Origin of the sequence: Hymenobacter sp. ISL-91 (assembly GCF_018613725.1) — a bacterium.
Lineage (GTDB): Bacteria > Bacteroidota > Bacteroidia > Cytophagales > Hymenobacteraceae > Hymenobacter.
In genome coordinates, this window is record NZ_JAGGPS010000045.1 from 1 (window position 1) to 56,306 (window position 56,306).

Sequence of the window (56,306 nt, forward strand, 5' to 3'; positions counted from 1 at the left end):
TAAGTGCGTAAGTCCTAATAAAGTAACCACTGGGGTTCTGCTCCAACTCTTCCTCAGCACTTATTTGCTTCTGCATCAAGTTCTTTACGCAGTCCGCATTCAGGCTATTGGCGCCCGCTTGGGCCGGCACGAGCCGGGGGGATTTCAGGTACACCACGGTGCGGTTGAGGTAGGGCAGCAGGCCGACGAGCAGTAGCGTACCCACCAGCAGCCAAGCTATTAGCTCGTAGTAGTCCATGGCGTATCGGATTTGGCTTTGCAAATTGAGGTTGACGGTATAGCCTTCCTATTGCAGGCAGTTCAATATTTGGGAAACGGTGGTCATGTTTGCCATACAAATGGGGAATGAGGGGAAAGGTGAGTTGCCGCAGTAGCTGCCGCAACGTGTTGGTAGCTAAAGCTGAGCCAAACTTTTAGCAGTGCCGTTAGCCACCAAAAACCCGCGTTTACCAGCCAATCAAAGTTTACTAACCAGCCAACAGGAGTGAGTTTCGTAAACGCCCAAGCGCTTTGCTCCCGACAAAGCACCACGCCGGCCGCAGCCCAGGAAGGCCAAACCTACCACTATTCTGAGGGTGGTCTGAGAAGGCATACGACGTTGGATAAAGATTTGATTATCATCACCGTATACCTAAACACGCTAGTTAGCTTGACTCCTCGCCGTTTCTGGGTAGTGTTGCTCCTATGGGCGGAGGAAAGGTGAACTGCGCGGCAGCGGCTACTAGCGCGGCTGGGTCTGTGCGGTACTGGTCGAGGCGTGTGCGCAGCGCCGTAGTCCAGCCGGCAGGCTGGGTGGCTTGCGCCAGCAGCGCGGCCAGGGCCAGGCGCCGCAGATGGGGCTGAGAGCTGTCGGCTAAAGTTCGCTCAAAGGTGGCCAGAGAATCATCCATCAACTGCCGGCCAGCGCGCTGACCACTCTTTGCAATGGCTTTCGCAGCCGTCAGGAGCGATTCGGCATCCAGCGCGCCGGTGGTAGCAAGCTCGATTAGGTAAGCGGCTAACTCGGCCCACGGCAGGCCCGCCACAGCCAGTTTCATTTGCAGTCGCATCGTCAGCGGGTCGGGCCGCAGGGCGGCCAAAATGCCCCGCACCACGGGCTGCAAGCGGGTTCGGTCGCCGGGCAGGGCGGCGCGCAGCGCGTCGAGCGTAGCCTGAAGCACGCGCCGATCGGAACATATCAGGGCCACAGTTTCGGCGATAATGGCGGGGTGCGGCACGGCGTAGGTGGCAAACAGCGCGCGGGCGGCGGCGCGATATTCATCGGGCAGCGGCGAGTGCAGGCCGGCCAGCAGCGGCGGCAGCAGCACTTGGTTGGGGTCGGCGAGCGGCAATGCAGTGCACCGGCCCAGCACCTGCACCCGCAGCGGGGCATCGGGGTGGCGCAGCAGCATAGCCAGCAGCGCCAGCACCCGCTGCTGGACCGGGGGCGAAAGGCGGTCAGCCGGAACCCAGGCCACGCCGGCAGCTACGGCCGGGTCGGGGTCGGCCGCCGCCGCGAGCAGGATGGGCCACGTTTCGGGGCGTTCCAGATGGTCCCACAGGGCCCGGAGCAGGGCCACGCGCACGTCGCGGTGTACTGGGCGGGCGGCCATTTTCAGTAGCAGCGGGTAGGCGGCCGGCGTGTCCAGCTCGCCCAGCAGGCGCACTACTTCCTTGGCCACCGTTACTTTTTCGGTGGGGACGGCTTGCAGCAGGGCCAGCGCCCGCAGGGCGGGCATTTTCAGCAGCATCGAGCGCAGGGCGTAGATGGCAATACGGGCCCGCGCGTCGGTCAGGGCCTCTATCAGCACCGGTACGCCCTGCCCGCCATCGAGCCGGGCCAGGGCCCGCAGAGCGGTATCGCGCACGGCCAGCCGTTTTTCCTGGACCGCCGCCAGCTCAACCAGGCGCGTCGGCACCACGGCCGGCAGGGCCGCCAGCTGGTTGATGGCCTGGAACACAGCGTATGTATCGCGCTTTCCATCCCGTGTGACTTGCGTCAGCGTGTCGGCAAACAAGCGCTGCTGGGTTGCGGTCCAGCGGTAGAAGTGGGTAAACAGGGGTAGCACGAAGCGCGTGTTGCCCGTCGAAAACCGGCCTTTGTAGGCGCGCTGTCCCAGAAATGGCGTGAGCAAGTCCTGCTGCTGGCGGTGCAGGTAGGTGTAAACGGCGTGGAGCGTAATCACGCTGGGGTCGGTTTGCAGCAGGGGCGGCACCAGGGCCATGAAGCGGTCCGGTTGGTATTTGGCCAGCAGGTTAAGAATCTGCGAGGCCACGTGGGTTTGCCGCGTAGTGGTGAGCACCCCCGTTAGCAAGTCGGCCAGCTCGGGGAAAGCGCGCAGCCGTCGGCCCAGACTGTAAGCCACCTGCACCAGGAAGGATTCCCGCTCGCGGGTAGCCCAGGCCCGCAGCACGGGCAGCAGAGCGGGGGCGATGCGGTGCACATCAGCATCCGTCAGCCGGTCGGCTAAATCGGGCAGATACAGCGTGCCCCGTGACTGGGCCAGCTCGCCCAGCCACTTTGCCGCCCATTCGGGCTGAAACGGCACCAGCGCCACCACCAGCTGCTCGGCATAGCGGGCAGTGCCCGCCGATAGGTCGGCGGCAGCCAGGGCGTCGCGGATAATCTGGCCTAAATCTTCCAGGTAAGCAGATTGCCAGCGGGCCGGGGGCAGACCGGCCAATGCCGCCAGCATGGCCTGGCGCACGGGGTCCTGCTCGTTGGCGCGGGCGCGTACCAGGGCCAGGGCGGCGGGCAACTGGGCCCGGTGGTAGCGGGCTACCTCAATCTGGGTGGCCAGGGCCAGGGTGCGCAGATCGGCATCGGGGTTGCGCACGTAGGAGTCGAGCACGGCGCGGGCTTCCTCCCAGGGCAAAAAGGCGGCATAGGGCAGCCGCTGGGCCGGCCGCGCCGCCAGCGCGGGCAGGGCCAGGTGGCGGCGGGCTTCGGCGGGGCGCAGCTCGCCGGGCAGCCGCGCCACCACATCAGTCGGCAACACCCCTTCGGCATTGCGCCATCCGTTGCCGGCCACAGCAAACGCCGCCTGGCGCTGCGCCGGTGGCACGCGGCCCAGCCAGGCCTGGCGGTCGGCGACCAGGGCCGGGCGGTACCGGAGCACGGCCAGCAGCCGGGCTTCGGTGAGGCGGGGTACGAGCCGGCTGAGGTCGAGCCGCGTTGCCGTGCTTTCTTCGTGCTCAAGCAGCAGATCCACCACCTCGTTGGGCCGGCGCTGGGCCAGCGGGTGCAGGGCAATGCGGGCGGGAGGCTCGTGGCGCAGCAGTTCGCGCACCAGCGTCAGCGCCTGGTTGGGTTGGTGCTCGGCCAGGGGCAGCAGCACCGCATTTACGTGGTAGAGCAGCCGGGCATCAGGGGCCGTAAGGGCCCGCACCTGGCTGTGCAGCTGCGCGAAGGCAATAGTTGGGTGGTACTTCGCCAGCCGTTCCCAATCGATACTGCCCCAGCCCGGCATCACCGCCGCTATGTGCTTCTCCACCAAGGCGGCAGTTCCGAAATACAGCAGTTGCGCCAGTTGCGCATCAGCACTGGCGGCCAGCTCTGCCAGTAACATATCAATAATGGCTTGCCGCCCCTGCTGCCGCAGCATTCGCAGAAGCTTGAGTTGCCCCTGCCGGGGCAGGACGGTAAACGCCGCCTTTACCTGTGCATCGGTGCAGGCGTGGGCTACCAGGTTGAGGGCCAGTCCGCGTAGCAGGCGCGATGGGTCGCCCAGCGCGGTTACTACCTGCGTCCCATTGCTGCTGCCGTAGCAGGCTAGCAATGCGAGCTGACGCTCGTAGAAGCCTTCCGTAGTGGACAGGGTCTGCAGTAGGGCTGCCACCGCCGCGTCGGTGCGCGCCTGCTGTCCGAGCGCCACCATGCGCTTTACCCGGTGGTCGTAGGGGGCAGTTTCCAGTTCAGCCAGTAGCGTAGTGATAGTCATCAAATGGTCGGTAAGCAGTTAGCCATCCGCTTTAGGCGGTAAGCCACAAGCTACTGTTTAATTGCGTAATTAGAGCCCCGTTATTTGGAGTAGAAAACAGACCTTTCCCCGGCCCGCCTTATGCTGCTCCATGCCCTTGATTTCATCGGAACGTTCGCCTTTGCCATCAGCGGCATCCGCCTGGCTTCCGGCAAGCGCGTTGACTGGTTTGGGGCCTATATCGTCGGACTGGTAACGGCCGTTGGCGGGGGCACCCTGCGCGACATGCTGCTGAACGTGGCGCCGTTCTGGATGCTGGACGGGAAGTACTTTCTGGTAACCGGCCTGGCGCTGCTGGCGGCCCTGGTGCTCAAAGACAGGCTGTTCCGACTAGGAAAAGCCTTGTTTCTGTTTGATACCATCGGGCTTGGCCTATTCACCGTCGTGGGCATCAGCAAGAGCCTGGCCGCGAACCTGCCGTTTTGGGTGTGCATCGTGATGGGCGCCATTACCGGGTCGGTGGGGGGATTGGTGCGGGACGTACTGCTGAATGAGCTGCCGCTGCTGCTGCGCCGCGATATCTACGCGCTGGCCTGCATCATTGGCGGGCTGGTTTATTTCGGCTGTAGGCAGCTTCAGCTGTCACCCGGCGCAACGGAGCTTATTGCCGCCTCGGTAGTTATTGCCGCCCGGGTGCTGGCAGTGAAATTTCATATCAATCTGCCGGTGTTGAATTCAGTGGAAGATAAGCACGATGAGCAAAGCTGATCAGAAAGGCTTACCGGCCATAAGCGACGGACTAGTTCCGGGAGGCAGCAGGAGTGGTTTTGTAACCGGTATAGGTATGTATGAGTTGGGCTGACCAAGCCGGAAATAATAGGATGCTTTTAATAAGCAGCGGACCCCTCATAACACCTTACAAACCGCATTTACGTGAATTTAGCGACGTTTGTATCCTTTGTGTTTGCTATGTCCCTTCGTCGTCAAATTCGCTATTGAGTCCGTGTCGCTCGGCCCTGGCTCCTGTTGGTTATCGGGCTGGTATTTGCGTTATTTTGGATTGGAAATCTCTAAGCAACAAGCTCTTATTCTTATGCGGCTACTGCTAAAGCGGTGGGCACTTGGTCGCGTTGCTTTACTTTTAGCAGCGCAAAGGCGCTGATAACCGACAAGCTCAGAAACAACAGATCAATAAACAGAATATCAAACTGCCCCCGGGCGAAGGTGGTCCAGAACCAGTTGTGGCGTACCACACCATCCAGCACCGGTAGCAGCAGGCACAGCAGCGTAGAGAGCACCAGCGTTTGCCGGTTGACGAGGGCAATATCGCGGCGCGTGATAAAATAGACGCTCAGCGCCAGCCAGGAGTAAAAATACCAGTGATAAATGCCCGACTGGCCCGGGTCTTTCACAAACAGCAGCACAATCAGGGTGAAGGCCGTGACGGGCAGCATACTCAGGCAAATACCCAGAAAGATGTTGGCCGTCCAGAAGTTGAAGCGTCGTTCCCGCGGGGGCGTGCTGGCCTTGTCGCGCGCTACCAGCCAGATCAGAATGCCCGAAATGATGACTACGCAGCCCAGGAGGCCCAGCACGAAGTACATCACGCGCATCGGCCGGCCCCCAAAGTCGCCGAAATGCAGATGGTACACTAGGCCCCGCACCTTGTCGACGTAGCTGGACGGGGCCGTTGGGGCGGTTTCGGCCAGCATGCGCTGGTCGCGCACGCGGTACACCAGCTTGCCCATGCCCGAAAAGCTGGCGCTGGCGGCCGGGGCGGCCAACACGATAACGTGCATATTGGCATCCTGATAGTTACGCACGAACACGCGCGTCAGCTGGCTGCCGGCCCACTGCTTCTGCACTTGTCCCAGAAAGCCGTTCAGGTCGAACGGTGTGGCCAGCGGCGTGTAGGTGTACTCATACACGGTGGCCTCGGTGTGGTACAAGTCGCTCTGCACCTGCTCTTTGTTGCCCTGGTAGGCAAGCTTGGTGAAGGGTTCCAGCAGCACGGAGTTTACAATCAGCACAATGCCCGTAACAGCGAACAGGAGTTGAAACGGAAACTGCAACACGCCCAGCGCGGTGTGCAGGTCGGTCCAGATGGTTTTCCACTTGCTCCAGGGCCGGAAAGTGAAGAAGTTGGACGCAATTTTGTTCCAGTGCAGCAGCAGGCCGGTGATGAGCGCAAACAGGAAAATAAACGACACTACGCCCGCCAGCAGGTAGCCAAACGGCGCGCCCAGCGAAATGGGCAGCCGAATGGCATTGAGCGGGGCCAGAAAATGCAGGCGGTACAGAAACTCGCCCATATCATAACTCTGCTCGTAATCTACTGCCTGCCGGTGGGTGAAATTGTAGGAGAAGTACGCGGCATCGTCGTTGCCACCGCGGCCTTTGCCCCTACCCCGGCCGCCCCTGGGCTTGTCGCCGGCGGGGTTGTTTTGGGCTTTGGCCAGCGCCAGCGCTTTGGCTTGCTGCTGCACCAATGTGTCGTTGGAGGGCAGCATGGATACGTAGCCGGTCACGCCGTTTTTGCTCAGAAAGAACTCGAAGTTGCGGCCCTTCAGCGCGTGGTGCCCGGCCAGCGAGTCGAGCAGGCCGTTGAAGTCGCGCTGCGTGGTTTTCTGATTGGCGACGAATGAGCTGTTTTTCTGCCAGGCCGTGATGTCCTCCTTGAAAAAAGAGAAGGAGCCGGCAAAGAAAATCACGTACAGCAGCACGCAAACAATAATCCCGCTGACCGTGTGGGTATGAAAGTAGATGTTGTATTTGCGCTTATCCATCGTTTAGGCCGGCTGCATCAGAAGGTAAGGAACGGCAAACAGCAACGTCAGCCCCAAGTAGGTGAGCCACACGTGCCACACGTTTCTGGCCACGAAGGCCCACAGCAGCAGGAACGCCCACAGAATATAGCCCGTAAAAAACGCGGTGGCCAGCACGTTCTCGCGCGGGAAAACAGTGGTCAGCAGCAGGTGCAGGCTCAGCATCACGGCGTAGCCGCCGGCGGCCCCGGCCATAATTTTGGAGAAGCGCAGCCAGGGCGAAGTCGTCAGGTATTTTTTGTTGGCGGGCATGGTTACAGGGCTACTTCCATTATCAGAAAGCCAACGTACAGAGCTAGTACTGTTGGCAGGCGCAGGTAGCGAAAAGGGGCCAGCGCCACGACCAGGCTGCCTACGCCCATCAGCCCCACCAGCCAGGCACACAAACCGGTCATCAACCCCAGTTTCAGCACAAACAGCAAGGACGCCAGCACTACTAACGCCGAGCCGGCCATGCGAGAGTACTGCGGGTTTTTAAGAATGAATTCCTGGTAGCCGGCCGGCGGCATCTTGACCTGGGGCGAGGCCCAATACCAAAGCTGAAAGCCAAGCAGCAGCAGGAAGAAGTAGGTGGTAAACATCAGCAATGACGAAATCGGGAAGGAGTGCGTGCGTGAGCCAGCGCCGGGCCGAAGGGGCTAGTTGACTACGATATGGGTGGTAGCGCCCTGCCAGAAGTGGGTGTGGTTTTGCTGATTCCACTCACCAGTTTGCGCCTGGTAGTCGGAGGCTTCGAGCACGTAGCTGCCCTTGAGCTGAGGCGTAAACACGAGCTTACCGTTCGCGTCGGTTTTCATGGTTTTCACCCAGCCCTCCGGCGACATCAACTCCACCTTACCATCCTGGAAGGGCTGGCCGTCTTTGCGCACCTGCACCTCCACCGGAGTATTGACCCGATGGCTTTTCGGCGCCGTCACGATAGAGAGCGGCACCTGGGGTGCGGCCGCGGCGGTGGTGGTGGTGGTAGTAGCACTGCCGGCCAGAACCGGGGCCACCGACGAGAATTCGTATTTGGTGGTGCCCCCCAACTCCTTGGTGACGTGGACAGTCGTGAGGTGGTAGAGCCCGTCCTCGGTAGGGGTAAACGAGGCCGTCAGGTGGGTGGCCGCATCGGTGAGGGGCAGCTGGGTCTTTTTCCCACTGGGGCTCACCACCCACACTTCCAGCGTCTTCAAATCAGAATACCACTTCTGCGTCGGCTCAATTACTCCTTCGGGATAGTCGCCGTAATATATTTTAACGCCGTGCGCCTTGTTTTTGGTGGCTTTGGTGATGCTCTCAATCCAGACGGCGTGGGCGCTGGCAGCGGATAAGCCAGGCAGTAAATACGTAGCAGCCAGGAGCAGAAATGCGAATAGCGTCTTCATCGGTCAGTAGTTAAATGGTGGCCCTCATTGCAAGGGTATTGGTGGGGTTGATACTGCCCCCGGCAGCTCGTCGCCGAAGCCTGTAGCCAGGCGCCAGGCTACCGGGGGTAGTAGTTATCCGGACTTACTCGCCGGCCAGGAATTGCACGGCCGTGATGGCCCCGCCTTCCACTTGCAGGCCGCGGGTGGCCGTCAGGGTGCCGGCATCTACCTTGTACACGTAGCTGCTGCCGTCCTTCAGGTTCACGCCGAGGTAGGTTGTTTTGCCATCTTTGGGCGTGAAGTTGTTGTAGGAAATGCTCACAAGCTCTGCCTTATCCGGCAGGCCGGTCACGGGCTTGTAGGTGCCGTCGGCCACGTTCAGGATGCCCAGATTCAGACCGTCGGTGTAAGCGCCTTTCTCGGCCTTGGTGGTGGCCCGCGTCAGGTAAGTGTTGTTGCCCAGATACTGCCAGTTGGTAATGTTCATGCCGCCGCTGAGCGTTTCGAAGTTCAGGAAGAACGACTTATCGAACTCGGTAGCGCCCGACTTGATGCGCACGATGGCCGAGGGCTTAGTGGTGCTGAGCGTACCGTTGGTGGTGGCCGTAGCCGACGAGAAGCCGTAAACGTCGCCGTTTTCCTGCACCGACAGGCCATTTCTGAAGTACCGGCCGAGGGAGCTGGTCCGGTTGTCGCGGATAACCTTTTCCAGCTTCATGTCGGCATAGTTAAATACGGCCACCCACGAACTGTCGGGGTAGGCCGTATTGAAGCCGGCGCCGGGGCCGCCCACGCAGAAGTACGGCGCGTATACCTTATCCCCTACCTGTTGCAGCCAGCTAAAGAACGCCAGCTCCTTGTTGCGGGCCAGGTCGAGCGTATTGGTGGTGCCTTCGGAGGTAATCAGCAGGTTGTCGGTGCTCACCTTGTACCAGCTGGAGGTAGGGGTAGCGAGGTTGCGCGAAATTTTGAACAGCAGCAGGTCCTTGTCTACTGGCGCAAATGCCTGCACGGTTTCGGTCTGGAAGTTGGTGAGCTTGTTGAGCTTGCCGCCCTGAATGTCGTAGGCCGTCACGGCGCCGGGGTTGCCCTGGCCGTAAAGCATGCTGAAGAACTTGTTGTTGGTCGTCACATAGTAACGGTAGGTACCGTCCTGCTCCACGCCGTTGTTTTTGGTGGTAATGCGGCCCGACTCCAGGTCGCCGGCGGTCAGGATGTAGTCGGCCACGCCCGTGGAGGCGGCCGGGGTCACGGTCAGAATATAATTGCCGGGGTTGTCGGGAGCAGAGTTGTCGTCGTTGTCGGAGCAGGCGGTGGTGAAAGCAGTGGCGGCCAGCAGGGCGGCCAGTTTGGTAGTCAGCTTCATGAGATGGTAAGTAGGATATTAGTTGTTGTTGGGTTTGCTGAAGAAGTAGCGCAGGTTCACGTAGAAAGCGCGCCCCGGCTTTTGCAGGCTGAAGTTGTCGTAGAGCAGGGCGTTTGCCAGGTTTTTGCCTTCTAGCCCAATGTTGTAGCGGCCATTTTTCAGGCTGTACACCACATTCATGTCGTGGCTGAACTGCTGGGGCACGGTGAGCTTGTCGCCGCCGCGGCTGGGCCAGTAGAGGTAGAATTCGTGCACGTAGAGCAGGTTGTAGCCCAGGCTCAGGTTGTTGCCCGCCCCGCCCACGTTGGGCAGCTGCCACGACACGTCGGCGTTGCCGAACAGGTAGGGAATGTTGGGCATCTGGTCCTGGTAAAGCGGGCTGATACCCGTGTAGCCCGGCTCGTATTTCTGCTGATTTTGCAGGTACTGGTAGGTGGCCGAGGCCCCGGCCGAGAAGTAACGCTTGTGCGAGTACCGGATTTCGCCGTCCACACCCAGCGTGCGCACCCCGTCGCGGTTGTCGGCCACCAGCTTCGACTGGTTGTTGTTCAGCCGGTTGTAGATGAAGTTGTCGGAGTTGCGGTACACGCCGTTGGCATTCACCAGAAACCGGTCGTGCTCATTGAGGGCAAAGTTGAAGCTCGCGCCCACGTTCACGTTGCGGCTGCGCTCGGGCTTCAGGTTGGGGTTGCCCTCCTGGTTTTCCACGTCGCCGAATATCTCCTGGGCCTCCGGCATGCGGTTGGCCAGCTCGTAGGAAGCTTTCAGCTGGAGGGTGGGCAGCAGAAAGTAGGTGGCCGCCGCGCCGTAGCCCAGCTTGTTGGTTGAGGCCTGGGCGTCGTTTGCCGAAAGCACGTTGCGCTGCATAATGTGCTTGCCAAACACCGACGTACTCCACTTATCGTCCACGCTGTACGTGTAGCCCACGCCCAGCACGTTCTTGTGCGTTTGCTTCGGCTGATCCACCACGGCCGGGTTCAGCGGGTCGGCGCCCCGGCGGTCGAAGGTGTTGAACACGTCGCTCAGGGCCAGGGTCTGGTGCTCAGACAAGCGGTAACTAACTGTGCCCGTGGCCAGGCCGTTGTTGTTTTTATACTTGTAGAGGCTGCGCGACCGTTCGCCATTCGAGCCATTGGGCTTGCTGTTGCCAAACCAGTCGTAGCGCACGCTCATCGTGTCGATGTTTTGCTCGGTGCCCAAGTTGTAGTTGGCATTCAGCGTCACGTCGAGGCCCGGCAGCAGGTCCACCTTTTTATATTTGAGGCTCGGCATCAGAATCGTGCCGCGGCGGTGCCAGCCCCCAAACACTGAGACCATGCGCGCCCCGGTCTGGATTTCCTTGTAGTTCTTGCCTACCGTCACGCCCAGCAGCAGCTTGTCGGCGTAGCGCTTGTCTACCACGCCCACATTGGCAATCAGCGTTTCGTTGTGGTAAGTGTCGTGGAAGCGCGGTACCCGCACGCCCGGCGAGTACCGGCCGGTGTAGATGTCGGCCGCGTCCACGGTCACCTTGTAGTTGTTGTCGGAGTAGTTCTGAAACGCGCTTATCTGCGCCGTCAGGCCACTTTTGGAGGTCAGGGCCGCGTTTATTACGCTGCGGTGGGTGTTGAACGAGCCGTACGAGTAGGACGCGTCGATGTAGTTGCGCTGCCGGTTGCCGGTGATGATGTTGATGGCCCCGCCCAGCGCATCCGAGCCCAGCCAGATGGGCACCACGCCCTTGTACACCTCAATGCGCTCGGCCGCGTTTATGGGAATGTTGTTGATTTGAAACGACGAGCCGAAGCCTTCCATCGGAATGCCATCGATGAAGTAGCGCACGTGGTTGCCCGAAAAGCCATTGAGCGACAGGTTGAAGCTGGAGCCCACTCCGCCCGACTCGCGCACCCGCACCCCCGCCACGCGGTCCAGCGCTCCGGCCAGGTCCAGGGTCGTGTTGTAGAGCGCCTTGGCATCCAGGGCTGTCACGTTATACGCCTGCCGGTTGGCCTCCTGCACCGCCGAGCGGCCCACTACCATCACCTCGTCCATGCCCACGGAGGTTTCCTCAACGGTCAGCGCAACGGTGGCGGCCTGGCCTGCCACAACCGAAACCCGGTAGTGCAGCGGCTTGTAGCCAATGCCGGTAACGGCCAGCGTATAGGCCCCCGGGGCTACATTGTTGATGAGAAACGCACCCGCATCATCTGAAACAGCCCCCAGCGCAGTCTGCTCAATCCTGACGGTGAGCGCCACAGCGGGCTGCTCGGAGCCGCTGCTGATAGTTCCCCGGATGGACCCGGTAACCTGCGCAATCGAAAAACGGCTGCCGACGCACAAGAGTACCAACAGAACTAATCTTGCAACTTGTATCGCTCTCATCATATGCAGATAGAAAAGCCGTTTACCAGCGCTTTTAGAGCGGCTGTGTTGGGCTCATTACCCTGCAAATGTATAGTTGTTTAGAAGGATTACAAATAACAAAATGAGTTTATATAGAATCTATCTTAATAACATCACCCCTTACAGCTAAGCCGCATCAGGCTGCTACGCCCAGTAAACACCCCCTATATAGCGACTTAGCTACCAGAGAATACTGGAGAAAACAAGCCGGAAAAATCTTTAGCCTGTAGCTCAAGCCCACCCAGGCCAACCGTGTCTGGTCCAGCCGGGGCATACCTAGTTTACCCCTGGCCAACGGCGACTGGGCTTATCTGTCTGCTTTTCAGGACATGGCCAGCAAGCAGGTGAAGGGCTAGCAGGTTGAGGCGACGATGTACCAGGCCACACGCTTGTACTGCGGCGGCGTCCGTACCCTGCCAAACCGGTTTTACAGCAGGGTAATGCGCTTTACTAACCGCCCCGCCGGCGTTTCAATGACCGCCAGATAAAGGCCGGCCCGACAATGAGCCAGAGATATGGTCAGCTCATCAGCCGTAGCCGAGGGCGCCGTTTGGGTAGCTATCAGACTGCCGATGGCATCGTAAATACGTACCTGCCGAACCACGAAGTCGGCCTGGCGCCAGCTGATGATGACCTTGTCATGCGTGGGGTTGGGCGACACGTTAACTGCTTCATTCAGCGGCAGGGCACTCACGTGGAACAGCTCCCCCGATTGGCCCTGGCCGCCGGCCCCGGCCACCGTAACGGCACCTGTGCCGGCCCCGCGGGGCACCAGCACTTCGGCACTCGTGGCCGTGGCGCGCAAAACCCGCGCGGCAAGCCCGTCAAACAGGATGGTGTCGTTGAGCCCTTCCTCGCCGAAGTTGCGTCCCGTGATGGTCACTGCGGTGCCGACGGGCCCTTGCGCCGGGCTGAAGCTGGTGATAACCGGGGCCGGAATCACGCCCAGGCTCGCGTCCGTTGTGGCCTGCCCGCCGGGGGTCTGCACCCGAACCGGGCCGGATTGCGCGCCCGGCGGCACCCGGACCACCAGACTGGTAGCCGAAGCCTGCAGCACCTGGCCGGCCTGCCCACCTGCAAAAGTTACCACGTTGCGCGACGTTGCTTCGGCGAAGTGAGCACCCATCAGCGCCACGGTGGCGCCGGTGCGCACCCGGCCCGGCTGGGCAATGCTGATGGCCGGTGGGTACCAGACCATAAAGGGCGCACTGCTGACTACCTGCCCGCCCAGCGTCCGAATGCTTATGCGGCCGAGGGTGGCGCCTGCTGGCACTTCTACGCGCAGGCTGCTGGGGCTCGCCTGGAGCACCCGGGCGGCTACGCCGTTAAAGGCCACGGTATCCTGCGCCGTGAAAGCCGAAAAGTGCGTGCCGGTCAAGGTTACTTGGGTACCCGGCTGCCCTTCGCCCGGCGCTACGCCGGTAAGCGTTGGGGCCTGGAATACGGTAAAGCTCGGGCTGCGGGTCCCGCCGTCGGCCGTCGTCAGCGTCAGCACGCCGGTAGTGGCGCCGGCCGGTACCCGCACCGTGAGGCGGGTGCTGCTGGCGCTTTCCACCGGGGCCACCACGCCATTGAAAGCGACGTAGTTGCGGGCCGCAACGGGAGAGAACCGGGTTCCGGTGAGCGTTACCAGCGTGCCCTGGCGGCCCTGGGCCGGTGCCAGAGCCGTAATGCCGGGCGAGGCCAGCACCTCCGGGTACTGCAAAGCAACGGCGGCCACTACGCTCGGCGGCATATCGTAGATGCGGTTGGTGGTCGTGTCAGTCCGAACGGCTTCGTTGTAGTCGAAGAAGATATCGGCGAAGTTGTCGATGCGGGTGCGGGCCGGCAAGGCGGCTTTGGGCCGGATGCTGAACTGCACAAAGCCATGGCTGCCCGCTTCATTGCTGGTGCTGTCGGGCAGCATGATGCGGTCGAAGGTGAACGTGAGCACCGGGCGCTTCCGGCCGGAAACGCTCAGCCGGTACGGGTGCGATACGGCCCCCACCAGCAGCGTGCTCAGGTCCAGGTCGGCCGAGAGCGTATCGACTACCGCCACCTGGTAGGCCACGTCGTTGCCCGTGTTCTGGAACCGGATCTGATACCGCAAAGCCTCGCCGGTGGGCGTATAGCGCTGCGCCGTGCGCCCAGTCGGCACCACCTGCTTGTCGTTGGGGTCGTAGGAATCCAGGATGGGCTGGCAATTCTCCACGAATCCGGGCTGCGCCCCCCCAGGCGACATGGCCAGCATGGCCGGGTCGGGCAAGGCACTAGTGCGCAACGCGGGCACTTCCACGGTGGCGCTGGCCAGCTGGCCAAACGGGTGGCTGGCCGGCTGATCCACTTCTACCCGCACCACCGGGCTGGTAGCGGCCCAGCGCAGCACCAGGCTGTCGCCGGCCGCCAGGGCGATAGGGCGCACCAGCGAGAGCTGCGCATCCTGGAAAATACGCAGCCCCAGGCTGTCGGTGGTAGCGGCAGCGCCCCGGTTGTGCACCACGAAGCGCACCTGGCTGCCACCCGCTACCTGGCCGGCCACTGCCAACGAGGCCCGGTTCCAGCTTGCTGGCGGAACGTACCCGTTCGCCGGACTGATCCAGGCGCGGGTACACACGGTCAGCCCGCGGATGGTCGGGTCGTCGCAGCGCACCGAGTCCAGAATAGTGATGGTGCCACGCTGGTTGGGCTGCAGCGCCCCCACCGCAAATACGTAGTTACCCGTCGCATCCACAGTATGCGGCACATCGGCCCGCACGAAAATAACTTCCGGGGGCAGCGCAACCGTCACCGTGGCGTTGGGCGCGGCCGCAAAGCCCGTGTTGGCGTAGCTGACGGCGGTGGTGTTGCGAAAGCAGCGCCGGCGCCGGTCCGAGGCCACACTCACGCTCAGGTGCGGCGCGGTGCTGACCTCATTGCCAAAGTCGGGACCATTGACCGCGTTGCCGTACGAGCTGAGCGAAACGGTGGGCGGCCCCGAACACCGCTGCCGCACCGTGCGGCCCGGCTGCAGGGCGGGCAGAATCTGCTGCACGAAATAGGTGCCCGTATCCACGGATAAGGTGTAGTTGCCGTTGGCATCGGTCAGCCCGTAAATATCGCCCGGTTCGGCCATCACCACCATGTCGGGCAGCGCCGGCTCGTTGGGCTGCTGCACGCAGTCCCCGTTTAAATCCTGGAATATCTTGCCACTGATCAGGTTCTCGGGCCGGCTGGTTGTGGGCACAAAAAACCGCAGCACATCATGCCCCCAGCGGGCCGTCGTGAGCCGCGTGCCCCGCTGATTAACGGTGATAACCGGCGGGTTGCTGCCTACTACCAGCTTCGTCTGGCGGTTGCTGCCCGCCTCATACAGGGTGATGAAATTATCCTTGCCCACGCTGGCGTACACGTTGCCGGCCCCGTCCACGGCCAGGCCCGCGTCGTTGGCCGACAAGGAGGGGGAGCCCTGAAACGAGGGAGGGAATTGGGAAATAAACTCGCGCAGCAGCTGGCCGCTGGAACTAAACCGCTGGATTCGGGCGCCGGCCCCATCCGATACGTACACATCCCCACGATAATCCAGCACTATCCCGCGGGGAGCGTAAAACTGTCCCGGGCCGGGTCCGCTGCCACTGCCTCCCTCCCCAATCAGGTGCAGCAGCTGGCCCTGCGCATTGTACTTGCGCACCCCGCTGTAGTAGTCGAGCACGTACAGGTTGCCGCCCACATCCACGGCCAGGTCCGAAGGATAGTAGCCGTTGGAGTTGGTGCCGGGATTGGGAAGGTCGACTTTGCCAATAAACTGGCCCTGCGGGTTGAATTTCTGAACCCGCGGGGGGAAGGTGAAGCCTTCCAGCCCGTACACGTTGCCAAACAGGTCGAGGGCAAAACTGGTGAGCAGGGAGAACTGTCCATCGCCTCTGCCAGGCGTTCCGATGGTTGCTATTTGCTGGCCGGCAGGGTTGATTTTGACGATGCGCGTCTGTTTGAAGTCCATGTAATAGATGTTGCCGGCTTCATCCTGCCGCATCCGGTGGCCAAACGTCATGTCGTTGCCCCATTTGGCCAACTGCTTCCCATTAGGGCTCAGCTTGCGAATGGAGCTCACGCTTTGCTCCCGGTCGTAGGCATCGGCGAGGTACACGTTGCCGGCCCCGTCCATGGCCAGGGCCGCGTGCGCCCCATTAAGCGAGATGCTGTCGGCGCCAAAATTCCCCTGATGCACGCCCTGGGCGCTGTATTGCTGAATGGCCCGCTGCCGCGAGCTCACGACGTAGAGCTTGTTGGCGCTATCAATTGCCAGTCCCCACGTTTTGTCAAACATGTCCTGCCCCGGGAAACGCAACGAGAGCGAAGCAAGCAGTTGCCCCGCGGCGTTGAGCCGGACGGCCGTGTAGTTGCTGTTGAGCACGTACACGCTGCCGTCGGGGGCGAGCTTGACATCGATTGGCTGTACCAGGGCCGGCGCACCAGCGGGGGCGTACACCCACTGCACCTGCCCGTTGGCCCCAATTTTCTGCAGGCGGTTGTTGCCGGTGTCCGCCACGTACAGGTTACCGGCCGCATCCACGGCCACGCCTCCCGGCTGCTGAAATTGCCCCGTAGCCGCGCCCGCGCCGCCAATCTGCGTGAGGGAGTCTCCGTTTGGGCTGTACTTGCGCACAAACGACTGCGCCTGATTCACCACGAAAATATTGTTCTGCCCATCCAGGGCGATGGCGCGGTAATCCGGCGTCCGCGTGGCCGACCGGAGTGGAATGGTTTGCAGGTAGCGGCCCGCGGCATCGAGCTGCACCAGCCCCGCACGGTCAAGGACGTGCACGACGCCGGTCGAGCTCACCTTAACGTCCTGGGGAAAGTCGAGCGGCGTGCCCAGCACTCGGTCAAGCCGAAAATCGCGCACCTGGGCCGAAGCCGACGTAATTATTGCCAGTAAGCAGAATAGCAGTAGAGGTTTTTTCATGCGCAACTTAGGATAGCGGATAGCAGAAATGGAGGTGGGCCAAGCAGTGTAAAGGCGAGCAGTACAAGGCCAACTCTGCTGGCTCTGGCCTGCGAATGGGCTGACAAATGTAGCGCAATAGCCTGACCGGGCAAGCCCACCAAATTGCTGATCGACTGGAATGTAGACGCCTGCTACCGCATCGGACGCCAGGCGCAGCAAAGTCCCGGTTGTGGCTGGCTACCATGGCACTGGGGCAGTTGCGGCAGCCGTCAACAGATATACTGAGCAAGCAAAGGGAAGGACTGACCCGCTGCTGCCAGCTGCGTGGCGTTAGCCCAGGTATGCCAGCATGGTGGTGCTGAACTTAGCTGGCATAGACCCGCTGCGTAATAGATATTGCGGTCCTGATCATCGTAGCTAAACGAAGCCCTTGCACGAGCCGTGGCTTGACGGTGACAGCGTGCTTCTTCGCACAGGCAGTTTACCCATTTGGCTCTCCACCCAGCTTGGCGATTATCGAAGCTGTGTAGGAAGTCTGAGAATTCAAGATTGGACGTCATGCTGAGCTTGTCGAAGCATCTCTCCCGCTTCGTCAGGTTCGTTCAATAAAGCGGTAGAGATGCTTCGACAAGCTCAGCATGACCGCCTGACGACTTCCTAAACAGCTTCATCACGATGCCGGTAACTAAGCAAGTAGCTAACCTGGTAGCGAATGAAGATATCAGGCTCGTATTCAAAAAGTAACAATGTCCTGACAGAAGGGCAAAAATATGGCTGCTGTATTGCTGATGCCGGATTCTAAACAACCGGATATCGCCCAGCAAAGCATCTTTATCCCTGGAGGTTGTTATTTTCTGTTCTTTAGCCTGGCCTGAATGCACCGGCCTTTGTAAGCGCTCTGTTGCGCGCTGTCTGTGGCTGGTTGTGAAGTCAACTACAGCGCTGGGCTTAGCAGAAAGGGCGCAGGGGTTAATAACGCGCCGGCGTCCAGTGGATGAGCTGCCCGTCGAAGAAAGGGCCGTAGTGGTCCTGAAACCAGTCCAGCAACATGTGCGCGTCTGCGAATCCATCGTGGTAGGCCAGCTGCGCTAACTCGGCTCCGAAGATGGAGCGCTCGTCGATGAACAGGTGCTGGCCGCCGAGAATGCGCAGGTGCTGGGTGCTGCTTACCGTCGCGTCGGGGCGAAACGTTCGGCCGGTGGCCTGGTCTGCGTTGAGGCAGAAGTGGATGAGCTGGCCGGCCTTCCAGCGGTGGCCCCGGCGGATAGTATGAATCTTGGTGCCAGCCTGAATGGGAGCCGCAAATGCGGGGTCGAAACCAAGGATCATAGGCGTCTTATACGTACTTGGCCGCGGTAGCATTCGTCCCGCCCAGGCTAAATTACTAGTATCTTACTAAGCAGGGACAGTTATTGATAGGGGCAAGGCGACTAGAGGCTGTTACGGACTGGTAGCGCGAAAAACGCCTTTTGCCAGCAAGAGTGTAGCGAAGGCCAGGAAGTGGAACTGCTGTATGGTCAGGGCCAGGCGTTCGTAGTCGCGGGCCAGACGGCGGAAGCGGGCGGCCCAGCCGAAGCTGCGCTCGACGACCTAGCGGCGGGGCAGCAGCACAAAGCCGGTCTGGCCTTCGGGCTTGACAACGACCTGCAAATCAATGTCGTGCACGACAGCGGCGTACGCGGCGTCCTCGCCCGTGTAGCCCTGATCTACATAGGCCACCTGTACCTTTTGGCCCGTAACCTGCTGCACCCGCTCACAGAGTGCCTCCACCTGCCCGCGGTCCGGCGCATTAGCTGGCGTGACGACGGCGGCCAGCAGGTGGCCCAGCGTGTCGACGGCCACATGCACCTTGCTACCCTTGCGTCGCTTGGCGCCGTCGTAACCGGCGCGGGCGCCGCTTTCGGGCGTGCTCTGCACCGTGCGTGAGTCCAAAATAATGACCGTGGGCTCGGCCTCGCGGCCAGCCAACACCCGCGCCAGTTCGCGTAAATCGGCCATCATGTGTTCAAAACGACGGTTATCCCGCCAGCGGGCCCATTGTTGATACACGGCGGCCCAGGGCGGCAGCTCATGGGGTAGATACCGCCAGCCGCAGCCGGTTTTGACCAGGTAGCGCAGGGCGTTGAACATGTCGCGCAGCGCATGCGCGCGTTACGGCGCATCTTCCCGAACCAGGGCTAAATAGGGCGCCACAAACGTCCATTCTGCATCCGTTACGTCGTTGGGGTATCCGCTTTGCTGTGCCATACCCCAAATTACACTACCAGACCATAACAGCCTCTAGACCACTTCATGCAGCGCTTGTCGGATTTCGGCGTGTCTTTCATAACGAAGGAAAGACACTCCACCAAACTGTCCAGATTTGGTCGACCATCTCACCTTGCCCTGCAGTAGCCCTGGTTTGATTCAGCTGATTGGCTCGAACGCACATGGTTGCCCCATGCCCTGCAACTGGGGCTGCGCTATGTTGCGCATATCGTGCAGGAAAATACGCACCCCGACTTGCTGATGCTTACCTTTCCACAGACAATGCGGGACCAGTTGGAGCTACAGGTTTTCTCCACCGTGAACGAGGCGGAAGAGTGGCAGCACAGCTACCAGTCACGCGGCTGATTGACCGGCGGGTAGCGGACCGAATAGGCGCGAACCCATCATTGTCATCAAATCAAACAGATTCGGCTGTTCGGGCTACTGCACTGGCAGGCAGGATCTAGAGAGCAATTCGAGCGTCACTGCGGATTTTCAGCAAATGAGCGCAGGTTTGTTCAAAGTACTTTAGCTTCAAAAGAGTAGTTTACATAAGCAGGACGATGACTCCTTCAAGTTTGACCAATTACTGGGACACGCTGTATGCTCAGCAACGGGTCCAGCAGGCCAGTTGGTTTGAGCCGCAGGCTTCGGCCAGCCTGCGGCTGTTTGCCCATACGGATTTGCCCTTCGACGCGCCCATACTGGACGTGGGCTCCGGCCTCTCACCGTTCCTCAACGAGCTGCTCAACCAAGGGTATCTCAACCTGATTGCCACGGACCTGAGCGCCACCGCGCTCGACCAGCACCGGCGCCACCTGTCGCCCGAACAGGCCAGCCGGGTGCTGTGGGTGGTGGATGACGTGACGGCCCCCCAGCACCTGCCCTTACTTAACCCGGTGTTGCTATGGCACGACCGGGCTTTGCTGCATGGACTGACGAGTGCCGCCCACACACAGACATATATTCGTCTGCTCAATCACATGGTCGAGGCCCATGGGTGGGTTATTCTGGGCGTGCGCTCCCCGCAGCCCGCCCCCCCCTTAACCGATGCCGGGTTGCTGGTGCAGGCCTATGATGTGGCCGGGTTGGTGGCCCTGCTGGGCGCCAATTACCAGCTCAGGCACACCTTCGACGAAGCGCACGAAACGCCCCAGGGGCAGCAGCAGGGCTATACGTATGCCCTCTTTCAACGCAATGCAACCTCCAGAAACGGTTTGTGGGACTAGGCAACAGGGAGGGCAAGCGCGCGCTGGCGCAAAACCCTCCCCGTTGAAACCCTCCCCGTTGTGGCCGGCCAACTTGGCTAGGAGCCTTTGTGGGGTGAGCCAGCATGGGGGTGCCAGTTACCGGAGTGCCAACCTGGTGCCCCGGCGCGTGCTCGTCGGCCGCGGCAACGAACATGCGCTGGCCAACGAAGAACAGAATTGAATGAGCCGCTTAAGCTAGGGCACCCAAGCAAAAGGCCCCGCACCGACCAATGTCAGTACGGGGACCTGCTCTGTTATGATTTTACGTTTTCTTAGGCTGGCATAGCCTTCAGTTCCCGGTCCCAGAAGCGGTGCTGAGCCATGGCCGCCATGAACTTTTTGGCTAGTTCTCCTACTTGCGCATCGTCACTGGTCACCACGCCTTCCGCGTCCAGAATATCTGTGGCTCCCGGATAGGCCGCTGCTTTTAGTAGCTCGATGCCGGCAGCGGAAGCGGCAATTGGCTTGCAGTGGCGGTAAGCCTCGTTTACAAAGCGCACGGCATCGGCATCTTGCTTCAGCTTTGCCACGCTGGCCGCGCCACCGGCCACGTACACGGCATCATAAAGCACGGAAGCAGTGGATTGGAATGTGCCGTTTACGAGCATCTGCTGCCCGTTTTCACCTTTGATGGACCCCAGGTGCGTGGCCACGATGGCCGTTTGCGCCCCCTGGTCCATCAGGGCTTTCATCAGGTCGGCAATGGCCTCCAAGTCAGCCCCATCGGTGGCCAGAATAGCTACGTGGCGGGTTTTGATGCTTTCTTTGCCCGCATTGGCCTTTGCCGTAACCGCCATGCTCAGGGCCGAGTCGCGGCCCGTATCAGCTTTGGCCGGGCCCGACTGGTATGGGGCCGGGTCCGTATCGGCCCCCACGTTCAGGTTGATTTGCACGCCTTCGGCCGACGGCACGGCCAGGCCCAGCCCTTCGGCCACGCGAGCGGCCAGGTCTTCCGACACCTGCGACAACAGGATGAGCATGCGGCTGCGGATGGATTCCTGCAATACATGGCCTATCTCGAAGCGCAGGGCCTTTACCATGTGCATCTGCTCCACCTCCGTCTGGCTGTTCCAGAACAGGCGGGCCTGGCTGTAGTGGTCGACGAAGCTTTTGCTGCGGGCCCGGACCTTATGGGCCTCTATCCGCTCGGGGTGCGAGACGAAGCCGCCTTCGGCCTGCTTGGCTTGCTTGGGAAAGTTGTCGTTGAGCAGGTTGGGGCTGTAGCTGGTCTGGCCCTTGTTGATGGCCTGGCGCATGTGGCCGTCGCGCTGCCCGTTGTGCATAGGGCACAGCGAGCGGTTGATGGGGATTTCATGAAAGTTGGGCCCGCCCAGGCGCTTAAGCTGCGTGTCGGTATAGGAGAAAAGGCGGCCCTGCAGCAGCGGGTCGTTGCTGAAATCGATGCCCGGCACCACGTGGCCCGGATGGAACGCCACCTGCTCGGTTTCGGCGAAATAATTGTCCACGTTGCGGTTGAGTACCATCTTGCCCAGGGGCTGCACGGGCACCAAGTCCTCGGGAATCAGCTTGGTGGGGTCGAGCAGGTCGAAGTCAAACTTGAACTCGTCCTCCTCTTCCACCACCTGCACGCCCAGTTCCCACTCGGGGTAGGCGCCCATCTCGATACTGTTCCACAGGTCGCGGCGGTGGAAATCAGGGTCTTTGCCCGAAACCTGCTGCGCCTCTTCCCAGGCCACGCCGTGCACGCCCAGCAGCGGCTTCCAGTGAAACTTTACGAACCGGCTTTTGCCGGCAGCGTCAATCAGGCGAAAGGTGTGCACCCCAAAGCCCTCCATCATGCGCAAACTGCGCGGCAGCGCCCGGTCCGACATCAGCCACATAATTATGTGCATAGCCTCGGGCGTCACAGAAATAAAATCCCAAAACGTGTCGTGCGCGGCGGTGGCCTGCGGAATTTCGTTGTGCGGCTCGGGCTTCACGGCGTGCACCAGGTCCGGGAACTTGGCCGCATCCTGAATATGGAACACGGGCATGTTGTTGCCCACCAGGTCGTACACTCCCTCCTCCGTGTAGAATTTCACGGAGAAACCGCGCGTGTCGCGCGCCAAATCCGTGGAGCCGCGCGAACCGGCCACGGTGGAGAACCGGGCAAACACGGGGGTTTTCACGCCGGGCTGCAGGAAGGCCGCGCGGGTCAGCGACGCGTTGTTGTCGTAGGCCTCAAAATAGCCGTGGGCGGCCACGCCGCGGGCATGCACAATCCGCTCAGGAATCCGCTCGTGGTCGAAGTGGGTCATCTTCTCGCGGAAGATAAAATCCTCCAGCAGCGTGGGCCCTCTTTCGCCGGCTTTAAGCGAATTATGGTCGTCGTTGATGCGCACGCCCTGATTGGTAGTCAGGAACTGGCCGTGGCTGTCTTCGCGGTTCTGGTCCAGCTCTTCCAGCTTGGCATTGCTCACCGCCTCCCGGGGCGTTGGCGTGGCGGGGGGCGGGGTTGGTTTCGATTTGCTCATAGAAAAAAAGGAAAGGGTAGAAAGTTAACAGTACGGTTTATAAGCGCGTTTGCGCACCGGCTGCGCCACCAGCAGGCTCAGTACCCTGCGTCTACGACCCGCTCTTTCACTCACAGACTTACTGGGGCTGAGGGCACTGCCACTCCCCCCCGGCGTCGGCTACGGCCGTGGTGTTTTCGTGCAGCGGCGCGAAGGCGGGCGGCGTGAGTGCCGTAGCAAAACAACTCGAAACAGTAGTCCCCGAGGTGCGGGCAGCGTCAACAGCAGGGGCCATACGGGTCGGATTGTAACCGTTAAAAAAAGCAGGATATATCTGGTCGCCAGCCAACCTCGTTCCCACCCCAGTTGCCTTAAAAACTAGAAGCCGGGGTGTCCGCGTAAATTGGTTGCTACTGCCCGTCCTACGCGCCTGCTTGATGGAAGGTTGGGCCACTTTTCGAGCCGCACAGGCTAAGCACAACTGTATGGGGGGCTATTGAGCAGTGGTTATAGCGGCCTCGCGAACAGTTTCCGCTGCCGTAGCGCAACTCGTCGTTTGAGGTGTCTCGTCCTGAGACAAGTTGCCGTTTTCTCCCTCTTAAAAGGGTGATTTAAACAGCTTCCGTCTTCGAGATTTAAGATGCGGTATGAGCCTGTAATCGTCCCTGGAGCGAAATCCAGGTTTGGGTACAGGTTATATCGTGCATTGAGCTCGTGAAAGTTTATTTCACCGATTTGCGTGAACGTGTAGCGCCCGCTTGCCAGCAAGCTGACCGCACGATTGGTGAAGTGACCGCGCAGTTTAGCGTGTCGGATTGGTTTGTGCGCAGGCTGCGCCGACGCCAGCAGCAAAGCGGGCCCGTAGCTGTTTTGCCGCAACGCAGCGGCCCTGTGCCCTTACTCAGCGCGGCGCCCCCCCGTGCCAGACGGCCTGACCAGACGGCGAGGGCGATTCTGCTTTGCTGGCCCGGCTGTATACCGTGCAACAAAGGCCTGCGTAGTCCTAGCACGCCAAAGGCTCCTTTAGGATCAACCTATTGTCCCAGGCCGACAATAGCGCAAGGATTACACTATTTACCATCATATATATTCACAATTATATATACTTATATCCCCCTCCCCCCCCCCCGCATTTTCCCCTCAGCCCATTTAGAAAGCGACCCGTATCCCCAGCGTCGTCCACCGATGCCAGCGGGCCCCACTGAATTCCGGCGAAATGCCCGTAAGCGACCCTTCCAGACGAAAGCCGGCGTAGCCCAGCCCCAGCGTAGCCGTGCTGCGGGCCACTGTCCGCCGGACCGCCGCGGCCGAAAGCACGTACGGGTTGTTGCGGTTGAACAACCCGCCCTGCAGCGTGGCGTTGTAGCCTACCACCCGGCCTTCCACCTGCGCCTCCCCGTAGGCCTGCACCTGGCGCTGCCCCATCCGGTTGGTCCGGTTAGCTACGCCCAGCGTCGCCAAAGCGGGCTGTAGCAGCCCCAGCCGCAGCGTTGCGCCCACACCGGCATAGGTTTGCAGGGTACTCAGCGAGGCACTGGCCGCACCGTTCACCTCCAGGCCGCGGCCAACGGCCAGCAACTGCTTTTCCAGCCGAGCTTCGTAGCCCAGCACCACATCGGTCTGCACCTGATAGTCCCACCCGCGCGGCGTGGGGGACCCCAGTAGCGCGTGAATCTTGGTTTGAAAGCCTTTGGCCCCGGCCGCTGGCCCCATAATGCCCACATTGAAGGCCGTGGTTACGCGCAGGCGCCGGTTGGGGTGGCTGGCCACGCGCAGCAGGTCAGCATAGATGTAGGAGGCATAAGGTCGGTCACCGACCCGAATAAAGGGGTCCTGAATGCGCAGGGGCGTGAAGCCATCGTAGTGCAGTTGGATGCCATGGTGCAGGACACTGCCCGCGGGTACCAGTCCAGGGAGAATCCGGTTAACCGGCGAATGCTGCAGCGCGGGGCTCACCAGCAGCAGCGTCATGCCCTGCGTGAAGTAGTAATCCGTGCGCAGAAAGGCATCGTTGGCAAAGGTGTAGGCAATCAGGTGGTCACTACTCACCCGGGTGCTGTCCGATTGTGCGTGAACAAGGAGAGGCAACCACCCCAGAAATAAGACAACAGTAAACCGAAAGCGCATGAACAGAAACAACAAAGACATTGCACCTACGCAGTTACTTCTGTAAGTGGGTTGCCGCCAGGGCTGGTGCCGCCGTTTCCGGTGGTGCGTAAAGTGGGCGCATACCACCTGGCCGAGCCACATACGCCCCGCCACTTCCGCCTACCTTCCCGCCGGCGCCTGTACTACCGCGCCGAGCTGCCCGCGGCCCGCGCCGCCACTAGCCGCCAAAATCTGAGGGCACCCTTCGTCCGCCTCGAACGTGCCTACACCCTGGGCCAGCGCCAGGCCCTACCGCACATCCACACGCACCTGCTGCTACGCCACAGCCTGCCGACCCGCGACGAGCGCGAAATCCTGGACCAGCCCGTGCGTAGCATCGGTGGCTTTCCTCTCTCTTGTTTTGGCCATCATCCACACCGGGCCGGCGTATTTGGCCTTCAACGTCAGGCCGGAACTGCTTGCCGCGCCCACCATAAGTGCTCGTGAGCGGTGACCGGATAACCGATTTCAGGGACCAGCTAAGACGATAGGCGCGCAATAAAGCAAGAGTGAGGGTTGCGAAGACGGCACTGGCGGGACTGGGCCAGGGCTGTTACAGGAAAGCCCCATCTACTCGTGTAGATGGGGCTTTTTTTGCGGCGAAAGCCAGCGGGAACTAGGGGTTCACGTGCTTGAGCTTACGGCGGCGACGCTCCTGGGCCTGCTTTACGCGGCGGTGGATGGTTTCGCGGGTGAGGTTGGTCTGCTCAGGCGTAGCAGCTGGGGTGGTTTCGGCTTTCGTGGTCTTGGTCGTCATACAAAAAAAGTTAAGTTTTGCCCAAAGATACCCGCCTCCGGTACATGGTGGCCTACCCACCCGCTACAAACTTTCTCCTGCCCCGGCGAATAGGTCTTCCTGGTGTACTTTACTACGTTCACAAAGCGCAGGTTAGGCAGATGCACATCAGGGTGGCCGCGCCGAGCGTCCGCTTCACCCCGGCTCAGCCGTTCAGGGCCAGTCCGGCAATTTCCTTGCCCCTAATGCAGAAAGGGGCTTCGATGGTAGCAGGCGAAGTTATTGCCGCATTGGTCGAACAATCGGGTAGCAATGGCGCTCGGCTTGTCCGGAAGCAGGTTGAAATTCCTCGTTTGAACCGGTGATTTTACTAAGCTGCGCACCCCTTAGTACACTTTCCAAACGGTGGTTCAATAAGCGTTATGCGAGCTATACCGGTACCACTACCACCTTCTTCGTCTCGAAAAACTCCTCTGCGAAAATCCCACTCAGCTCCACTACCTGCGCTTTTAACCCTGATTCGGCAATTTCTTCGGTCAGGTCGCCGCCTTTGAGGTAGTAGAGGCCACTGTGGGGGGCAGCTTCGGCACGGGGCTTATAGCGGTGGGCAATCCAGGTGTGGAAGGTGGCCAAGCGGGCCACGGCGCGGCTCACGATGTAATCGTATTTGGCTGTGAGTTGCTCGGCGCGGGTTTGCTCAGCCGTTACGTTGGTCAGGTGCAGGGTTTCGGCCATGTCCTGCACCGCTTTTATCTTCTTGCCGATGCTGTCGACCAGGTGAAACTTCACTTCGGGGAACAGGATGGCCAGCGGCAGCCCCGGCAAGCCCCCGCCGGTGCCCACATCGAGCACCGACGAGCCGGGTGCGAATTCCACCACCTTGGCAATGCCGAGCGAGTGCAGGATGTGACGCTCGGTGAGGTTGTCGACATCGGTGCGGGCTACCAGGTTGAGGCGCTCGTTCCAGCTGCGGAATTCGGTTTCGAGCTGGGCAAACTGTCGGCGCTGCTGGTCGGTGAGGTGCGGGAAGTAGTGTTCGAGCAGGTTCATCGGGAAGTGAAAATGGGGATAAAATAGAACGTCATTCGGAGCATGTTGCTCTAAGCGCAACATGCTCCGAATGACGTTCTGAGGAGCGTAATTCCTCCCTAGATGATTTCCTTTTTGCCTTTCACCATGTCGTAGAGCAACTCGCGGGCGCGGTGGAGCTGGGCTTTTACGGTGCCGAGGGGGGCTTTCAGCTCAGTGGCAATTTCCTCGTAGCTCAGCTCATCGAAGTAACGCAGCGTAACAAGGCGCTGGTATTTATCGGGCAGCCGCGACACCACATGCTGCATGATTTCGATTTTCTGGTTTTTGATGGTCGTCTCCTGCGGGTTCAGGTTCTGGTCGCGGAAGTCAATGGTGATTTCGTCGCCGTTGTCAATCTTGATAGCCGAGTCAATCGACATCGTTTTGATTTTATTCTTGCGGATAAAATCGATGCAGTTGTTGGTGGCGATGCGGAACAGCCAGGTGCTGAAGGCAAACTCAGGATTGAATTTGTGCAGGTTCTTGAATGCCTTAGCGAAGGCCTCAATGGTCAGGTCGTCGGCGTCGTCGGTGTTGCGCACCATTTTTAGCACCACATGGTACACCGGCTTCTTGTAAATCTGCATCAGCTCGGCGTAGGCCTTTTCGTCGTTGTTCTCAACGGCGGCCCGTATTAGCTTGAAGTCGTGCTTGGCTTTGGCGGAGAACTGTTTTTCCTGATTTACTTCCATCGGAGCGAGCGGTTAAGGAATAGGGAGATTCCCAGAGCTAGATAAGTTACAAAATAGATGGCATCGAGCAGCGGCAGCAGTGCGGCCGGCAGCTGTCCTTCGAGCCGACGGTTGAGCTGCTGATAAATGGCTCCAACGAGCACAGTTCGTAGCAGACACGCAGTAGCCAAAGGTACCCAATTGGCGGGAGAAAACAGCAGGCCGACCGCCACGAAGTAGAACACAAGATTGGCTCCCACGAATGTCCCGAGCCGCATCCGGTCGGCCAGGCGGTACTGCCGGCCGGCCGAAAGATGCCGGCGTTTCTGCCGCCACCATGCCCCCCAGGTAGCGGCTGCTTCGCTGAGCGTGTGGGCGCCCGGCTGAGCGACTACGGCCGCCCGGGCCCCGGCGGCTACCGCATCCTGCACCAGCAAATCGTCGTCGCCGCTGAGCGTGCGGATATGCGAGGCGAAGCCTTTGGTAGCGCGGAATACGGCCCGGGTATAGCCCAGGTTGCGGCCCACGCCCATGTAGGGGCGGCCGCGCCAGGCGAATGACAGATACTGTGCCCCCGTCAACAGGGTTTCAAACCGAATCAACTTATTTAAAAGCCCCGGTTCGGGGGCGTAGGCTGAGTAACCGAGCACCAACCCGCCCCCCTTGGCAAAGCCGCGCTGCATGTACCTGATCCACTGGTTGGTGGCCGGAATGCAGTCGGCATCGGTGAAGAGCAGCCGCTCGTGGCGGGCCGTTTTGATACCCAGTGTGAGGGCGTATTTTTTAGGAGCCATACCCGCCGGCGTGTGCCGAACGGTGACGAGGCGCACGCCCGGGAACTGCGCGGCCAGCGCACCAGAGCCATCAGTCGAGCGGTCGTCGATAAGAATGATTTCGAGCAGCTCGGCGGGGTAATCCTGACTAAGCAGCAACGGCAGCAGGCGCTCCAGGTTGGCGTACTCGTTGTGGGCGCACACCAGCACCGAAACCGGCTCATCGGCCGCGACAGGTGTTTCCGGTTCGGGCCGGTGCCTGGCAAAGGCCCGGAAGTAGTAGAGCGCGAAGTAGAGCTGTACCAGCACGGCCGCCAGCAGCAGCCAAACGGCCGGAGAGTAAGAGAGCAGCATAAAGATTTTCAGGCTGCAAAAGTAGGCATTCACTGTACCTTTGTGGCGTATAGAGTTGCAAGCCACAAGCTGCAAGCTGCAAGCCTTCGCCTTGTGGCCCTTTGCTTGTAGCTTGTGGCTTGCCGCTTGTAGCTTCCACAATGACCTTCGACCTTCTCACGACTGACCCGCACTCCAAGGCCCGCGCCGGGGTAGTCCACACCGACCACGGGACCATTGAAACGCCCATATTTATGCCTGTGGGCACGGCTGGCACCGTGAAAGCTGTACAACAGCGCGACCTCAAGGACGACATCAACGCCCAGATCATCCTCGGCAACACCTACCACCTGTATCTGCGCCCCGGCCTCGACATCATCCGGCAGGCCGGCGGGCTGCACAAGTTCAACGGCTGGGACCGGCCCATCCTCACCGATTCGGGCGGCTACCAGGTGTACTCGCTCAGTAACACGCGTAAAATCAAGGAGGAAGGCGTCAAGTTTCGCTCGCACGTAGATGGCTCGCAGCACCTGTTTACGCCTGAGGGCGTGATGGACATTCAGCGCACCATCGGGGCCGATATTATGATGGCCTTCGACGAGTGCACGCCCTGGCCCTGCGAGTACGCCTACGCCGCCCGCTCGCTCGACATGACCCACCGCTGGCTCAAGCGCTGCATTGCCCGCTTCGACAGTACTGAGGGCCACTATGGCTACCGCCAGACGCTGTTCCCGATTGTGCAGGGCTCCACGTTCAAGGATTTGCGCGTGAAATCGGCCGAGTTTGTGGCCGAGCAGGGCCGTGAGGGCAACGCCATCGGGGGCCTGAGCGTGGGCGAGCCGGCCGACATGATGTACGAGATGACCGAATTGGTCTGCGACATTCTGCCCAAAGACAAGCCCCGCTACCTGATGGGCGTGGGCACGCCGGCCAATATTCTGGAAAACATTGCGTTGGGCGTGGATATGTTCGACTGCGTAATGCCCACCCGCAACGCCCGCAACGGCCTCGTGTACACCACCCAGGGCATCATGAACCTGGCGGCCCGCAAGTGGGCCGAAGACTTTGAGCCGATTGATGCGGAGCTGGGTGGTTACGTGAGCACGTTTTACTCGCGCAGCTACGTGCGCCACCTGTTCCACAGCAAGGAAATGCTCGGCCCCCAGATTGCCTCCATCCACAACCTCACCTTCTACCTCTGGCTCGTGAAGCAGGCCCGGCTGCAAATCCTGGCCGGCACGTTCCGGGAGTGGAAAGACGTGATGGTAAAGAAGCTGATGACGCGGCTGTAATAGGTTGTCAGTTGCTGGTTGTCAGTTGTTAGTGTGGACGTTGTTCAGACTGACAACTGACAACCAGCAACTGACAACTAAAACTGACAACTCAATTGAAGATTCTCGATAAATACATCATCACGAAGTTTCTCACCGCGTTTTTCTTCACGGTGGTGCTGCTCGTGTCGGTTATCTGCGTGATTGACTTCACGGAGAAAAACGACGATTTTCTGCAGCACGACCTGGGAGGATGGCAGATTCTGACGGAGTATTACCTGAACCTGTTTCCGTACTTCGCCAACTTGCTCTCGCCCATCACGGTGTTTATTGCGGTGGTGTTCGTAACGGCCCAGCTGGCCTCGCGCACCGAAGTGGTGGCCATGCTGGCCTCGGGCATCAGCTTCAAGCGGTTTCTGCTCCCCTACATCATGGGCAGCGTCATTCTGGGTATGCTCACGATGGCCATGACGGGCTGGCTGATTCCGATTGCCAACAAAACGCGGGTCGAGTTCGAGAAGAAGTACATTAAGAACCCTTACCGGTTCAGCGGGCGCAACGTGCATTTCAAAATCGGCCCCCAGGACTACGCGTTCATGGAGAGCTACGACAACGTGAACAACGTGGGCTACAAATTTGCGCTCGAAACCATTGACGGACAAATACTTAAACGCCGGCTCACGGCCGAGGCCATCAGTTGGGACTCCACCAAACAAGCCTGGCACCTGACGCCCCAGCTGCTCCGCACCTTCAACGGCGAGCAGGAAAGCCTTAAAACCCTGCCCGCCCGCGACACCACGCTCAACCTGTTCCCGAAGGACTTTGCCAGCACCTACCGCCTGGCCGAAACCCTGACACTACCCGAGCTCAACCGCTACATCAACACCAAAATAGCCCGCGGCGCCGACGACACGCAGGTGTACCTGAGCGAGAAGTACGAACGGTTCGCCTATCCCTACGCCATGTTCATCCTCACGGTAATCGGGGTGATTATGAGCGCCCGCAAGAGCCGCGCCGGCGTGGGCGGGCAGATTGCACTGGGCTTTGTGCTGGCGTTCGTGTTCATCATCTTCGTAATTCTGAGCCGTAACCTGGCCGCCGTCGGCACCCTCTCGCCCCTGCTGGCCGCCTGGGTTCCGAGCATCGTGTTCACCCTCATTGGGGCCGTACTCTACCGGGTGATACCACAATAGGCGATTTGGTGAGGTGAAATACGAACGTCATTCAGAGCGCAGCGAAGAATCTTGCGGGCTACTGTTGAACGACAACCGTTATAACGACTCCAAGCGAGATTCTTCGCTGCGCTCTGAATGACGTTCTTTTCATCTTTCACTTTCCCCACCCGCGCCAGCAGGTAATCCGAACGTCAAACTCACCAAATCACCACCTCACCAAATCACCTTGTGAAAGACTACCTGCGCCTGCATTTTATCGTGTTGCTCTGGGGCTTCACGGCTATTTTGGGTAAGCTGATTACGGTGCCGCCGGTCGAGCTGGTGTTCTGGCGCACGGGGCTGGCGAGCCTGGGCCTGCTGGGGCTGCTGCTGATTCGGCGCCGCCCCTGGCGCCTGCCGGCCGCCGATGCGGCACGGCTGCTAGGCGTGGGCGCCCTGGTAGCGGCCCACTGGATTACGTTCTTCCTCTCGGCCCGGCTGGCCTCGGTGAGCGTGAGCCTGGCCGGCATGGCCACGCTGGCCCTCTGGACTTCCTTGCTGGAGCCACTGATTCTTTGGCGCAAGGTGCGCGGTTACGAGGTGGGGCTGGGTTTGCTGACGATGGTGGGCCTTTACATTGTGTCGCAGGCCGAGCTGGGGCAGCTGCTGGGGCTGGGCGTGGCCATTATTTCGGCCGGGCTGTCGGCGCTGTTCAGCGTCATCAACTCCAGGTTGGTAAAGCAACATCCGCCTCTCAAGCTTACGCTGTATGAGATGGTAGGCGCCTGCCTCAGCATTGCGCTGTTTCTGCCGCTCTACAGCCACTATTTCACTAACGGCAAAGGTTTACAGCTGGCCCTGCACGGCTACGACTGGCTGTGGTTGGCGCTGCTGGCCGGCGTATGTACGGTGTATGCCTTCTCGGCCTCAGTCGAGCTGATGAAGCGCATTTCGGCCTTCGTAGTCAACCTCACCATCAACCTGGAGCCCGTGTACGGCATCATCATGGCCGTGCTCCTGTACTCGTGGGGCGTGGCCGGTTTCGAGGAAGAAAAACTCTCGCCCGGCTTCTATGTGGGCACTGTTATCATCCTCGTCAGCGTGCTCATCCATCCGCTACTCGACCGTTGGGACAAGCGCCGGCTGCTCAAGCGCAACCCGGTACTTACCTGAGCAAGAAGCGTCACGCAAGGCTGTAGCGCGAAGCTTCGGCTTCGCGTGGCGCTGCTGATGTCCCAACGACATCGTTCAACGACACGCGAAGCCGGAGCTTCGCGCTACAAGCCAGTGTCCTGCTCTCGTGTAAGCCTTGCCAGACGCACAACGGGCCCTTACAACTTCCCGCTCCAGACGGTGTAGCCAGTCGGCCATACCAGTTCTGGGGCCTGCAGCAGCTCCGGAAACAGCCCGTACACGGCCGAGCCCGAGCCCGAGAGGCTGGCATAGGTGGCACCCGCGGCATAAAGTTGCGCCTTCACCTCGGCCAGCACCGGATACATCGGGGTCAGGGCCTCCTCGAAGTCGTTGCTGACGGTGTTGCGCCAGGTTTGCATAGGCTGGGCGAGGCTCTGGCGCAGGTCGTGGCGCGGGGTGCGGGGCACCACGCGGGCGTAGGCCTCGGCCGTGCTGATATGCAAGCCAGGATACACCACTAGGGCCGGCGTGCCGCGCAAATCGAGGGCGAAATCGTCGAATATGTCGCCGCGGGAGTGGGCAAATACCGGCTCGTTGCGGATGAAAAAGGCGCAGTCGGAGCCGAGGCGGCGGGCGTAGCTTTCGAGCTTCTCGGGCGGCAGCTCCAGCGCAAACGCACTATTTATGGCTTTGAGGGCAAAAGCCGCATCGGCCGAGCCGCCGCCCAAGCCGGCCCCGATGGGCACGTCCTTGTGCAGATGCAGCTGCACCGGCGGCAGCCGGAAATCGGCGGCCAGCAGCTCGTAGGCCCGCCGGCACAGGTTGGTTTCGGGCGCGCCCGGGATAGGCAGGCCGCTGAAGCGGAGGCTGGTTTCGGCCCCGGCGGGCGCGGGCAACACCTCAAAGGCATCGCACCAGGGCAGCGGCACAAACACCGATTCGAGGTTGCGAAAACCATCGGGCCGCAGGCTGGTAACGTAGAGCCCCAGGTTGAGCTTGGCGTTGGGAAAGACGAGCATAGTTTGTTACAGCTTCAAGCCGCAAGCTACAAGCTGCAGGTTTATGGATGAACCTCCGCCCACCGTCTGAACTTGCATGGATTACCGCGCAAGTAAACCCAAGCTTGTAGCTTGCGACTTGAAGCCTGCAGCTCAATCTAAATGCCTTCCTCCGCTTCTTCTTGGTATGCCCGCCGCGGCAAGCGCCTGCTCGATGTGGCGCTGGCAGCCCCCGCCCTGCTGCTGGCCGTACCGCTGCTGGTGCCAGTAGCGCTGGCGCTGGCCATCCAGAATGGCGGGGCCTGGCTGTTTCGGCAGCCCCGGCCGGGCCGTGGGGGTCGGATATTCAGCTTCTACAAGCTCCAGACGATGCCCGACCGGCGCGATGAGGCTGGCCAGCCGCTGCCCGACGCCGAGCGCCTGCCACCGCTGGGCCGCTGGGTGCGGGCCACCTCGCTCGACGAGTTGCCTCAGCTGTGGAATGTGCTGCGCGGCGAGCTGAGCTTGGTGGGTCCGCGGCCGCTGCTGGTGCAGTACCTGCCGCTGTACTCGCCCGAGCAGGCCCGCCGCCATGCCGTGCGGCCCGGCATTACGGGCTGGGCCCAGGTAAATGGCCGCAACGCCATCAGCTGGGAGCAGAAGTTCGCCTTCGATGTCTGGTACGTCGACCACCTTTCGTTTGGGCTGGATTTACGAATTTTGGGGCGCACCGTGGCCCGGGTACTCGGGGCGCGGGGCATTTCGGCTCCCGGCCAGGCTACGGCCACGGCCTTCACCGGCACACCCGCTGCTCCCACTTCCTCTCCTCCTCCCGCTTCCCCTTCGAACCGCTAACTGTGCCACTTTCCCGCAGCTCCGCCACACCCACGCCTTCGGCCACGCCCCAACCCGAAGCGCCGCGCCGGCTCGCCATTTTTGGGGCTGGCGGACTGGGGCGCGAGGTGCTGGTACTGCTGCGCCAGCTGAATGCCGTTGCTCCGACCTGGGACCTGGTGGGTTTCTACGACGACCAGCTGCCTGCCACCGACCTTATCCATGGCCTGCGCTACCTCGGCACCGCCGCCGACCTGAACGCCACGCCCGAGCCGCTGGCCGTGGCCGTAGCCGTGGGCAGCAGCGCCAGCCGGGCCGCCGTTGTGTCCCGCCTCAACTCGCCGCAGCTCCACTTTCCTACCCTCATCCATCCCGGCGTCAGCACCGAATCGTTCCAGCACCTGCAGTTCGGGGCCGGCTGCATCATCACCCAGGGCTGCATCCTCACCACCGACATTCGCCTGGGCCGCCATGTGCTCCTGAACCTGGGCTGCACCGTGGGCCATGATGCCGTGCTAAACGATTTCTGCTCCCTGATGCCCCACGCCAACGTGGGTGGCGGGGCCCACCTGGAAGCCGGCGTGTACCTGGGCACCAACGCCACCGTGCTCCAGCAAGTCCGTATCGGGGCCCGCACCGTACTTGGAGCCGGCGCTGTGGCCATCCGCGACCTGCCCACTGATTGCACTGCCGTGGGCGTGCCGGCCCGGGTGGTAGCGCGCGAAAGGTAGCGCGAAGCTCCAAGTACGGTGCGGGTCGTTGCTGACTTTACTTAACTGCCCCACAACGTTGTTCAACTATACCCGAAGCTGGAGCTTTGCGCTACAAGCAAACAGCCCCACTCGGCCCGAACCTTTCTACTACTCCCGCCTCTCCTCGAGAAAACGTTAGATCTATTTATGCACAGCCAGGATTACGACCGTCTTTACCTCTCCCCTCCTCACCTCGGCCGCCACGAGCTCAACTACCTGCACAAGGCCATCGAGGATAACTGGGTAGCCCCGGTCGGTCCCAATCTTGATGGGTTTGAGCAGGATGTGTGCGCTTTTACCGGTGTAAAGCACGCGCTGGCGCTTAATTCGGGCACGGCGGCCATTCATCTGGGGCTGCGGCTGCTGGGCGTAGGGCCCGGTGATGAAGTGCTGTGTCCTTCGTTCACCTTTGTGGCCACGGCCAACCCCATCACCTACCTCGGGGCCACGCCGATATTTATCGACAGCGAGGCCGAAACCTGGAACATGTGCCCCGAGCGGCTGCGTGAGGTGCTGGAGGACCGCCGCCGCCAGAACCGCCAGCCCCGCGCCCTCATCGTGGTGCACCTGTATGGCATGCCGTGTAAGCTGCGCGAAATCATGGCGCTGGCCGAAGAGTTTGACGTGCCCGTTCTCGAAGATGCGGCCGAAGCCCTGGGCGCTACTTACGCGGGCAAACCGCTGGGCTCGTTCGGGGCCGCGGGCGTGTTTTCCTTCAACGGCAACAAAATCCTGACGACCAGCGGCGGCGGTATGCTCACGACCAACAACGCCGCCTGGGCCGCCAAAGCCCGCGCCTGGGCCACCCAGGCCCGCGACGATGCGCCCCACTACCAGCATTCGGAGGTAGGCTACAATTACCGCCTCAGCAACCTGCTGGCCGGCATCGGTCGGGGCCAGATGGGGCTGCTGGATGACCGCGTGAAGAAGCGCCGCGAAATCTACGCCTGGTACCAGGAGAAGCTGCAGGATCTGCCCGGCCTGTCGCTCGGCCCCACCGAGCCCGCCGGGGGCCGCTCGAACCGCTGGCTTACCTGCCTGCTCCTCGACCCGGCCGAAACCGCCGTAACGCCCGAGCAGCTGCGCCTGCATCTCGAAACCCGCAACATCGAAAGCCGCCCGCTGTGGAAGCCGCTGCACCTGCAACCGCTTTTTGCCGGCGTGCCCATGCACGGCGGCGCAGTCTGTACCGACTTATTTACCCGCGGCCTCTGCCTGCCCTCCGGCTCAGCCCTGACGGAAACCGACATGCGCCGCGTGACTGACGCCATCCGGACGCTATGGCCTACCTGAAATCAGTACAACCCGTGCGTGACTAGTACATAAGGTTCCATCGGAGGTTTCTGCAGCACAAAAGCCCAAGCACTTAGTATATCAAGCAGCCAACGGGTATATAAGCCAGTCGTTCTAATCGTCCAGGGCCTGCTGCAAATCGGCCAGCAGCTCGTCGGCCGGTTCGATGCCCACGCTCAGGCGTACCAGCCCGGCCGTAATGCCCAATTCCTGCCGCTGCTCTTCGGTAAGGGCGCGGTGCGAGGTACCAGCCGGATACGAAAGCGACGAATCGACGCCCGCCAAGGAGGGTGCGAACGGGAACCGTTGGCAGGCGCGCATAAAGCGGCTCACGGCCTCCGTCGTGTCGTCGGCGAGCCGGAACGACACCATACCACCGAAACGGCCGCCGCCTTGGCTGGCCGCCAACTGATGCTGCGGATGCACCGAAAGCCCCGGATAAAACACCTCCCCAACAGCCGGATGGCCCACCAGCAGCTCGGCTACGGCCTGCGCGTTGCGGCAGTGCGCTTCCATGCGCAGGCGCAGGGTTTTCAGGCCCCGTACGGCCAGCCAGCTTTCCATGGGGCTCAGCGTCAGGCCAAATAGCGTCCCGATTTGCCGGAGCCGGGCCGCATCTTCGGGCGTGCGGGCCACCACGGCACCGGCCGTTACATCGGAGTGGCCGGCCAGGTATTTCGTTACGCTGTGCATCACTAGGTCGGCTCCGTGCTCCAATGGCCGGGTGAGTATGGGCGAGGCAAATGTGTTATCCACCACCAGCTTCAGCCCCAGCGCGTGGGTGGCTTCGGCGGCAGCCTGCAAATCGACGACGCGCAACAGTGGGTTGCTGATAGTTTCGCACAGCAGCAACCGGGTGCGCGGCTGCGCGTGGGCGGCCAAGTTGGCAGTCAGGTCGGCAAAGGGCACGTAGCTCACCGTAATACCCAGCCGGCTCAGCTCCTGGCTCAGCAGCGCCGAGGAGCCCCCATAGATGTCAGCCGCGCACAGCACATGGTCGCCGGCCTCGCAATAGGCCATAACGGCCGCAAAGATGGCCGCCATGCCCGAGCCGGTAGCTACCGCCCCCGCTCCACCCTCCAGTTGCGTTACGGCCGCGGCCAGCTCGTCGGAGTTGGGGTTGCCGTTGCGCGAGTATAGGTAGCGGCTGCCGGGCTCCCCAAAATACAGCTCCAGCTCGTTGAGGTCTTCAAACTTGAAAACCGAAGTCTGGTAAATCGGGGTGATTTTGGGGTGGATTTCCATGAACCGCTGATTGGGGGTAACAAAGCAGAAAAGCCTTTCCCGCAAAGGAAAGGCTTTTCAGTAGAAGCTGGAACCGAGGGTTACGCCGAAGCGCCCTCGGCCAGTACGATAACGTTGTTGCGCAGCACTTCCACCACGCCACCTTCCACCTGGAAGCGGGTGGCCCCGCCATTCAGGACGATTTCGCCGGCTTTCAGGGCCGAAATGAGTGGGGCGTGGTCGTTGAGGACTTCGAAAAAGCCATCGGCTCCCGGAAACCGGGCCGATGTAACCTCGCCTTCAAACACCTTGCGGTCGGGCGTGATGATTTCCAGATGCATCTTTTGGGGAATTATGAATTTTGAATTATGGATTATGAATTGAGCAGAAGCGCGTGCTAAAGGCCCAATTCATAATTCATAATCCATAATTCAAAATTAATAATCTACTTGGCTTCGGCAATCAGACGCTCGCCTTTGGCTACGGCGTCCTCAATGTTGCCAACGAGGTTGAACGACGCTTCGGGCAGGTGGTCGTGCTTGCCGTCGATGATTTCGTTGAAGCCTTTGATGGTGTCCTTGATGTCAACCAGAACGCCTTTGAGGCCGGTGAACTGCTCGGCTACGAAGAAGGGCTGCGACAGGAAACGCTGCACCCGACGGGCGCGGTTTACTACCTGCTTGTCCTCCTCGCTCAGCTCATCCATGCCCAGAATGGCAATGATGTCCTGCAGTTCCTTGTAGCGCTGGAGCAACTCTTTCACGCGCTGGGCAGTGTTGTAGTGCTCGTCGCCCAGAATATCGGCCGACAGGATGCGCGAGGTGGAGTCAAGTGGGTCAACAGCCGGATAGATACCCAGTTCGGCAATTTTGCGGCTCAGTACCGTGGTGGCATCCAGGTGGGCAAAAGTGTTAGCCGGAGCCGGGTCAGTCAAGTCATCGGCAGGCACATATACGGCCTGCACCGACGTAATGGAACCGCGCTTGGTAGAGGTAATCCGCTCCTGCATGGCGCCCATTTCGGTGGCCAGCGTGGGCTGGTAACCTACAGCCGATGGCATACGGCCCAACAGGGCCGATACTTCGGAGCCGGCCTGCGTGAAGCGGAAGATGTTGTCGATGAAGAACAGGATGTCGCGGCCGGCACCGGTGCCATCGCCGTCGCGGAAGCTTTCGGCAATGGTGAGACCCGACAGGGCTACGCGGGCACGGGCTCCGGGGGGCTCGTTCATCTGGCCGAACACCAGCGTGGCCTGCGACTTCTCCATCTCGGCCATGTCCACCTTGCTCAGGTCCCAGCCACCTTCTTCCATCGAGTGCTTGAACGCATCACCATAACGGATGATGTTGGCCTCGATGAATTCGCGCAGCAAGTCGTTGCCCTCGCGGGTACGCTCGCCTACGCCGGCAAACACCGACAGGCCTTCGTAGGCCTTGGCTACGTTGTTGATGAGCTCCTGGATAAGTACGGTTTTGCCTACGCCGGCACCGCCGAACAGACCAATTTTACCGCCCTTCACATACGGAGCCAGCAGGTCGATTACCTTGATGCCGGTGAAGAATACTTCCGACGATGTGGCCAGTTCTTCGAAGGCCGGAGCCGAACGGTGAATGGACAGCGCGCCGTCGCTCTTGGGCTGCGGAATGCCGTCGATGGCTTCGCCGATTACATTGAACAGGCGGCCTTTTACGCCTTCGCCCGTAGGCATGGAGATGGGCGCGCCCAAGTCGCGTACGCCGGCACCACGGGTCAGACCCTCGGTCGAGTCCATGGCGATGGTCCGAACGCGGTCTTCGCCCAGGTGCTGCTGCACCTCCAGCACGATGGTCTGGCCGTTGCCTTTGGTTACTTCGAGCGCGTCGAGAATATTGGGAAGCTTGGAGTTTTCACCCGCGAAGCTCACGTCCACGACGGGACCGATAACCTGGGTGATTTTGCCGGTATTCGCCATTGCTATGTATAGGTTGGGTTGGGTGCCACGATTCAGGCCGCAAAACTACGGCTTAATCGTGGCATTGCCAAAGCGGATGAGGACGGGGTTCGTTCAACTTTTTTTTTGGCTTATGAAACCCTGATTTTCAGCTCTGAAAGACCTTTCGACACCCATTGCAGCTATAATCAGGGCAAATTTTTTTCGTTGGAAATTTGCCTGTAATAAAAGCCCCCGTACATTTGCACAACCAAACGGCACCGCTTACCCGGAAAGCCGCCCGGAAATTGTCCGATGGTGTAACTGGCAACACGCTTGATTTTGATTCAAGAAAGTCCAGGTTCGAGCCCTGGTCGGACAACTGACACAGCCAACGCGAAAGGCGCTGATTCTTCCTCCCCCGGAAGAGTCGGCGCCTTTCGCGCTTTAAATCACTCTCAATTCTCCCCTCGCGCCGTTGTTTTTGGCCGGCGGGAGAATTTTCATTTCCACCCCTACCTTCTTAACACCTCTTTCTCATGGCTCAGCAAGTCAAGATTTTCGCCGGTAACGCCTCCCACGAGCTAGGCGAAAAAATTGCCGAGGCGTATGGTCAGCCGCTCGGCGACCTGAGTATCCAGCGCTTCGCCGATACGGAACTCGGCCCCAGCTTCAATGAGAGCATCCGGGGTTGCGCGGTATTTCTGATTCAGAGCACCAACCCGCCGGCCGAAAACCTGATGGAGCTCATGTTGATGGTAGACGCTGCCAAGCGCGCCTCGGCCGCCTCGGTTACTGTGGTGATGCCCTACTACGGCTACGCCCGCCAGGACCGCAAGGACAAACCCCGCGTGAGCATCGGGGCCAAAGTGGTGGCCGATTTTGTGCAGAGCGTGGGCACCGACCGCCTGATGACCTGCGACCTGCACGCCGGCCAGATTCAGGGCTTCTTCGATATTCCCGTTGACCACCTCGACGGCGCTACGGTGATGGCGCCCTACATTCAGTCGCTGGGCCTCGACAACCTGATTTTCGCTTCGCCCGATGTGGGCGGCGTGGTGCGCACCCGGGGCTTTGCCAAAAAGTTCGGGGCCGAAATTGTGGTGTGCGACAAGATGCGCCTGCGGGCCAATGAAATTGCCTCTATGCAGGTGATTGGTGATGTAACGGGCATGAATGTGGTGCTCGTGGATGATATTGTAGACACGGCCGGCACGATTTGCAAAGCTGCCGAGCTGCTGATGGAACGCGGTGCCAAATCGGTACGGGCCGTAATTACCCACGGCGTGCTTTCGGGCCCGGCCCACGAGCGGATCCGCAACTCGATGCTGGAGGAATTGGTCATTACCGACACGATTCCGCTGCAGCAGGAAAATTCTAAAATCCGGGTTATTACGCTGGCTCCGCTATTTGCCCAGGCCATCCGCAACGTGGTTACCCATGAGTCTATCAGCTCGCTGTTTATCTAAGCCGGTAGCCAAAGCAGTTCCAACTAAGGTATAGAAGAATCCTCTGGAAAGGGGAAGAAGTGAATTTTGGCACGGTCTTGATAATAAAAAGGAGGGGAAGGGAACTTTTCCCTCCTTTTTATTTCTGCCGCTATGAAAACTCCGCTACTCCGCTTTGCTTCTGTTGGTTTATTGGCCCTGGGTCTGTTAGCTGGCTGCACCACTACCGTCCACATGCAGTCGTTGGCTCCGGCGGCCGTAACCATGCCCAGCAACATGGAGCGCATTGCCACGGCCAGCCGGGTGTTGCCGGAAAATGGCCGTGACAAGCTTTTCGATGTACTAGAGGGGGTATTTACCGGTGAGGGCCTGCTGGTTGACCGGGCCGGCACCGAAACCTGCGCCCTGAGTGTGGGCGAGGCCTTGATGCGCAACAGTCCGCGTTTCCGGGTAACACCGGCCAACCTGCAACTCGTAGGCCGCACCCGCGAGTTTTTTCTGCCTCCCCTGGCACCTGGCTACGTGCGGCAGGTGTGCGCCGAAACCCAGGTTGACGGCTTGGTAGTGCTGGAAGCATTCGACTCGGATATGCAGGTAACGCAGCGGCAGGAAGAACGCGTCATCAAGGAGAAAGATAAGCCCGACCGCAAGGTGGCGTTAACGGTGGCGGTGATGGAAATGCGCCTCGTAACGGGTTTTCGGACCTACGGACCCGATGGAACAGTGGTCGACCAGGCCAAGCAAGAGGACGGGATGCACTGGACCAGCGAAGGCCCTACTTATCAGGATGCCTTGCGCCAGCTGCCTCCGCCCGCCGACTGCATCCGGGAGCTGGCCGCCCGTATTGGCGACCAGTACGCCCGCCGAATTGCGCCTTCATATGTGAACCTGGCGCGTGAGGTGTACACGGCCACCCGCAAGGATGCCTACATGCAGCAGGCCAAACAAATAGTAAACGCCACCGACTGGGTGCAGGCGGCAGGGGCGTGGCAAAAAGCGGCCCAAAGCCCCGACTCCAAGGTGGCAGGCCGGGCCAACTACAACCTTGCCGTGTTTGAGGAGCTAAACAACCGCCTGCCCGAGGCCATAGCCTACGCCCGTAAGGCCGCATACACGCACCAGCTCAGGGCTGCCAGCGGCTATTTGCGCGAGCTGCAGCAGCGCCAGCAGGCCGAGCTGGTGGTATCGGAGCAGTTGCCGGGCGCCGCGGCCGACTAACGGTTTCACGGTTTGCTGGGGCGCTGCTGAGGTTTCGCAGCAGGAGGCTGATGCCGGGGTTTCAATTGCCAATCCATCTGCCTATCTTTGCGGCCCGTTTGCCTGCTGTGGGTGAGCGAATTTTCCTCCAAAGCACACTTTTATGAAAAGCCTCGAGATTGTAGGGTTTAAAAGAGCGAATCTCGGTAAGAAGGACGCCAAAGCGGTCCGCCTCGATTCGTACGTACCATGCGTACTGTACGGCGGCGCCGAGCAGGTTCACTTCTCCGTTCCGGCCATCCTGTTCCGCGAGTTGCTGTACACCCCCGAGGTGCACATCGTCGACCTCAACATTGAGGGTACCATGTACCGCGCCATCGTGCAGGACTCGCAGTTCCACCCCGTGAACGAAATGCTGCTGCACGTTGACTTCCTGGAGCTGCAGGAAGGCAAGGAAGTGAAAATGGAGGTTCCCGTGAAGTACGTAGGCGTATCGCCGGGCGTACTGGCCGGTGGCAAGCTGGTAAGCAAGCTCCGCAAAATCAAAGTAAAAGCTACGCCCGAAAACCTGCCCGACTCGGTGGAGGTGAACATTTCGGACCTGGCGCTGGGCAAGTCGATCAAAGTGAGTGCCGTAGAAGCCAAAGGCTATACCATCCTTAGCAGCCCCCAGGCTCCTATTGCTACTGTGGCCATCCCACGTGCCCTCAAAGGCACGCTGAACGCCGACAAATAAGGATCACGGATTAGCACGGATTTTAGCGGATTGCACGGATTTTGTAGTCGATTCGCTGGAATTGTTCCTATTTCGATTTTCATTAAAAGAGCCGCTCCACTATTGGAGCGGCTCTTTTGCTTTTTAGGTAACGGCTGCTTTGCGCAATGCCGCCTACTTTTGCGATGGGGAGCTTCCACGGATTCCCCGCACGGAGTCATCTACAAAATCCGTGCAATCCGTTAAAATCCGTGCTAATCCGTGATCCTGAGTTCGTGGTCTTTTTGATTTTATGCCTGGGCAACATCGGGCCCGAATACGCCGACACGCGGCATAACGTAGGCTTTATGGTGGCCGACTGGCTGGCCCGCAAGCACGAGGCCGCGCCCTGGCAGCTGGGTCGCCACGCCTTTACTACCGAGTTCAAGCACAAGGGCCGCCGGTTTGTGCTCGTGAAGCCCACCACCTACATGAACCTGAGCGGCAAGGCCGCCGCGCACTGGCTCAGCGCCCTCAAGCTCGAAAAGGCGCAGCTGCTGGTGGTAACCGACGACCTGGCCCTACCCTTCGGCAAGCTGCGGCTGAAAGCCAAAGGCTCGGCCGGCGGCCAGAACGGCCTTAAGCACATCCAGGAAACGCTGGGCACCGACGAGTACGCCCGCCTGCGCTTTGGCATCGACTCCAGCTTCGGCCGCGGCCGGCAGGTCGATTACGTGCTCAGCCCGTTCTCAGAGGATGAGCGAATTGATCTGGAAGGCCGCCTGGAAAAAGCCGGTGAGGCCGTGCTGGCTTTCGGGATGCAGGGCGTGGAGCGCGCCATGAACGTGGTGAATGTGAAGGCTGACGCCTAGAAGTACGATATTAGAAGTGAGAGGTGAGACTTTCGTGCTGATTGCCCAGCGGAACTAGGCAATCAGCACGAAAGTCTCACCTCTCACTTCTAATATCGTACTTCTAAAATTACGCTACGCCACCGAACTACCCGGCCGCACGGGGCTGCTGGGCTGCATGAGGCTAAGCACGCCGTCGGCGTTTTCGGCCATTAGCAGCATGCCTTGGCTCTGAATGCCCTTGATTTCGCGGGGTGCGAGATTGAGCAGTACCTGCACCTGCTGGCCCACTAGGGCCTCGGGCAGGAAGTGCTCGGCAATGCCCGATACAATGGTGTGGGGCTCGTCGAAACCTAAGTCCACGCTGAGTTTGAGCAGCTTTTTGGTTTTGGCGACCTTCTCGGCGGCTACGATGGTACCGATGCGTAAGTCCATCGTCTGGAACTGCTCGAAGCTGATGTCCTCCTTGGCGGGCGCGGCTACGGCGGCGGCCAGTTCGTTGGCTTTCTTGGTATCGAGCAACTTCTGAATCTGGGCTTCCACGGTGGCGTCTTCGATTTTGGTGAACAGCAGCGCGGCTTCGGCCAAGTGGTGGCCAGCGGGCAGGGCATCGGGGCGGCCGGCTTTGGGCCAGGTGCCTTTCTCGGCATTCAGCATGCGGCCGAGGCGGGCGGCGGCTTCGGGCAGGAAGGGTTCGAGCAGCGTTACGAAAGCGGCGGTAAGCTGCAGCGAAACGTGCAGCACGGTGCCGGTGCGGGCCTCGTCGGTTTTGATGAGCTTCCAGGGCTCCTGGTCGGCCAGGTACTTGTTGCCCAGGCGCGAGAGGTTCATCAGCTCATTCAGGGCGTCGCGGAAGCGGTAGTTGTCGATCAGCTCACCAATACGGGCCGGGAACTCCTGCAGCTGGCGCAGTACCTCTTCATCCTCGGGCGTGAAGCCGGCGCTGGCCGGTACCTGGCCACCGAAGAACTTGTGGGTGAGCACCACGGCCCGGTTCACGAAGTTGCCCAGGTTGGCCACCAGTTCGTTGTTGTTGCGGGCTTGAAAGTCCTTCCAGGTGAAGTCGTTGTCCTTGTTTTCAGGGGCGTTGGCGCAGAGCATGTAGCGTAGCACGTCGGCCTGGCCGGGGAAATCCTGCAGGTACTCGTGCAGCCACACGGCCCAGTTGCGGCTGGTGCTGATTTTGTCGCCTTCTAGGTTCAGGAACTCGTTAGCGGGCACATTATCGGGCAGGATATAGTCGCCGTGGGCCTTGAGCATCGTGGGGAAGATGATGCAGTGGAACACGATGTTGTCTTTGCCGATGAAGTGCACCAGCTTCGTGCCGCTGTCTTTCCAGTAGGTTTCCCAGGTGTCGGGCAGCAGCTCTTTGGTGGCCGAAATGTAGCCGATGGGCGCATCGAACCAGACGTACAGTACTTTGCCCTCGCCACCGGACACCGGCACGGGCACGCCCCAGTCGAGGTCGCGCGTCACGGCGCGGGGCAGCAGGCCCTGGTCGATCCAAGACTTACACTGGCCATACACGTTGGCTTTCCAGTCGTGCTTGTGGCCCTCCACAATCCACTCGCGCAGCCAGGGCTCGTACTGGTCGAGGGGCAGGTACCAGTGTTTGGTTTCGCGCAGCACGGGGTGGTTGCCGCTCAGCATGGAGCGCGGGTTGATGAGTTCGGTGGGCGAAAGCGAGGTGCCGCACTTCTCGCACTGGTCGCCGTAGGCGTTGTCGTTGCCACAGTTGGGGCAGGTGCCCACGATGTAGCGGTCGGCCAGAAACTGGTCGGCCTGCTCATCATAATACTGCTCCGATACCTGCTCGATAAACTTGTCTTCGGCGTGCAGCTTCTTGAAAAAGTCGCTGGCCGTTTCGGCGTGCACGCTGGAGGACGTACGCGAATAGATATCGAACGACACGCCAAAGTCGCGGAACGAGTCGCCGATGAGGGCGTGGTACTTATCCACGACCTGCTGCGGGGTGACGCCTTCCTTCTGGGCCCGGATGGTGATGGGCACGCCGTGCTCGTCGGAGCCGCAAATGAACTTGACGTCGCGCTGCTGGGCGCGCAGGTAGCGCACGTAAATGTCGGCGGGCAGGTACACGCCGGCTAGGTGGCCGATGTGCACGGGGCCGTTGGCGTAAGGCAACGCGGCCGTTACAGTGTAGCGTTGGGGCAAGTCAGGCATAAGCAGAAGGGAAAGTCGGCGGGTAGAAAGCGGCCACAGGAAGCCAGCTGGCCGCGGGGGTGCAAAGGAACGAGTAAAACAGGCAACCCCACAGGCCCCAGGCCCAGCACAGGGCCCTGCTTGGCAAGTTAGGGCAGGAAGAAGGAGGGCAAATCCAACCGGTAGCGCAACAGGCCGTATCTACTCATACTCTTTTCTTTTTCAACATTTTCTGATTCCACTATGAGCAAGTCCTCCAAAGAAAAGTCGGCTAAAAAAGACAAGCCGAAAAAAGAAAAGACCGGCAAAAAAGACAAAGCGCCTAAAGTGCTAAAAGACCCTGCCGAGAAAGCACAGGCCAAGGCTGCCAAAGCACAGCTGAAAGCAGATAAAGCGGCTTCGAAAAGCTTGAAAACTCAGCAGGCAGGCAAAAATAATGGCCAGAAAAAGGCACTGCAAAAAGCCGCCAAACAATTGCAGAAGGAGCTGGATGCCCGCATAAACGAGGTGGTAAAACGCATTCGTAAGGATACCAAAACCAAGCTGCGGGAAGTGGTGAAAGATGCTACCCGCCGCCTCGACACCGATATGGAGCACCTCTTCGAGCAGGCTCTGCATACCATTGTACGCGGCCAGGAGTCGGGTACGCAGGCTGGGGCCGACAGCATTGCGGCCACAGCCGACCCGGGCACGCTGCCCGAGGCTGAAGCCGTTGCGAAGACGCCGGCCACCACGCGCCGCAGCTCTACCAGTTCGGCCGGTAGCTCGGGTACCAAGCCCGCAGCCAAAACCAGCCGCGCTACTACTACCAGGGCAACCGCAGCCAAAACCGGCACTACAGCCAGCCGCTCGCGTGCCGCCAAAAACCCCACAGCAGCTACCGACCCAGATTCGCCCACAACAGGCACAGATTCGTAGGCCTGCCCATAATGGTGAGAGGCCCAACGGCCCGCTGCAACAAGACAGCGGGCCGTTGGGCCTCTCACCATTATGAGCAAAGGGGTGCTTACACGCTACGGAAGCCGCAGTGTATCGGCGGGAGCTCCTTTCACACGGCGCAGGCGGGTTTCGGGCGTAGCGGTGTTGTTGTTATCGTCATTGAGGCTCTCAGGGTTCTTCTGCGAGTTGATGCCACTGGCTTGCTCGCCGAGCCTAACCCGACCGGGCGTGGCATCGGGTGTAGCGCCGCCGTACCCGGCATTGCTGTTGTAGGCGGCCTGCCGGTCGGCATCGGTTACGATGCGGCCGGGCACGCGCCGTACGCTGGCCTCCTCGCTACGGGTTTCCTGCGAGGTGGTACACCCGGCAAGCAGCAGGGCGGCGGGCAGTAAAAGGCGAAACACAACGGCGGCGGTATGCATGAGAGCAGGAAAAAGGAGCTGGCCCGGAGTGGGGCAGCTCTTTTGCTAACGACCAGAGGCAGGTGAGGTTGGCTTGGCTAGCACCTTTTTGCAGCCCTGCCCTGATTCCATCCCATACGGCCACCCGGACGCTCATACCGCTCATGGCAGTTGTTTCCGCTTCAGCCCAGCGCCGGGGCAAGTCGTTGCACAGGTTGCGCAGAAGTAGAAAGGCATCCGTTGCGTCCTGCCAGGGCACCAGAAGGCTATACAAAACGGCCCACCGGCACAGATTGCCGGCGGGCCGTTTTAAGCAACGTGGTTTCGTTATCAGATGTACACCGATAACCGGGCGCTTATTCGGCCTTTTTGAAGGTCATGCCGTACGAATCCATGCAATAGCGCAGGCCGGTGGGCTTGGGCCCATCGTTGAAGACATGGCCCAGGTGGCCGCCGCACTTAGCGCATACCAGCCCATCGCGGCTCATGCCGTAGCTATTGTCGGTTACAATTTTGAGGCTGCTGTTGGCGGCCGGCGCCCAGAAGCTGGGCCAGCCAGTACCCGACTCAAACTTGGTTTCCGAAGAGAATAGCAGGTTGCCATCGGCGGCGCAGTAATAGTTGCCCTTCTCGTGGTTGTCGTTATAAGGGTTATCAAACGGCTTTTCGGTGCCGTGCTCGCGCAGGATGAAATACTGCTCGGCAGTGAGCTGCTTTTTCCACTCGGCGTCCGTTTTCTGAATCGGGAATTCGCCGGGTTTACCCGTCATGGGCTGCGGCTTCGGATACTCCTTGCCTGCCGCAGAAGCTGTTGTGGTCGGGCGGGCCGAATCGACGGCATCCATCTTGGTGTCGCGGGAGCTGGTCTGCGAGCAGGCGGTGTTGAAGGTGGCCGCCGAGAGCAGCAAAATCAGGAGAGAAGAGCGCATGTGATGAGTATTTTTCTGAAAAAGAAAGCCGTTCGTTTTAGGCGGCAGACAGATAACATACGCAGGCCGCAGACGGTTCGGTTGGGGGCTGGCCGGGCCTGCAGGGCCATTATATTTAACTGCCTGTCGGCCCACCAGTTGGCCACTGCTGCTGGCTTACTCCCTGATAATTAACCAGCCGCCTGAACTTACGCTCAATAATGCGTACATTTGCACCCGCAAAAACCCCTGTATGCAGAACATTCGGAATATCGCCATCATTGCGCACGTTGACCACGGCAAGACCACGCTCGTGGACAAGATTATCCACGCCTCGAAGCTGTTCGACGAACATCAGCAGTTCGACGACCTCATCCTCGACAACAACGACCTGGAGCGTGAGCGGGGCATTACCATCGTCTCGAAAAACGTATCGGTTCGGTACAAAGACGTTAAAATCAACATCATCGACACGCCTGGTCACGCCGACTTCGGTGGCGAGGTGGAGCGCGTACTGAAAATGGCCGACGGCGTACTGCTGCTCGTCGATGCCTTCGAAGGTGCCATGCCCCAGACCCGCTTCGTGCTGGGCAAAGCCATCGACCTGGGCCTGAAGCCCATCGTGGTGGTGAACAAAGTAGACAAAGAGAACTGCCGGCCCGACGAGGTGCACGAGCAGGTATTCGACCTTATGTTCAACCTCGGTGCCAGCGAAGACCAGCTGGACTTCGTAACGCTGTACGGCTCTTCGAAGCAGGGCTGGATGAGCACCGACTGGAAAGTAAAAACCGACAGCATCATTCCGCTGCTCGACGCCGTAGTGGCATCTATTCCGGCTGCTCCTACCCTGGAGGGCACGCCCCAGATGCAGATTACCTCGCTCGACTACTCGTCGTTCGTGGGCCGCATCGGCATCGGCCGCGTACACCGCGGTACGCTGAAGGAAGGCGCCAACATGAGCCTCGTGAAGCGCGACGGCACCATCAAGAAGGTAAAAATCAAGGAGCTGCAGGTGTTCGAAGGTTTGGGCCGCACGAAAGTAGCCGAGGTTAGCTCGGGCGAAATCTGCGCCGTAACGGGCATCGAAGGCTTCGACATCGGCGACACGCTGGCCGACGCCGAAAACCCCGAGGGCCTGTCGGTTATCAGCATCGACGAGCCGACGATGAACATGCTGTTCACCATCAACAACTCGCCCTTCTTCGGTAAGGAAGGCAAGTTCGTGACCTCGCGCCACCTGCGCGACCGTTTGTTCAAGGAGACCGAGAAAAACCTGGCTCTGCGCGTGAAGGAAACCGACCGTGAGGACAGCTTCCTGGTGTACGGCCGGGGCATTCTGCACTTGTCGGTACTCATCGAGACCATGCGTCGCGAAGGGTTCGAGCTGCAGGTTGGCCAGCCGCAGGTATTGTTCCAGGAAGACGAGAAAGGCAACCGTTTGGAGCCGATTGAGCACTTGGTAGTGGACGTGCCCGAGACGACGGCCGGCAAGGTAATCGAGCTGGTAACGATGCGCAAAGGTGAGCTGACCATCATGGAGCCTAAGGGCGACCTGCAGCACCTGGAGTTCAACATCCCGGCCCGGGGCCTGATCGGCCTGCGGAACAACGTGCTGACCGCCACCGCTGGTGAGGCCATCATGAACCACCGCTTCTCGGCTTACGAGCCGCACAAGGGCGTGATTCCGGGCCGTATTGCCGGTTCGCTGATTTCGATGGATACGGGCGTTGGTACGGCCTACACCATCGACAAGATGCAGGACCGTGGTGAGTTCTTCGTTGATCCGGGAGAAGAGGTGTACGCCGGCCAGGTTATCGGCGAGCACACCCGCCCGAACGATTTGACCATCAACATCCAGAAGGGCAAGAAGCTCACGAACATGCGGGCGTCGGGTACCGACGATAACGCCAAGATTGTTCCGAAGCGTCAGTTCTCGCTGGAAGAAGCCATGGAATACATCCAGAAGGATGAGTACCTGGAGGTAACGCCCAAGTCGATCCGGATGCGTAAGATCCTGCTCGACGAAAACGAGCGTCTTCGTTCGGCCAAGAAAGTTGACTAGTTGTTAGTCAATTGATTTAAAAAAAGGAGGGCAGCCAGTGGCTGCCCTCCTTTTTTGTGTCTGTCTGAGCTTACCTACTTTTATAAAAAAGCTATTCACAAAGTACCTGAAATCAGAACGTCATGCTGAGCATAGCCGAAGCATCCCTACCGCTTCGTTGCAATGGTAATCCAACGAAGCGGTAGAGATGCTTCGGCAAGCTCAGCATGACGTTCTGTTGACTTTCCAAGCAGCTTCAACAACCGCTTCTCTTTCCAACCACTTCCACCCACCAGCATGCATCCTGAACTCCTGGCTTTTATAAACATCTTCACTCTGGGTGACACTGCGCCAACTCAGCGGCTGGCCGGCCGGCTGGACCTGGTGCTGACCGATACAGCGGGCTATGCGGCACAGTTTGCGGAGGAGCTGGCCGAACGCGGCATAGAAGAGGAACTACCGCCCCAGGAATTGCGCGACATTGCCCTGCTTGATGCGCTGCTGGCCGAAGATCTGGCCGTGGAATGTGACTGGACAGAAACTGCCGGCGAGATACTGAGCAACCTGAACCACGTGCTGGCCCGGCAAGGGCGTGCCCCAGTACCGGAAACGCCGGGTATAGGCGCCGATGAAGACCTCGGACCAGAGCAACTGGACCTCGTGCAGGATACCCTGGAGCCACTCGGATTGGCCTTAGTAATGTTCGACCTCGACGGCGACTCATATCCGCTGAGCGTGGTAGCGCAGGAGCAGGCCGAAGAGTTGGCTACACAGGCGCAACAGCTGGGCTTTAAGCTGCACCAGTGGTAGCCTGGCCAACCGCAGGCTTAGCCTAACCGGGGGCACACAGAACCACGCAGCAGGATGCCCGGAGCGCGAAGGCCCGCTGGCTGCCTGAGCGTTAGGCCGATGTTGGCACTGCGTTATAACCGTTCGGTGCTGCTACGGTTTCTTCGTTCCAGACTTCCCGCTTCGTTCTCGCCCCGTGCCCTCCACCCCTCCTACTTCCCGCCGCCTGCCGCTGATGCGGCAGCGCTGGAGCAACCTGCTGTTTGCCCACTGGCCGGTGCCGCCCGACTTGCTACGGCCTTACCTGCCGGCCCGCCTGGAGCTGGATTTGTTTGAGGGCCAGGCCTGGCTGGGCGTGGTACCCTTCACGATGAGCCATATCCGGCCGCTGGGGCTGCCGGCCGTGCCGGGCCTGAGCGCGCTGCACGAGCTGAACGTGCGCACCTACGCCCGCCTCGATGGAGTGCCGGGTGTCTGGTTTATTTCGCTCGATGCCACCCAGCCGCTGGGGGTGTGGGCGGCCCGTACGCTGTTTCACCTGCCCTACCTGCACGCCCGCATGACGCTCACCGAAACCAACGGCCAGCTAAGAACCGTAGCCGAGCGCACGCACCGGGGAGCAGCACCCGCCAGCTTCGCCGCCGCCTGGACGCCTGGCGCGGCCTTGCCCATAGCCCGGCCGGGCACGCTGGCCCACTTCCTTACCGAACGCTACCTGCTGTATACGGCTGGCCCCGACGTGCGCGCCGGCCACCACGGGCCGCAACTGTGGCGTGGGCAGCTCTGGCACGAGCCCTGGCAGCTGCACGAGGCCACACTGCAGGAATGGAACTCAACACTGCTCGAAAGCCACGGCCTTCCCACGCCTGCCGGCCCGCCCCTGCTGTACGCCGCTGCCCCACTCGACGTGACGGTGCAGAGCCTGCGCCGCGTGTAACCCGGGCTGGCTAATGGCGCACCTCGAACTGCGCGTAGCCCTGGACCTCACCGGCTGTTACCTCCACCTTGTCTACGCGGGCTGTGGGCGGACCACCCTGTCGGCACCAGCTTTCCAGCGCGTCCAGCGCCTCAGTCGGACCTTCGGCCTCAATGGTTACGGTACCGTTGGGGTTGTTGCGGGCGTAACCGGTCAGGCCCAGCTGGCGCGCCTGTTGCCGGGTGCTCTGGCGGAAAAATACGCCCTGCACGCGGCCCTGTACTAGAAATGTGCGGTGTTCAGTCGTCATGTATTTCTAGAGGAACACTGCCGGCCGGTAGCACGTCGGCAGCTCGGTTGAAGGGGCCAAACAGCCCGTTTGGCCGCCGCTAGTTATCGGACGTGGAATTTGTAGCCGGAGTTGCGAAGCCTTCGGTAGTTTAGCGCATGCACCCTTCGTATTTCTACCTAGCGACGATACTTCTACCCTTTCTGGCAACAGTAGTGGCCCTGCTTGCAGGAGGCCGGCTGCGGCTGGCCTGCGTGTGGGGCAGCCGCCTGCTGCTGGGCGCGCTCATGCTCGGCGGCGGCCTCTACAAGCTCTCCGACAACCACCTGCCTGGCCTGATGGGCCCGCCTATGGACCACGCTTTTCTGGCCCGGCATCAGTTGGAACTGTTTGCCCGGTTTATTGGCATGGCGCAACTGTTGATTGGCTTACTGCTTCTGACGGGCCGGTTTGCGCTGCTGGGGGCCCTGCTGCTGGTGCCCATGTGGCTCAACATCATCTTCCTCACCTGGTCGCAAAACTGGCTGGGCACGCCCCTGCTCACTACCGGCTTCCTGGTCCTGACGGTTGGGCTGCTGCTCCACGACTATCAACGGCTCAAGCTCCTGTTTTACCCGCCCCAACAGACCGAGGAATTGCGCGCATTGCCGTTGCGTACGGCCGGCCTGGGCCCCGAAATTTTCTGGTGGCTGGCGCTGGGCATAACGCTGGGCGGCGCGTTGCTCTACCCCATTTCGCTGGGTGTTATGGTGGGCGTAATGGCCCTTGGAGGTGTGCTGCTGCTTGTGGGCACCTGGTGGAGTTGGCGGCGCAGCCGGCCATAGGCGGCTACATGCGTTGGCGCACGGCCTCAAACGTGAGGATGGCGGTGGCGGTGCTCACGTTGAGCGAATCGATGTAGCCCTGCATCGGGATGATAATGGTTTGGTCGCAGGCCTGCATGAGTTCGGGGGTGAGGCCGTCGGCTTCGGTGCCCATTACCAGGGCCGTGGGGCCGCGAAAGTCGCAGCTGGTGTAAGGCACGGCCCGCTCGGTGAGGGCGGCGGCATAGGTACGGATACCGTAGGCGGCGCACCAGGCCAGCAGCTCGGGGCGCGAGGTAGCCACGGTAGGCACTGTAAACGAGCAGCCGATGCTGCTGCGGATGGCGTTGGGGTTAAACAGGTCGGTGCGCGGGTCGCAGACGATGACGGCCGTGGCCCGGGCCGCGTCGGCAGTGCGCAGAATGGCCCCTAGGTTGCCGGGCTTCTCTACGGCTTCGAGCACCAATAGCAGCGGGTTTTGGGGCAACACGAGGCTTTCGAGGGTGTGGTGGGGCGGGCGGGCCAGGGCCAGTACACCGTCGGAGCCTTCGCGGTAGGCTACTTTCCCGAATACGGCCTTCGACACAGACACCCACTCGGTGTCGGAGCCGGCAAACAGGGCCTGTAGTTCGGCTTCGTGGGCGGGGCCGGCTAGCTCGGCGCACACAAACACGGTGGGCACCGCTACCCCATTGGCCCGGGCAATGGTCAGCTCGCGCAGCCCCTCAATGATGGTGAGGCCCTGGCTGCGGCGCTCAGCCGATTTTTGCTGGAGCCGCAGCAAATTTTTGATGCGCGGGTTCTGGGGCGAAGTGATGGCGTCGGAAGCAAACATAAGCAGGCAAAGCAGCCGGCAGAATGCGCCGGGCGGTGCCAAAGATAGGCAGACCGCCCGTCGGAGGCAGCTCCAGACATTCAGCGGGCTCCGCACCCCGGGCAACCCGGCATGAATATAGCGGGGCTACTGCCCGCGGGGCTGGTACCTGACCGGCGGCTCTGCCGGGAGGATAGAACAGGGCTCTATCCATATTTTCGGGCTTTCTACGTTATTTGCTTTTATGCTGCTTCGATTTCTTCCTCTGATGGCGCTGAGCGCCCTTGCACAACCGGCGCTGGCCCAGCAAACACCCCGCGAGCTGAGCACAGTACCCGCCCCCACCCCACCCGATACCACCCGTCCGGCAGCCCCGCCCGTGCTGGCCCCGGCCCCCACGGCGCCGGCCCCCGACCCACGCCAGGCACCACTGCCGCCCGCCAACACCACCAGCTACAGCGTGGGCCTGAAATCGGGCCAGGTACTGCGCGGCTACGACGTGGAAGTTCGTAGTCCGGTGTTCGGGCGTACTTTTCTGCTCATTGATGGCCAGCAAAAGCTCGACCTTAACGATGTGCGCTACTACGAAGACCAGAGCGGGTTTTACGTGCGCACTACCCTGCCCGGCCGCAGCAAGCGCGAAAGCACCCTGCGCCGCGACCGGGTGGGCCGCATCAGCCTGTACTCCATCACGCAACAGCAGTACAGCAACAACGGCTTCGGGCCCGGCGGCTACAGCCCGTATGGGTACAACCCCTACGGCTACGGCGGTTTTGGCGGTTACCGCACGGTGCGCAACGAGTATTTCAGCAAAGACAACGGCCCGATTGAGGACCTGAGCATCCGCAACCTGCAGCTGGCTACCACCGACAACGCCGGTGCTCAGCAGCTGCTGGCCAGTGCGCGCCGCTACCAAACCTTCACCACGCTCAGCTACGTGGGCGCGGGCGGGCTGCTGCTGGCGGGCGTGCTCTCCAGCTTTGGCGGCAGCAACGGCTTCTCGGTGTCGCCGCTGATGTATGCGGCCATTCCGCTGGCCATTGTTCCGCTGGCCATCGGAGGCAAGTCGCAGAACAACGTTAAGCAGGCCGTGCTTCTGTACAACACCGGCCGGTAGGAATTATTTAGGGAATGAACGTCCTGCTGAGCGCAATCGAAGCATCTTTACCGCAGTGGTAAACCCACTATAGAATACTATTGCGGGAGAGATGCTTCGACTGCGCTCAGCAGGACAATTACCAACTCAGGTCCGCACAACTGCCAACGCAAGCCTACGTAGGAAAGCGGGTGAAAAATTCCGCTACTGCTGCTACTGAATCTGCGCTGGCCGAACGCCAGGAACTGGCCTCGTGGGCCCACGCCAGGCTTTGCGCCGAATATGGCTGTCCGGTGGCGTTTTTTGCGACCAAAGACCCGCTCAGCGAGCTAATAAGCTCTTTGCTTTCCCACCGCACCCGCAACCAGGATTCGCACCGGGCCTACCAGCAGCTCCGGGCCCGCTTTCCGAGCTGGGATGAGGTGCGCGATGCGCCAACGGCCGAGGTCGAAGCCGCCATCAGCCCCTGTACCTGGCCCGAGCAAAAGGCGCCACGGCTCCAACAGATTCTGCGCGAAGTAGGCCAGCGCTGCGCCGGCGGCCCCTGCGACCTGGCGTTTCTGGCCGATTTGCCCATTCCGGAGGCGCGGGCCTGGCTGGAGCAGCTGCCTGGCGTGGGGCCCAAAACCAGCGCCGCCGTGCTCCTGTTCAGCACCCTGCGCCGCCCAGCCATGCCCGTCGATAGCCACCACCACCGCGTGGCGCAACGCCTGGGTCTGATAGGCCCCAAGGTGGGCGAGGCGGCGGCCCACAAGCAGTTGGCGGCCCTGCTGCCCGCCAACTGGGACGCCCAGCAGGTGTACGACCACCACGAAGTGTTCATGTTTCATGGCCAGAAATGCTGCTACTTCCACACGCCCGCCTGCGGCCGCTGCACGCTACTGGAGCGCTGCCCCTTCGGGCAGGCCCGGGTGCAGGGCTAAAGCAGCACGTTAGCAGCCAGCCGGCTCGTTGTCGCGTTCAGCAGCTGAGGTTGATTCATGCTACCTTGCTACCTTACCGCATTGCTATTGGGGTAGCGCAAGAGTTGGAACAGAAATTCCCGTTAAGCCCATTTGCTTACCAAAAAAAGGCTGATTTGTCTCAATAAGTCAACTATCCAAGCTGCAAGGAGCCTTTGATTGGTGAGATGACCAAAAGCTACAAGCCAGCGTAGCCGGAACGGGTGTTCTCAAAAATAGCCTCGGTAGCGCAAAAACGCCCGTTTCCTGAGACACCCCGACCTGCGTCCGAATCCGCCGCAGCTCTAACGGGAATTTCTGTTCTTACTCTTGCGCTATCCCCTATTCTACTTCCCCACCGTTTACCCATCACCTTAAATGCAACAAACGTACGGCCTGCCCGCCCTGGTTTCCATCTTCGTGCCCGGTTTGGGCCAGCTCATCAAGGGTCAGTTTCTGAAGGCCTTTCTGATCTGGGCTGTCGGCGGTACCGTTGGCTTTCTGCTGTCCTGGACGCTTATCGTCCCCTTTCTCATCTGGGCCTGGAATGTGTACGACGCCTATAACTCGCCCGCCTAAGTTTTGCCCGTTCTGCATCTGAAAGCCAGGCCCAACGCCCGCCAAAACCAGCTGGCCGTTGCCCCCGACGGCACCGTTACCGTCCGGCTGCATGCCCCGGCCCAGGATGGCAAAGCCAACGCCTGCCTGCTGGTATATCTGGCAGAAGTGTTTGGCGTGAGCAAATCCAGCCTTACACTGCTCAGCGGCCACACGGCACCCTTCAAAAAGGTGGAAATCGGGGGTCTTTCAGAGGCGGATTTTCGGGCAGTGCTGGGTAGGTTTGGCACTTAGCCGGCCAGGAAATCAGACAGCGGCCTGGTGGAGTTTTCCCGGCTGAGCTGCTGAAGCTGTTTAGAAAGTCAAGAGGACGTCATGCTGAGCGAAGTCGAGGCATCCTTACCCCTTCGTTTTGGTCGTTTAACGAAGCGGTAGAGATGCTTCGACTTCGCTCAGCATGACGTCCAAATTGATTTCTGGCACTTCCTAAGTAGTCATGCAAAAGTA

Annotated in this window: 48 protein-coding genes, 1 tRNA gene and 1 pseudogene; 23 read left to right on the plus strand and 27 right to left on the minus strand. The window is 60.6% G+C overall.

Going from position 1 to position 56,306, the window contains the following annotated elements:
- Positions 1-238, minus strand: a 238-nt coding sequence (locus tag J7E24_RS16695; protein ID WP_215139258.1) for a hypothetical protein, incomplete at its 3' end; no start/stop codon positions are given.
- A gap of 406 nt (positions 239-644) precedes the next feature.
- Entirely contained in the window at positions 645-3,920 is a 3,276-nt protein-coding gene (locus tag J7E24_RS16700) for a hypothetical protein (protein WP_215139259.1), read from the minus strand.
- A 120-nt stretch (positions 3,921-4,040) separates the two neighbouring features.
- Here J7E24_RS16700 and J7E24_RS16705 point away from each other — a divergent pair, with 120 nt between their 5' ends.
- A complete protein-coding gene (locus J7E24_RS16705; protein WP_215139260.1) occupies positions 4,041-4,667 on the plus strand; it encodes a trimeric intracellular cation channel family protein in 627 nt (208 codons plus the stop codon).
- Positions 4,668-4,990: 323 nt separating this feature from the next.
- Here the strand turns inward: J7E24_RS16705 and J7E24_RS16710 are convergent, their stop codons facing one another.
- The 9 genes and pseudogenes from J7E24_RS16710 to J7E24_RS16750 form a co-directional block, all read right to left on the minus strand.
- Positions 4,991-6,685, minus strand: a complete 1,695-nt coding sequence (locus tag J7E24_RS16710) for a PepSY-associated TM helix domain-containing protein (protein WP_215139261.1) — start codon at positions 6,683-6,685, stop codon at positions 4,991-4,993.
- A 3-nt stretch (positions 6,686-6,688) separates the two neighbouring features.
- The gene (locus J7E24_RS16715) at positions 6,689-6,976 is read right to left on the minus strand and encodes a hypothetical protein (RefSeq protein WP_215139262.1); all 288 of its coding nucleotides are present in this window, start codon (positions 6,974-6,976) and stop codon (positions 6,689-6,691) included.
- A 2-nt stretch (positions 6,977-6,978) separates the two neighbouring features.
- A complete protein-coding gene (locus tag J7E24_RS16720) occupies positions 6,979-7,305 on the minus strand; it encodes a hypothetical protein (RefSeq protein WP_215139263.1) in 327 nt (108 codons plus the stop codon).
- Between the two features lie 57 nt (positions 7,306-7,362).
- Positions 7,363-8,091 carry a DUF4198 domain-containing protein gene (locus J7E24_RS16725; RefSeq protein WP_215139264.1) on the minus strand — a complete coding sequence of 243 codons (729 nt, stop codon included), beginning with the start codon at positions 8,089-8,091 and terminating at the stop codon, positions 7,363-7,365.
- Positions 8,092-8,215: 124 nt separating this feature from the next.
- Positions 8,216-9,439, minus strand: coding sequence for a DUF4374 domain-containing protein (locus tag J7E24_RS16730; protein WP_215139265.1), 1,224 nt, complete (start codon positions 9,437-9,439; stop codon positions 8,216-8,218).
- A gap of 18 nt (positions 9,440-9,457) precedes the next feature.
- The gene (locus tag J7E24_RS16735; protein ID WP_317195680.1) at positions 9,458-11,803 is read right to left on the minus strand and encodes a TonB-dependent receptor; all 2,346 of its coding nucleotides are present in this window, start codon (positions 11,801-11,803) and stop codon (positions 9,458-9,460) included.
- A gap of 445 nt (positions 11,804-12,248) precedes the next feature.
- Positions 12,249-16,742, minus strand: coding sequence for an IPT/TIG domain-containing protein (locus J7E24_RS16740; protein ID WP_215139266.1), 4,494 nt, complete (start codon positions 16,740-16,742; stop codon positions 12,249-12,251).
- A gap of 951 nt (positions 16,743-17,693) precedes the next feature.
- Entirely contained in the window at positions 17,694-18,053 is a 360-nt protein-coding gene (locus tag J7E24_RS16745) for a hypothetical protein (protein WP_215139267.1), read from the minus strand.
- A gap of 111 nt (positions 18,054-18,164) precedes the next feature.
- Positions 18,165-18,971, minus strand: a pseudogene (locus J7E24_RS16750) (IS5 family transposase).
- A gap of 563 nt (positions 18,972-19,534) precedes the next feature.
- On the opposite strand from J7E24_RS16750, the gene J7E24_RS16755 reads away from it, so the two are divergent.
- Positions 19,535-20,200: a class I SAM-dependent methyltransferase gene (locus J7E24_RS16755; RefSeq protein ID WP_215139268.1), complete on the plus strand. Its 666-nt coding sequence runs from the start codon at positions 19,535-19,537 to the stop codon at positions 20,198-20,200.
- Between the two features lie 293 nt (positions 20,201-20,493).
- On the opposite strand, the gene J7E24_RS16760 is transcribed toward J7E24_RS16755, so the two are convergent.
- The 3 genes from J7E24_RS16760 to J7E24_RS16770 all read right to left on the minus strand — a co-directional run bounded on the left by J7E24_RS16760 (position 20,494) and on the right by J7E24_RS16770 (position 24,762).
- Positions 20,494-22,695, minus strand: coding sequence for a catalase (locus J7E24_RS16760; RefSeq protein WP_215139269.1), 2,202 nt, complete (start codon positions 22,693-22,695; stop codon positions 20,494-20,496).
- Positions 22,696-22,813: 118 nt separating this feature from the next.
- Positions 22,814-22,969, minus strand: coding sequence for a hypothetical protein (locus J7E24_RS16765; RefSeq protein ID WP_215139270.1), 156 nt, complete (start codon positions 22,967-22,969; stop codon positions 22,814-22,816).
- Between the two features lie 854 nt (positions 22,970-23,823).
- Positions 23,824-24,762, minus strand: coding sequence for a lipid A deacylase LpxR family protein (locus J7E24_RS16770; RefSeq protein WP_215139271.1), 939 nt, complete (start codon positions 24,760-24,762; stop codon positions 23,824-23,826).
- Between the two features lie 105 nt (positions 24,763-24,867).
- On the opposite strand from J7E24_RS16770, the gene J7E24_RS16775 reads away from it, so the two are divergent.
- The gene (locus tag J7E24_RS16775) at positions 24,868-25,269 is read left to right on the plus strand and encodes a DUF3703 domain-containing protein (protein ID WP_215139272.1); all 402 of its coding nucleotides are present in this window, start codon (positions 24,868-24,870) and stop codon (positions 25,267-25,269) included.
- Between the two features lie 169 nt (positions 25,270-25,438).
- On the opposite strand, the gene J7E24_RS16780 is transcribed toward J7E24_RS16775, so the two are convergent.
- The 4 genes from J7E24_RS16780 to J7E24_RS16795 all read right to left on the minus strand — a co-directional run bounded on the left by J7E24_RS16780 (position 25,439) and on the right by J7E24_RS16795 (position 28,427).
- Entirely contained in the window at positions 25,439-25,579 is a 141-nt protein-coding gene (locus J7E24_RS16780) for a hypothetical protein (RefSeq protein WP_215139273.1), read from the minus strand.
- A 408-nt stretch (positions 25,580-25,987) separates the two neighbouring features.
- Entirely contained in the window at positions 25,988-26,608 is a 621-nt protein-coding gene (rsmG, locus tag J7E24_RS16785) for a 16S rRNA (guanine(527)-N(7))-methyltransferase RsmG (RefSeq protein WP_215139274.1), read from the minus strand.
- A 98-nt stretch (positions 26,609-26,706) separates the two neighbouring features.
- A complete protein-coding gene (locus tag J7E24_RS16790; protein ID WP_092738715.1) occupies positions 26,707-27,321 on the minus strand; it encodes an RNA polymerase sigma factor in 615 nt (204 codons plus the stop codon).
- The gene (locus J7E24_RS16795) at positions 27,312-28,427 is read right to left on the minus strand and encodes a glycosyltransferase (protein WP_215139275.1); all 1,116 of its coding nucleotides are present in this window, start codon (positions 28,425-28,427) and stop codon (positions 27,312-27,314) included. Before J7E24_RS16795 ends, J7E24_RS16790 begins: the two co-directional genes overlap by 10 nt.
- A gap of 140 nt (positions 28,428-28,567) precedes the next feature.
- Here J7E24_RS16795 and tgt point away from each other — a divergent pair, with 140 nt between their 5' ends.
- From tgt to J7E24_RS16810, 3 genes are all read left to right on the plus strand, one after another.
- Positions 28,568-29,698: a tRNA guanosine(34) transglycosylase Tgt gene (tgt, locus tag J7E24_RS16800; protein ID WP_215139276.1), complete on the plus strand. Its 1,131-nt coding sequence runs from the start codon at positions 28,568-28,570 to the stop codon at positions 29,696-29,698.
- Between the two features lie 95 nt (positions 29,699-29,793).
- Positions 29,794-30,870, plus strand: a complete 1,077-nt coding sequence (locus J7E24_RS16805) for an LptF/LptG family permease (RefSeq protein WP_215139277.1) — start codon at positions 29,794-29,796, stop codon at positions 30,868-30,870.
- 210 nt (positions 30,871-31,080) lie between these two features.
- On the plus strand, positions 31,081-32,004 hold the full coding sequence (locus J7E24_RS16810; RefSeq protein ID WP_215139278.1) for a DMT family transporter: 924 nt from the start codon (positions 31,081-31,083) through the stop codon (positions 32,002-32,004).
- 158 nt (positions 32,005-32,162) lie between these two features.
- Here J7E24_RS16810 and J7E24_RS16815 read toward each other — a convergent pair whose 3' ends face one another.
- Positions 32,163-32,984, minus strand: a complete 822-nt coding sequence (locus J7E24_RS16815) for a 4-(cytidine 5'-diphospho)-2-C-methyl-D-erythritol kinase (RefSeq protein ID WP_215139279.1) — start codon at positions 32,982-32,984, stop codon at positions 32,163-32,165.
- A 141-nt stretch (positions 32,985-33,125) separates the two neighbouring features.
- On the opposite strand from J7E24_RS16815, the gene J7E24_RS16820 reads away from it, so the two are divergent.
- The 3 genes from J7E24_RS16820 to J7E24_RS16830 all read left to right on the plus strand — a co-directional run bounded on the left by J7E24_RS16820 (position 33,126) and on the right by J7E24_RS16830 (position 35,821).
- Positions 33,126-33,797 carry a sugar transferase gene (locus tag J7E24_RS16820; RefSeq protein ID WP_215139280.1) on the plus strand — a complete coding sequence of 224 codons (672 nt, stop codon included), beginning with the start codon at positions 33,126-33,128 and terminating at the stop codon, positions 33,795-33,797.
- Positions 33,798-33,799: 2 nt separating this feature from the next.
- A complete protein-coding gene (locus J7E24_RS16825; protein ID WP_215139281.1) occupies positions 33,800-34,507 on the plus strand; it encodes an acetyltransferase in 708 nt (235 codons plus the stop codon).
- A gap of 168 nt (positions 34,508-34,675) precedes the next feature.
- Complete coding sequence (locus tag J7E24_RS16830; RefSeq protein ID WP_215139282.1) at positions 34,676-35,821, plus strand: DegT/DnrJ/EryC1/StrS family aminotransferase; 1,146 nt, start codon at positions 34,676-34,678, stop codon at positions 35,819-35,821.
- A gap of 114 nt (positions 35,822-35,935) precedes the next feature.
- Here J7E24_RS16830 and J7E24_RS16835 read toward each other — a convergent pair whose 3' ends face one another.
- From J7E24_RS16835 to atpD, 3 genes are all read right to left on the minus strand, one after another.
- The gene (locus tag J7E24_RS16835) at positions 35,936-37,066 is read right to left on the minus strand and encodes a trans-sulfuration enzyme family protein (RefSeq protein ID WP_215139283.1); all 1,131 of its coding nucleotides are present in this window, start codon (positions 37,064-37,066) and stop codon (positions 35,936-35,938) included.
- 80 nt (positions 37,067-37,146) lie between these two features.
- Positions 37,147-37,386 carry a F0F1 ATP synthase subunit epsilon gene (locus J7E24_RS16840; RefSeq protein ID WP_215139284.1) on the minus strand — a complete coding sequence of 80 codons (240 nt, stop codon included), beginning with the start codon at positions 37,384-37,386 and terminating at the stop codon, positions 37,147-37,149.
- A 104-nt stretch (positions 37,387-37,490) separates the two neighbouring features.
- Positions 37,491-38,996 (minus strand): F0F1 ATP synthase subunit beta, encoded by a 1,506-nt coding sequence (atpD, locus tag J7E24_RS16845; RefSeq protein WP_176907735.1) that lies wholly within the window; start codon positions 38,994-38,996, stop codon positions 37,491-37,493.
- Between the two features lie 267 nt (positions 38,997-39,263).
- On the opposite strand from atpD, the gene J7E24_RS16850 reads away from it, so the two are divergent.
- The 5 genes from J7E24_RS16850 to pth all read left to right on the plus strand — a co-directional run bounded on the left by J7E24_RS16850 (position 39,264) and on the right by pth (position 43,165).
- Positions 39,264-39,336 (plus strand) — tRNA-Gln (locus tag J7E24_RS16850).
- Positions 39,337-39,493: 157 nt separating this feature from the next.
- Complete coding sequence (locus J7E24_RS16855) at positions 39,494-40,423, plus strand: ribose-phosphate pyrophosphokinase (RefSeq protein WP_215139285.1); 930 nt, start codon at positions 39,494-39,496, stop codon at positions 40,421-40,423.
- Between the two features lie 132 nt (positions 40,424-40,555).
- Positions 40,556-41,620, plus strand: a complete 1,065-nt coding sequence (locus J7E24_RS16860; RefSeq protein WP_215139286.1) for a DUF6340 family protein — start codon at positions 40,556-40,558, stop codon at positions 41,618-41,620.
- 142 nt (positions 41,621-41,762) lie between these two features.
- On the plus strand, positions 41,763-42,335 hold the full coding sequence (locus J7E24_RS16865) for a 50S ribosomal protein L25/general stress protein Ctc (RefSeq protein WP_215139287.1): 573 nt from the start codon (positions 41,763-41,765) through the stop codon (positions 42,333-42,335).
- Between the two features lie 254 nt (positions 42,336-42,589).
- Positions 42,590-43,165: an aminoacyl-tRNA hydrolase gene (gene pth, locus J7E24_RS16870; RefSeq protein ID WP_215139302.1), complete on the plus strand. Its 576-nt coding sequence runs from the start codon at positions 42,590-42,592 to the stop codon at positions 43,163-43,165.
- A gap of 114 nt (positions 43,166-43,279) precedes the next feature.
- On the opposite strand, the gene metG is transcribed toward pth, so the two are convergent.
- Complete coding sequence (metG, locus tag J7E24_RS16875) at positions 43,280-45,325, minus strand: methionine--tRNA ligase (protein WP_215139288.1); 2,046 nt, start codon at positions 45,323-45,325, stop codon at positions 43,280-43,282.
- Between the two features lie 222 nt (positions 45,326-45,547).
- Here metG and J7E24_RS16880 point away from each other — a divergent pair, with 222 nt between their 5' ends.
- Positions 45,548-46,222 (plus strand): hypothetical protein, encoded by a 675-nt coding sequence (locus J7E24_RS16880; protein WP_215139289.1) that lies wholly within the window; start codon positions 45,548-45,550, stop codon positions 46,220-46,222.
- 95 nt (positions 46,223-46,317) lie between these two features.
- On the opposite strand, the gene J7E24_RS16885 is transcribed toward J7E24_RS16880, so the two are convergent.
- Together J7E24_RS16885 and msrB are read right to left on the minus strand one after the other, a co-directional pair.
- A complete protein-coding gene (locus J7E24_RS16885) occupies positions 46,318-46,665 on the minus strand; it encodes a hypothetical protein (protein WP_215139290.1) in 348 nt (115 codons plus the stop codon).
- A gap of 335 nt (positions 46,666-47,000) precedes the next feature.
- On the minus strand, positions 47,001-47,573 hold the full coding sequence (gene msrB / locus J7E24_RS16890) for a peptide-methionine (R)-S-oxide reductase MsrB (protein ID WP_215139291.1): 573 nt from the start codon (positions 47,571-47,573) through the stop codon (positions 47,001-47,003).
- Positions 47,574-47,805: 232 nt separating this feature from the next.
- On the opposite strand from msrB, the gene typA reads away from it, so the two are divergent.
- The 3 genes from typA to J7E24_RS16905 all read left to right on the plus strand — a co-directional run bounded on the left by typA (position 47,806) and on the right by J7E24_RS16905 (position 51,319).
- Positions 47,806-49,614 carry a translational GTPase TypA gene (typA, locus tag J7E24_RS16895; RefSeq protein ID WP_215139292.1) on the plus strand — a complete coding sequence of 603 codons (1,809 nt, stop codon included), beginning with the start codon at positions 47,806-47,808 and terminating at the stop codon, positions 49,612-49,614.
- Between the two features lie 276 nt (positions 49,615-49,890).
- On the plus strand, positions 49,891-50,403 hold the full coding sequence (locus tag J7E24_RS16900) for a DUF6630 family protein (RefSeq protein ID WP_215139293.1): 513 nt from the start codon (positions 49,891-49,893) through the stop codon (positions 50,401-50,403).
- A 175-nt stretch (positions 50,404-50,578) separates the two neighbouring features.
- The gene (locus tag J7E24_RS16905) at positions 50,579-51,319 is read left to right on the plus strand and encodes a YqjF family protein (RefSeq protein WP_215139294.1); all 741 of its coding nucleotides are present in this window, start codon (positions 50,579-50,581) and stop codon (positions 51,317-51,319) included.
- A 10-nt stretch (positions 51,320-51,329) separates the two neighbouring features.
- Here the strand turns inward: J7E24_RS16905 and J7E24_RS16910 are convergent, their stop codons facing one another.
- Complete coding sequence (locus J7E24_RS16910) at positions 51,330-51,608, minus strand: acylphosphatase (RefSeq protein WP_215139295.1); 279 nt, start codon at positions 51,606-51,608, stop codon at positions 51,330-51,332.
- 137 nt (positions 51,609-51,745) lie between these two features.
- Here J7E24_RS16910 and J7E24_RS16915 point away from each other — a divergent pair, with 137 nt between their 5' ends.
- Positions 51,746-52,411, plus strand: coding sequence for a DoxX family membrane protein (locus J7E24_RS16915; protein WP_215139296.1), 666 nt, complete (start codon positions 51,746-51,748; stop codon positions 52,409-52,411).
- 4 nt (positions 52,412-52,415) lie between these two features.
- Here the strand turns inward: J7E24_RS16915 and J7E24_RS16920 are convergent, their stop codons facing one another.
- Positions 52,416-53,225: a TrmH family RNA methyltransferase gene (locus tag J7E24_RS16920; RefSeq protein WP_215139297.1), complete on the minus strand. Its 810-nt coding sequence runs from the start codon at positions 53,223-53,225 to the stop codon at positions 52,416-52,418.
- Between the two features lie 223 nt (positions 53,226-53,448).
- On the opposite strand from J7E24_RS16920, the gene J7E24_RS16925 reads away from it, so the two are divergent.
- The 4 genes from J7E24_RS16925 to J7E24_RS16940 all read left to right on the plus strand — a co-directional run bounded on the left by J7E24_RS16925 (position 53,449) and on the right by J7E24_RS16940 (position 56,093).
- A complete protein-coding gene (locus J7E24_RS16925; RefSeq protein ID WP_215139298.1) occupies positions 53,449-54,321 on the plus strand; it encodes a hypothetical protein in 873 nt (290 codons plus the stop codon).
- Between the two features lie 170 nt (positions 54,322-54,491).
- A complete protein-coding gene (locus J7E24_RS16930) occupies positions 54,492-55,223 on the plus strand; it encodes a Fe-S cluster assembly protein HesB (protein WP_317195682.1) in 732 nt (243 codons plus the stop codon).
- Positions 55,224-55,619: 396 nt separating this feature from the next.
- Positions 55,620-55,820 carry a hypothetical protein gene (locus J7E24_RS16935; RefSeq protein ID WP_215139299.1) on the plus strand — a complete coding sequence of 67 codons (201 nt, stop codon included), beginning with the start codon at positions 55,620-55,622 and terminating at the stop codon, positions 55,818-55,820.
- Positions 55,821-55,823: 3 nt separating this feature from the next.
- Positions 55,824-56,093 carry a DUF167 domain-containing protein gene (locus J7E24_RS16940; RefSeq protein WP_215139300.1) on the plus strand — a complete coding sequence of 90 codons (270 nt, stop codon included), beginning with the start codon at positions 55,824-55,826 and terminating at the stop codon, positions 56,091-56,093.
- The last annotated feature ends 213 nt before the right edge of the window (positions 56,094-56,306 follow it).

Bases quoted from the DNA above. Each gene is read 5' to 3' on its own strand.
- J7E24_RS16935 (WP_215139299.1), top strand. From the start codon at position 55,620: ATGCAACAAACGTACGGCCTGCCCGCCCTGGTTTCCATCTTCGTGCCC.
- J7E24_RS16840 (WP_215139284.1), bottom strand. From the start codon at position 37,386: ATGCATCTGGAAATCATCACGCCCGACCGCAAGGTGTTTGAAGGCGAG.
- J7E24_RS16720 (WP_215139263.1), bottom strand. From the start codon at position 7,305: ATGTTTACCACCTACTTCTTCCTGCTGCTGCTTGGCTTTCAGCTTTGG.
- J7E24_RS16830 (WP_215139282.1), top strand. From the start codon at position 34,676: ATGCACAGCCAGGATTACGACCGTCTTTACCTCTCCCCTCCTCACCTC.
- J7E24_RS16735 (WP_317195680.1), bottom strand. From the start codon at position 11,803: ATGATGAGAGCGATACAAGTTGCAAGATTAGTTCTGTTGGTACTCTTG.
- J7E24_RS16925 (WP_215139298.1), top strand. From the start codon at position 53,449: ATGCTGCTTCGATTTCTTCCTCTGATGGCGCTGAGCGCCCTTGCACAA.
- atpD (WP_176907735.1), bottom strand. From the start codon at position 38,996: ATGGCGAATACCGGCAAAATCACCCAGGTTATCGGTCCCGTCGTGGAC.
- J7E24_RS16865 (WP_215139287.1), top strand. From the start codon at position 41,763: ATGAAAAGCCTCGAGATTGTAGGGTTTAAAAGAGCGAATCTCGGTAAG.
- tgt (WP_215139276.1), top strand. From the start codon at position 28,568: ATGACCTTCGACCTTCTCACGACTGACCCGCACTCCAAGGCCCGCGCC.
- J7E24_RS16710 (WP_215139261.1), bottom strand. From the start codon at position 6,685: ATGGATAAGCGCAAATACAACATCTACTTTCATACCCACACGGTCAGC.
- J7E24_RS16860 (WP_215139286.1), top strand. From the start codon at position 40,556: ATGAAAACTCCGCTACTCCGCTTTGCTTCTGTTGGTTTATTGGCCCTG.
- J7E24_RS16820 (WP_215139280.1), top strand. From the start codon at position 33,126: ATGCCTTCCTCCGCTTCTTCTTGGTATGCCCGCCGCGGCAAGCGCCTG.
- J7E24_RS16920 (WP_215139297.1), bottom strand. From the start codon at position 53,225: ATGTTTGCTTCCGACGCCATCACTTCGCCCCAGAACCCGCGCATCAAA.
- typA (WP_215139292.1), top strand. From the start codon at position 47,806: ATGCAGAACATTCGGAATATCGCCATCATTGCGCACGTTGACCACGGC.
- J7E24_RS16815 (WP_215139279.1), bottom strand. From the start codon at position 32,984: ATGCTCGTCTTTCCCAACGCCAAGCTCAACCTGGGGCTCTACGTTACC.
- J7E24_RS16900 (WP_215139293.1), top strand. From the start codon at position 49,891: ATGCATCCTGAACTCCTGGCTTTTATAAACATCTTCACTCTGGGTGAC.
- J7E24_RS16885 (WP_215139290.1), bottom strand. From the start codon at position 46,665: ATGCATACCGCCGCCGTTGTGTTTCGCCTTTTACTGCCCGCCGCCCTG.
- J7E24_RS16705 (WP_215139260.1), top strand. From the start codon at position 4,041: ATGCTGCTCCATGCCCTTGATTTCATCGGAACGTTCGCCTTTGCCATC.
- J7E24_RS16730 (WP_215139265.1), bottom strand. From the start codon at position 9,439: ATGAAGCTGACTACCAAACTGGCCGCCCTGCTGGCCGCCACTGCTTTC.
- J7E24_RS16790 (WP_092738715.1), bottom strand. From the start codon at position 27,321: ATGGAAGTAAATCAGGAAAAACAGTTCTCCGCCAAAGCCAAGCACGAC.
- msrB (WP_215139291.1), bottom strand. From the start codon at position 47,573: ATGCGCTCTTCTCTCCTGATTTTGCTGCTCTCGGCGGCCACCTTCAAC.
- J7E24_RS16760 (WP_215139269.1), bottom strand. From the start codon at position 22,695: ATGAGCAAATCGAAACCAACCCCGCCCCCCGCCACGCCAACGCCCCGG.
- J7E24_RS16780 (WP_215139273.1), bottom strand. From the start codon at position 25,579: ATGACGACCAAGACCACGAAAGCCGAAACCACCCCAGCTGCTACGCCT.
- J7E24_RS16915 (WP_215139296.1), top strand. From the start codon at position 51,746: ATGCACCCTTCGTATTTCTACCTAGCGACGATACTTCTACCCTTTCTG.
- J7E24_RS16755 (WP_215139268.1), top strand. From the start codon at position 19,535: ATGACTCCTTCAAGTTTGACCAATTACTGGGACACGCTGTATGCTCAG.
- J7E24_RS16700 (WP_215139259.1), bottom strand. From the start codon at position 3,920: ATGACTATCACTACGCTACTGGCTGAACTGGAAACTGCCCCCTACGAC.
- J7E24_RS16715 (WP_215139262.1), bottom strand. From the start codon at position 6,976: ATGCCCGCCAACAAAAAATACCTGACGACTTCGCCCTGGCTGCGCTTC.
- rsmG (WP_215139274.1), bottom strand. From the start codon at position 26,608: ATGAACCTGCTCGAACACTACTTCCCGCACCTCACCGACCAGCAGCGC.
- J7E24_RS16910 (WP_215139295.1), bottom strand. From the start codon at position 51,608: ATGACGACTGAACACCGCACATTTCTAGTACAGGGCCGCGTGCAGGGC.
- J7E24_RS16745 (WP_215139267.1), bottom strand. From the start codon at position 18,053: ATGATCCTTGGTTTCGACCCCGCATTTGCGGCTCCCATTCAGGCTGGC.
- metG (WP_215139288.1), bottom strand. From the start codon at position 45,325: ATGCCTGACTTGCCCCAACGCTACACTGTAACGGCCGCGTTGCCTTAC.
- J7E24_RS16855 (WP_215139285.1), top strand. From the start codon at position 39,494: ATGGCTCAGCAAGTCAAGATTTTCGCCGGTAACGCCTCCCACGAGCTA.
- J7E24_RS16740 (WP_215139266.1), bottom strand. From the start codon at position 16,742: ATGAAAAAACCTCTACTGCTATTCTGCTTACTGGCAATAATTACGTCG.
- J7E24_RS16765 (WP_215139270.1), bottom strand. From the start codon at position 22,969: ATGGCCCCTGCTGTTGACGCTGCCCGCACCTCGGGGACTACTGTTTCG.
- J7E24_RS16880 (WP_215139289.1), top strand. From the start codon at position 45,548: ATGAGCAAGTCCTCCAAAGAAAAGTCGGCTAAAAAAGACAAGCCGAAA.
- J7E24_RS16795 (WP_215139275.1), bottom strand. From the start codon at position 28,427: ATGCTGCTCTCTTACTCTCCGGCCGTTTGGCTGCTGCTGGCGGCCGTG.
- J7E24_RS16835 (WP_215139283.1), bottom strand. From the start codon at position 37,066: ATGGAAATCCACCCCAAAATCACCCCGATTTACCAGACTTCGGTTTTC.
- J7E24_RS16725 (WP_215139264.1), bottom strand. From the start codon at position 8,091: ATGAAGACGCTATTCGCATTTCTGCTCCTGGCTGCTACGTATTTACTG.